This is a genomic window from Acinetobacter zhairuonensis, assembly GCF_022601715.1.
In the GTDB taxonomy this organism is placed as follows: domain Bacteria; phylum Pseudomonadota; class Gammaproteobacteria; order Pseudomonadales; family Moraxellaceae; genus Acinetobacter.
On record NZ_JAKVIM010000005.1, the window covers coordinates 57,672 to 115,342 of the forward strand.

Annotated in this window: 57 protein-coding genes (2 of these 57 cut by a window edge); 28 read left to right on the forward strand and 29 right to left on the reverse strand. The window is 42.2% G+C overall.

The features are described 5' to 3' along the window. Window positions 1-379, forward strand: the 3' portion of a protein-coding gene (locus tag MKI85_RS05475; RefSeq protein ID WP_241625763.1) for an acyltransferase family protein. 593 nt of this gene lie to the left of the window's left edge; only the last 379 of its 972 coding nucleotides appear in the window; its start codon lies off the left edge, out of view; the stop codon is at window positions 377-379. Window positions 380-483: 104 nt separating this feature from the next. Here MKI85_RS05475 and MKI85_RS05480 read toward each other — a convergent pair whose 3' ends face one another. Further along, complete coding sequence (locus tag MKI85_RS05480; protein WP_241625765.1) at window positions 484-2,379, reverse strand: ATP-binding cassette domain-containing protein; 1,896 nt, start codon at window positions 2,377-2,379, stop codon at window positions 484-486. A 33-nt stretch (window positions 2,380-2,412) separates the two neighbouring features. On the opposite strand from MKI85_RS05480, the gene MKI85_RS05485 reads away from it, so the two are divergent. The 12 genes from MKI85_RS05485 to MKI85_RS05540 all read left to right on the forward strand — a co-directional run bounded on the left by MKI85_RS05485 (window position 2,413) and on the right by MKI85_RS05540 (window position 14,074). Next, window positions 2,413-2,658 (forward strand): SlyX family protein, encoded by a 246-nt coding sequence (locus MKI85_RS05485; protein ID WP_241625767.1) that lies wholly within the window; start codon window positions 2,413-2,415, stop codon window positions 2,656-2,658. 134 nt (window positions 2,659-2,792) lie between these two features. Then, window positions 2,793-3,785: a hypothetical protein gene (locus MKI85_RS05490; protein WP_241625769.1), complete on the forward strand. Its 993-nt coding sequence runs from the start codon at window positions 2,793-2,795 to the stop codon at window positions 3,783-3,785. 70 nt (window positions 3,786-3,855) lie between these two features. Beyond that, window positions 3,856-4,305 (forward strand): ammonium transporter, encoded by a 450-nt coding sequence (locus tag MKI85_RS05495; protein WP_241625771.1) that lies wholly within the window; start codon window positions 3,856-3,858, stop codon window positions 4,303-4,305. Window positions 4,306-4,341: 36 nt separating this feature from the next. Then, on the forward strand, window positions 4,342-6,987 hold the full coding sequence (gene topA / locus MKI85_RS05500; protein WP_241625773.1) for a type I DNA topoisomerase: 2,646 nt from the start codon (window positions 4,342-4,344) through the stop codon (window positions 6,985-6,987). A gap of 96 nt (window positions 6,988-7,083) precedes the next feature. Continuing rightward, on the forward strand, window positions 7,084-7,887 hold the full coding sequence (locus tag MKI85_RS05505; protein WP_241625775.1) for an NYN domain-containing protein: 804 nt from the start codon (window positions 7,084-7,086) through the stop codon (window positions 7,885-7,887). 5 nt (window positions 7,888-7,892) lie between these two features. Further along, complete coding sequence (locus MKI85_RS05510) at window positions 7,893-8,651, forward strand: hypothetical protein (protein ID WP_241625776.1); 759 nt, start codon at window positions 7,893-7,895, stop codon at window positions 8,649-8,651. A 132-nt stretch (window positions 8,652-8,783) separates the two neighbouring features. Further along, on the forward strand, window positions 8,784-9,356 hold the full coding sequence (locus MKI85_RS05515) for an HdeD family acid-resistance protein (protein WP_241625779.1): 573 nt from the start codon (window positions 8,784-8,786) through the stop codon (window positions 9,354-9,356). 93 nt (window positions 9,357-9,449) lie between these two features. Next, a complete protein-coding gene (locus MKI85_RS05520) occupies window positions 9,450-10,589 on the forward strand; it encodes a glycerate kinase family protein (RefSeq protein WP_241625780.1) in 1,140 nt (379 codons plus the stop codon). A gap of 108 nt (window positions 10,590-10,697) precedes the next feature. Continuing rightward, the gene (locus tag MKI85_RS05525; RefSeq protein WP_241625782.1) at window positions 10,698-12,686 is read left to right on the forward strand and encodes an ATP-dependent helicase; all 1,989 of its coding nucleotides are present in this window, start codon (window positions 10,698-10,700) and stop codon (window positions 12,684-12,686) included. Between the two features lie 74 nt (window positions 12,687-12,760). Then, window positions 12,761-13,012 (forward strand): RNA recognition motif domain-containing protein, encoded by a 252-nt coding sequence (locus MKI85_RS05530; RefSeq protein ID WP_241625784.1) that lies wholly within the window; start codon window positions 12,761-12,763, stop codon window positions 13,010-13,012. Between the two features lie 172 nt (window positions 13,013-13,184). Next, window positions 13,185-13,688 (forward strand): DUF6586 family protein, encoded by a 504-nt coding sequence (locus MKI85_RS05535; RefSeq protein WP_241625786.1) that lies wholly within the window; start codon window positions 13,185-13,187, stop codon window positions 13,686-13,688. Between the two features lie 107 nt (window positions 13,689-13,795). Beyond that, complete coding sequence (locus MKI85_RS05540; RefSeq protein ID WP_100240659.1) at window positions 13,796-14,074, forward strand: hypothetical protein; 279 nt, start codon at window positions 13,796-13,798, stop codon at window positions 14,072-14,074. 65 nt (window positions 14,075-14,139) lie between these two features. Here the strand turns inward: MKI85_RS05540 and MKI85_RS05545 are convergent, their stop codons facing one another. The 4 genes from MKI85_RS05545 to MKI85_RS05560 form a co-directional block, all read right to left on the reverse strand. Next, window positions 14,140-15,858 carry a cation:proton antiporter gene (locus MKI85_RS05545; RefSeq protein WP_241625788.1) on the reverse strand — a complete coding sequence of 573 codons (1,719 nt, stop codon included), beginning with the start codon at window positions 15,856-15,858 and terminating at the stop codon, window positions 14,140-14,142. Window positions 15,859-16,003: 145 nt separating this feature from the next. Next, complete coding sequence (rpmG, locus tag MKI85_RS05550; RefSeq protein ID WP_003654787.1) at window positions 16,004-16,159, reverse strand: 50S ribosomal protein L33; 156 nt, start codon at window positions 16,157-16,159, stop codon at window positions 16,004-16,006. A gap of 12 nt (window positions 16,160-16,171) precedes the next feature. After that, on the reverse strand, window positions 16,172-16,408 hold the full coding sequence (gene rpmB, locus MKI85_RS05555; RefSeq protein ID WP_000048256.1) for a 50S ribosomal protein L28: 237 nt from the start codon (window positions 16,406-16,408) through the stop codon (window positions 16,172-16,174). A 161-nt stretch (window positions 16,409-16,569) separates the two neighbouring features. Then, window positions 16,570-18,018: a coniferyl aldehyde dehydrogenase gene (locus tag MKI85_RS05560; protein WP_241625790.1), complete on the reverse strand. Its 1,449-nt coding sequence runs from the start codon at window positions 18,016-18,018 to the stop codon at window positions 16,570-16,572. 115 nt (window positions 18,019-18,133) lie between these two features. Between MKI85_RS05560 and MKI85_RS05565 the strand changes: the two genes are divergently transcribed. From MKI85_RS05565 to MKI85_RS05585, 5 genes are all read left to right on the forward strand, one after another. Next, entirely contained in the window at window positions 18,134-18,826 is a 693-nt protein-coding gene (locus tag MKI85_RS05565) for a TetR/AcrR family transcriptional regulator (protein WP_100240559.1), read from the forward strand. A gap of 81 nt (window positions 18,827-18,907) precedes the next feature. Continuing rightward, window positions 18,908-19,774: a formyltetrahydrofolate deformylase gene (gene purU / locus MKI85_RS05570; RefSeq protein WP_241625792.1), complete on the forward strand. Its 867-nt coding sequence runs from the start codon at window positions 18,908-18,910 to the stop codon at window positions 19,772-19,774. Window positions 19,775-19,990: 216 nt separating this feature from the next. Next, window positions 19,991-20,764 carry an energy transducer TonB family protein gene (locus tag MKI85_RS05575; protein ID WP_241625794.1) on the forward strand — a complete coding sequence of 258 codons (774 nt, stop codon included), beginning with the start codon at window positions 19,991-19,993 and terminating at the stop codon, window positions 20,762-20,764. Window positions 20,765-20,783: 19 nt separating this feature from the next. Next, the gene (locus MKI85_RS05580; protein ID WP_241625796.1) at window positions 20,784-21,407 is read left to right on the forward strand and encodes a MotA/TolQ/ExbB proton channel family protein; all 624 of its coding nucleotides are present in this window, start codon (window positions 20,784-20,786) and stop codon (window positions 21,405-21,407) included. Further along, window positions 21,407-21,811 (forward strand): ExbD/TolR family protein, encoded by a 405-nt coding sequence (locus MKI85_RS05585; protein WP_241625798.1) that lies wholly within the window; start codon window positions 21,407-21,409, stop codon window positions 21,809-21,811. The genes MKI85_RS05580 and MKI85_RS05585 overlap by 1 nt, the downstream gene beginning before the upstream one ends. Window positions 21,812-21,863: 52 nt before the next feature. Here MKI85_RS05585 and msrA read toward each other — a convergent pair whose 3' ends face one another. From msrA to thyA, 5 genes are all read right to left on the reverse strand, one after another. Further along, window positions 21,864-22,388 (reverse strand): peptide-methionine (S)-S-oxide reductase MsrA, encoded by a 525-nt coding sequence (msrA, locus tag MKI85_RS05590; RefSeq protein ID WP_241625800.1) that lies wholly within the window; start codon window positions 22,386-22,388, stop codon window positions 21,864-21,866. 119 nt (window positions 22,389-22,507) lie between these two features. Then, window positions 22,508-22,963: an META domain-containing protein gene (locus tag MKI85_RS05595; RefSeq protein ID WP_241625802.1), complete on the reverse strand. Its 456-nt coding sequence runs from the start codon at window positions 22,961-22,963 to the stop codon at window positions 22,508-22,510. A gap of 113 nt (window positions 22,964-23,076) precedes the next feature. Continuing rightward, window positions 23,077-24,114 (reverse strand): lipoprotein N-acyltransferase Lnb domain-containing protein, encoded by a 1,038-nt coding sequence (locus MKI85_RS05600; RefSeq protein WP_241625804.1) that lies wholly within the window; start codon window positions 24,112-24,114, stop codon window positions 23,077-23,079. Window positions 24,115-24,137: 23 nt separating this feature from the next. After that, window positions 24,138-24,650: a dihydrofolate reductase gene (locus MKI85_RS05605; RefSeq protein ID WP_241625807.1), complete on the reverse strand. Its 513-nt coding sequence runs from the start codon at window positions 24,648-24,650 to the stop codon at window positions 24,138-24,140. Between the two features lie 71 nt (window positions 24,651-24,721). Further along, complete coding sequence (thyA, locus tag MKI85_RS05610; RefSeq protein ID WP_241625809.1) at window positions 24,722-25,564, reverse strand: thymidylate synthase; 843 nt, start codon at window positions 25,562-25,564, stop codon at window positions 24,722-24,724. Between the two features lie 411 nt (window positions 25,565-25,975). Between thyA and MKI85_RS05615 the strand changes: the two genes are divergently transcribed. Continuing rightward, window positions 25,976-26,485 (forward strand): CHAP domain-containing protein, encoded by a 510-nt coding sequence (locus MKI85_RS05615; protein ID WP_241625811.1) that lies wholly within the window; start codon window positions 25,976-25,978, stop codon window positions 26,483-26,485. A 101-nt stretch (window positions 26,486-26,586) separates the two neighbouring features. On the opposite strand, the gene MKI85_RS05620 is transcribed toward MKI85_RS05615, so the two are convergent. The 3 genes from MKI85_RS05620 to lgt all read right to left on the reverse strand — a co-directional run bounded on the left by MKI85_RS05620 (window position 26,587) and on the right by lgt (window position 28,248). Continuing rightward, window positions 26,587-26,958: a hypothetical protein gene (locus MKI85_RS05620; protein ID WP_241625813.1), complete on the reverse strand. Its 372-nt coding sequence runs from the start codon at window positions 26,956-26,958 to the stop codon at window positions 26,587-26,589. Then, entirely contained in the window at window positions 26,958-27,341 is a 384-nt protein-coding gene (locus tag MKI85_RS05625; RefSeq protein WP_241625815.1) for a hypothetical protein, read from the reverse strand. Before MKI85_RS05625 ends, MKI85_RS05620 begins: the two co-directional genes overlap by 1 nt. Window positions 27,342-27,435: 94 nt before the next feature. Then, complete coding sequence (gene lgt / locus MKI85_RS05630) at window positions 27,436-28,248, reverse strand: prolipoprotein diacylglyceryl transferase (RefSeq protein ID WP_241625816.1); 813 nt, start codon at window positions 28,246-28,248, stop codon at window positions 27,436-27,438. Window positions 28,249-28,341: 93 nt separating this feature from the next. Between lgt and MKI85_RS05635 the strand changes: the two genes are divergently transcribed. Beyond that, on the forward strand, window positions 28,342-29,136 hold the full coding sequence (locus tag MKI85_RS05635; protein WP_241625818.1) for an NRDE family protein: 795 nt from the start codon (window positions 28,342-28,344) through the stop codon (window positions 29,134-29,136). A 41-nt stretch (window positions 29,137-29,177) separates the two neighbouring features. Here the strand turns inward: MKI85_RS05635 and MKI85_RS05640 are convergent, their stop codons facing one another. From MKI85_RS05640 to tatA, 4 genes are all read right to left on the reverse strand, one after another. After that, window positions 29,178-31,355, reverse strand: a complete 2,178-nt coding sequence (locus MKI85_RS05640) for a PhoX family protein (protein ID WP_241625820.1) — start codon at window positions 31,353-31,355, stop codon at window positions 29,178-29,180. 157 nt (window positions 31,356-31,512) lie between these two features. Continuing rightward, window positions 31,513-32,295 (reverse strand): twin-arginine translocase subunit TatC, encoded by a 783-nt coding sequence (gene tatC, locus MKI85_RS05645; protein ID WP_413351337.1) that lies wholly within the window; start codon window positions 32,293-32,295, stop codon window positions 31,513-31,515. Next, the gene (gene tatB / locus MKI85_RS05650) at window positions 32,292-32,756 is read right to left on the reverse strand and encodes a Sec-independent protein translocase protein TatB (protein WP_241625822.1); all 465 of its coding nucleotides are present in this window, start codon (window positions 32,754-32,756) and stop codon (window positions 32,292-32,294) included. The genes tatC and tatB overlap by 4 nt, the downstream gene beginning before the upstream one ends. Window positions 32,757-32,774: 18 nt before the next feature. Next, window positions 32,775-32,993 carry a Sec-independent protein translocase subunit TatA gene (tatA, locus tag MKI85_RS05655; protein WP_241625824.1) on the reverse strand — a complete coding sequence of 73 codons (219 nt, stop codon included), beginning with the start codon at window positions 32,991-32,993 and terminating at the stop codon, window positions 32,775-32,777. A gap of 152 nt (window positions 32,994-33,145) precedes the next feature. On the opposite strand from tatA, the gene MKI85_RS05660 reads away from it, so the two are divergent. Beyond that, window positions 33,146-34,024, forward strand: coding sequence for an AEC family transporter (locus MKI85_RS05660; RefSeq protein ID WP_241625826.1), 879 nt, complete (start codon window positions 33,146-33,148; stop codon window positions 34,022-34,024). Between the two features lie 57 nt (window positions 34,025-34,081). Here MKI85_RS05660 and rdgB read toward each other — a convergent pair whose 3' ends face one another. Further along, complete coding sequence (gene rdgB, locus MKI85_RS05665; RefSeq protein ID WP_241625828.1) at window positions 34,082-34,708, reverse strand: RdgB/HAM1 family non-canonical purine NTP pyrophosphatase; 627 nt, start codon at window positions 34,706-34,708, stop codon at window positions 34,082-34,084. Window positions 34,709-34,857: 149 nt separating this feature from the next. Between rdgB and MKI85_RS05670 the strand changes: the two genes are divergently transcribed. Then, on the forward strand, window positions 34,858-35,115 hold the full coding sequence (locus MKI85_RS05670; RefSeq protein ID WP_241625830.1) for a cytoplasmic protein: 258 nt from the start codon (window positions 34,858-34,860) through the stop codon (window positions 35,113-35,115). A gap of 50 nt (window positions 35,116-35,165) precedes the next feature. Here MKI85_RS05670 and MKI85_RS05675 read toward each other — a convergent pair whose 3' ends face one another. From MKI85_RS05675 to MKI85_RS05705, 7 genes are all read right to left on the reverse strand, one after another. Then, a complete protein-coding gene (locus MKI85_RS05675; protein WP_241625832.1) occupies window positions 35,166-35,753 on the reverse strand; it encodes a tetratricopeptide repeat protein in 588 nt (195 codons plus the stop codon). Next, window positions 35,750-36,343: a methionine biosynthesis protein MetW gene (metW, locus tag MKI85_RS05680; protein WP_016168236.1), complete on the reverse strand. Its 594-nt coding sequence runs from the start codon at window positions 36,341-36,343 to the stop codon at window positions 35,750-35,752. The genes MKI85_RS05675 and metW overlap by 4 nt, the downstream gene beginning before the upstream one ends. Continuing rightward, complete coding sequence (gene metX / locus MKI85_RS05685) at window positions 36,343-37,503, reverse strand: homoserine O-succinyltransferase MetX (protein WP_241625834.1); 1,161 nt, start codon at window positions 37,501-37,503, stop codon at window positions 36,343-36,345. Before metX ends, metW begins: the two co-directional genes overlap by 1 nt. 101 nt (window positions 37,504-37,604) lie before the next feature. Continuing rightward, complete coding sequence (gene leuA, locus MKI85_RS05690; protein WP_241625837.1) at window positions 37,605-39,302, reverse strand: 2-isopropylmalate synthase; 1,698 nt, start codon at window positions 39,300-39,302, stop codon at window positions 37,605-37,607. 439 nt (window positions 39,303-39,741) lie between these two features. After that, window positions 39,742-40,425, reverse strand: a complete 684-nt coding sequence (locus MKI85_RS05695; RefSeq protein ID WP_241625839.1) for a Fe2+-dependent dioxygenase — start codon at window positions 40,423-40,425, stop codon at window positions 39,742-39,744. 103 nt (window positions 40,426-40,528) lie between these two features. Further along, window positions 40,529-42,781: a TonB-dependent receptor gene (locus MKI85_RS05700; protein WP_241625841.1), complete on the reverse strand. Its 2,253-nt coding sequence runs from the start codon at window positions 42,779-42,781 to the stop codon at window positions 40,529-40,531. A gap of 215 nt (window positions 42,782-42,996) precedes the next feature. Continuing rightward, the gene (locus MKI85_RS05705; RefSeq protein WP_241625843.1) at window positions 42,997-45,144 is read right to left on the reverse strand and encodes a TonB-dependent receptor domain-containing protein; all 2,148 of its coding nucleotides are present in this window, start codon (window positions 45,142-45,144) and stop codon (window positions 42,997-42,999) included. A 266-nt stretch (window positions 45,145-45,410) separates the two neighbouring features. Here MKI85_RS05705 and tig point away from each other — a divergent pair, with 266 nt between their 5' ends. The 4 genes from tig to MKI85_RS05725 all read left to right on the forward strand — a co-directional run bounded on the left by tig (window position 45,411) and on the right by MKI85_RS05725 (window position 49,759). Continuing rightward, on the forward strand, window positions 45,411-46,742 hold the full coding sequence (gene tig / locus MKI85_RS05710; RefSeq protein ID WP_241625845.1) for a trigger factor: 1,332 nt from the start codon (window positions 45,411-45,413) through the stop codon (window positions 46,740-46,742). Between the two features lie 190 nt (window positions 46,743-46,932). Next, window positions 46,933-47,538 (forward strand): ATP-dependent Clp endopeptidase proteolytic subunit ClpP, encoded by a 606-nt coding sequence (gene clpP, locus MKI85_RS05715; protein ID WP_016168229.1) that lies wholly within the window; start codon window positions 46,933-46,935, stop codon window positions 47,536-47,538. A 28-nt stretch (window positions 47,539-47,566) separates the two neighbouring features. Then, entirely contained in the window at window positions 47,567-48,877 is a 1,311-nt protein-coding gene (clpX, locus tag MKI85_RS05720) for an ATP-dependent protease ATP-binding subunit ClpX (protein WP_241625847.1), read from the forward strand. Window positions 48,878-49,045: 168 nt separating this feature from the next. Further along, window positions 49,046-49,759, forward strand: a complete 714-nt coding sequence (locus MKI85_RS05725; RefSeq protein ID WP_241625848.1) for a DUF2846 domain-containing protein — start codon at window positions 49,046-49,048, stop codon at window positions 49,757-49,759. 5 nt (window positions 49,760-49,764) lie between these two features. On the opposite strand, the gene MKI85_RS05730 is transcribed toward MKI85_RS05725, so the two are convergent. The 3 genes from MKI85_RS05730 to MKI85_RS05740 form a co-directional block, all read right to left on the reverse strand. Next, window positions 49,765-50,313 carry a DUF2059 domain-containing protein gene (locus MKI85_RS05730; RefSeq protein ID WP_241625850.1) on the reverse strand — a complete coding sequence of 183 codons (549 nt, stop codon included), beginning with the start codon at window positions 50,311-50,313 and terminating at the stop codon, window positions 49,765-49,767. Window positions 50,314-50,419: 106 nt separating this feature from the next. Continuing rightward, window positions 50,420-51,946 (reverse strand): fumarate hydratase, encoded by a 1,527-nt coding sequence (locus MKI85_RS05735; RefSeq protein ID WP_241625852.1) that lies wholly within the window; start codon window positions 51,944-51,946, stop codon window positions 50,420-50,422. A gap of 489 nt (window positions 51,947-52,435) precedes the next feature. Next, window positions 52,436-53,302, reverse strand: coding sequence for a helix-turn-helix transcriptional regulator (locus MKI85_RS05740; RefSeq protein WP_241625854.1), 867 nt, complete (start codon window positions 53,300-53,302; stop codon window positions 52,436-52,438). Window positions 53,303-53,481: 179 nt separating this feature from the next. Here MKI85_RS05740 and MKI85_RS05745 point away from each other — a divergent pair, with 179 nt between their 5' ends. Both MKI85_RS05745 and MKI85_RS05750 read left to right on the forward strand, forming a co-directional pair. Further along, window positions 53,482-54,378, forward strand: coding sequence for a DMT family transporter (locus MKI85_RS05745; protein WP_241625856.1), 897 nt, complete (start codon window positions 53,482-53,484; stop codon window positions 54,376-54,378). A 73-nt stretch (window positions 54,379-54,451) separates the two neighbouring features. Continuing rightward, window positions 54,452-55,069: a class I SAM-dependent methyltransferase gene (locus tag MKI85_RS05750; RefSeq protein WP_241625979.1), complete on the forward strand. Its 618-nt coding sequence runs from the start codon at window positions 54,452-54,454 to the stop codon at window positions 55,067-55,069. Between the two features lie 815 nt (window positions 55,070-55,884). Here MKI85_RS05750 and pta read toward each other — a convergent pair. After that, window positions 55,885-57,671, reverse strand: partial view of a phosphate acetyltransferase gene (pta, locus tag MKI85_RS05755; RefSeq protein WP_241625857.1) — the 3' portion only. 373 nt of this gene lie beyond the right edge of the window; the window shows 1,787 of its 2,160 coding nt (coding positions 374-2,160); its start codon lies off the right edge, out of view; the stop codon is at window positions 55,885-55,887.

The following is a 57,671-nucleotide window of genomic DNA, read 5'->3' on the forward strand; positions in this document are numbered from 1 at the left end:
GAGTCAATACTGGTGGTACGGCAGTTTGAGTTATGCCCAACTTAAAGTAAATATTTGGCAGGGGAGTTTGACTCGTTTGGCTTGTTTATTCCTCTCAAGTTGGGGAATCTTAACCCTTTTGGCGTTATTTAAAGGTTTGGGATCGCGTTTTACACTGTTGGGGAAAAATACCTTACCTGTTTATTTGTTACATGGATTTGTGGTGATTTGGCTGGCACGTTTGATTCAACTAGAAATTTCGCCTGAATGGAAAATTGGGCTGTGTGTTCTGCTTTCGATTTTGACCTGTTGGATATTACGACAAAGTGTATTTGATCAAATGTTGCGACAACTGTCGTTATGGTTAGTGAAGCCAGCCAGTAAGCTCTGGCAAAAATAAAATATAGAAATGTTTCAAAAGAGATGACGACGTTTTTGATTGATGGATGATTAAAATGTCCTCAAATGCCTGTTTAGGCATTTGAGGAATAAAGCTCGGCTGAATTAATTGCCTTTGCTAAGATTTTCCAGTTCATCCCAACGTTCTAATTTCTCTAACAGTAATTCTTCAATTTCTGCGAGACGCTGAGAAGCCTTGGTTGCCGCATCGGCATCCGAAACAAACCACGAACCATCTGCCAGTTTGTCAGAAAGTTCCGCTTGTTCAGTTTCCAGTTTTTCAATTTCAGCAGGCAGTTGCTCTAACTCACGTTGATCTTTATAGCTGAGTTTAACTTTTTTCGGAGCAGCACTTGCTTCGGCTTTGGCCTGTGCCTTTTTTACATCGCTTTTTTGATCAACGACTTTTTGATCTGGGCGTTGTTCGAGGTAATCTTGATAACCACCAATGTATTCATCAATATTGCCTTTACCATCAAACACCCAAGTTGAAGTCACTACGTTGTCCATAAAAGCACGGTCATGTGAGATCAAGAGCAAGGTACCTTTATATTCAGACAGCATTTCCTCAAGCAGTTCCAGCGTCACCATATCCAAATCATTGGTTGGCTCATCCATGACGATGAGGTTGGACGGCTTAAGCAACAGTTTTGCCAATAAGATACGGTTTCGTTCACCACCTGATAAGGCCTTGACAGGCGTACGAGCACGTTCTGGTGAGAATAAAAAGTCTTGTAAATAGCTGTAGATATGACGACGATTTCCATTGACATCAACGAAGTCAGAGCCTTCTGACACGTTAGCCATCACGGTTTTTTCGAGGTCTAGTGCATTACGTAATTGGTCAAAATAAGCGATTTCCAATTGCGTCCCTGTTTTCACCGAACCGCCATGTTCGATTTCACCCAGAATCGCTTTGATCAGCGTGGTTTTACCAACCCCGTTGTCACCGACTAAACCAATACGGTCACCACGCATCACCAAGGCAGAAAAATCTTTAATCAGCGGCTTGTCATCATACGAGACACTCAGATGCTCAATATCAAATACCAATTTACCAGAACGATTGGCATCTTGGGTCGCCATGCTGACTTTGCCTTGTTGGAAGCGACGTGCTTTGGATTCATCACGTAAAGCTTTTAGTGCACGGACACGACCTTCGTTACGGGTACGACGTGCCTTGATACCTTGGCGAATCCAGGCTTCTTCTTCTGCTAATTTTTTATCAAATAACGCATTTTGCTTTTCTTCTGCTTCCATTTGCTGTGCTTTTAAATCGAGGTAGCGTGAATAGTTGCCTTCATAGCTGCGTAAAACGCCACGATCTAGCTCCACAATACGCGTGGCAATGCTGTCTACAAACGAACGGTCATGCGAAATAAAGAGCAGCGTCAGGTTATTTTGATCCATCAAGAACTTTTCTAACCATTCAATGCTTTCGACATCCAAATGGTTGGTTGGCTCATCGAGCAGTAACACATCAGGTTGCGTCAGTAAGGCGCGTGCCAATAACACACGACGTTTACGTCCACCTGAGAGATCTGCCAAATCTGCATTCGGATCAAGTCCCATCTTGCTTAAAATGGCATTGACTTTATTTTCCAAAGCCCAGCCATCTAGCTGATCTAATTTGTGTTGTAAATTACCCATGTGGTCGCAGGCTTCCATATCACCCAAGGTGCAGGCATCACTCGCTTCGTGGTATGCTTTCAGTACGGTTGCAGCTTCGCCTGCGCCATCGGCAACGATATCTGCAACTTTGCCTGAGGACATAGGGACATCCTGTGCCAGCATGGATACGGTTAATCCATTTTGAATGGAAACTTCGCCAGCGTCTGGTAGTAGGCTACCTTCAATGAGTTTAAGTAGCGTAGACTTACCTTCACCGTTTCGGCCAATCAAACATACTCGTTCGCCACGTTCTAGGTTGAAATTCGCGCCGTCGAGCAGGGCAGGTCCACCAAATGCAAGTTGGACATCCCTTAACGTAATATAAGCCATAGTGTTTCCTGAAATCTCAAATGAGGACTTTAAATGACTAAACAACAAAATCTTGATAATCAGGCGTCATTTTCCGCACCCATTGAAGATTTGCAAGTCCGAATTGCATTTTTGGATGATTTAGTTGATCAATTAAATGATCAGGTGGCGCGTCAAAGTATCGAAATTGCTGATTTAAAAAAACAAATGCAGCTGTTGTATCAACGTATGGAATCTTCCGATTTATCGGAAGGTATCGAAGTTTTTGATCCTTTAACCAATGTGCCCCCACATTATTGATCTTGTTTGAATGCTGGATTGAAGTGCTTTAATTCGCTTCATTTCAAACGTGGGAGCACAGGGCAAGGCTTGACCTTTTGCCAGCTTCCCGTTCTAATGCACCCTCTTTGCTCATCTCTCATGACTGTGTGTTTATGTCTGCTAAAGCGGTTTTGTTCGATCTAGAAAATAATATGCCAACGGCAAAGATGTTACGCGATCTCGTGCAGCATTATCCCACCTTATACCTGTTTAACTGTAAAGGTCTGTTTGCATATACGCTGGAAGATCTGACTGAATTTGCAACTTGGGTCAGCAGTGGTCAGGTGGTGATTTTAGAAACAGTCGAAGCCCAAGAGAAAGAATTTGAATATGCGGTGTTAGTGGGGCAGTTAATTGCCTTACTCGAACCTGAAACCCATGTAGAAGTGATTTCCGCAGTGAAAAGCAGTTCGCTGTTAATTGATTTGATGCGAGGCTCTTCTTTGAGTTGTAGCTTGATTCAAATTCAGGAAGCGACCGCAGCCAGCAAGCCGAAATACAAAATTCCAAGTTTGGCAGTGATTCAAAGCAAACCGTATTTACAAATGGTGAAGCAGTACTGTGAAGCCTTGGCGAAAATGTCGGGCAAACCGAATACGGTGGATTCCTTAAAAAATTCAGTCATGAATATTTTGCAAGTGGTGCCTGAAAAAGCACAGCACTTGGTGGGAATGTTGATTAATCTAAAAATTGTGAAACGTTATGATGAGCAGATTAATTTTCGTAAGAAACTATTAAAACAATGGGCACAGCTGCATCTTGAGCAAGATCAGGCAGAATTAGCTAGCTTAACCAATTTAGACCAAGCCATAGAGCAACTTCAGGTTTCAGCAGAACAGCCTGCTCCTGAGCCTAAGGTTGAACAAGCACAAGATGCTTTATTTAAAGACTTTGGAAAAATAGATCCTATACAGCTAGAAGTGGCGAAAAAACTGCGTGAACTCAAGAATGATAAGCCGAAGGATATCTATGCCTTACGTGATTTATTGGAACAAATGTTTCCCAAAGCAGATATCCGTTTGCTACTCAAAGAGTTGATTGAAAAAGGATATATTTACTGGAACGGACATGAAGTCTTATATAGTCATGAAATGTTCCTGAATTAATTTTGTCGTTGTAACTTGCGTTTTATATTGTGCTTATGCAACTCTAATAATAGATAAAAAAGGTTTTGTTATGGAACATACTGGAATTTGGGTTGCTGTCGTCATTGTGGTTTTTGTGCTGGGGTCAATTTTTGGTCTCCGCGTTAGTCCGCGTGAAAAAGCGTTGGGCTTAATGCGAGAAAAAGCACGAAAAATGGGATTACACCCCCGCTTGGTTGCTGCACCTGAATGGACCAAAATTCCCAAAGCATCTTCAGATCGTGCCAGTATGGTGGCGTATTACAGCGTCCTGATTCCCGATGCACGTTTACCGCTGATGCGCGCCCGTGTTGAAGAACAGCAGCTTAAGCTCGTGCATGGTGATGAAAAATTTAATAATTTCCCCATTGCATTAAAGGGCATTTATGCTATTGATATGCAGGCAAACTGTGTAGGAATCTATTGGGACGAAGAAGCTGATTTAAGAGCAACCCAATTAGAAGACATCAAAGCATATTTACATTCTTTGGCTGAACTTTAATTTTTAGATTCACTGAAATAGGAAAAACGGTTAATTATGGCGAATGCTCCTCGATCCACATCCAAAAGCACAACAGCAGATTCTCCTGATGCTGGGAAAAAACGTGCCTTAGTGATTGTGGAGTCGCCTGCAAAAGCGAAAACAATCAACAAATATCTTGGTTCCAATTACATTGTGAAATCCTCTGTAGGTCATGTGCGTGACTTACCGACGGGCGGTTCAGGTAAAACTGCGGACAAGAAAACAGCAGCAACCCGAACCAAATTGACCGATGCACAAAAAGCTGAAAAAGCACAACACGCTTTGGTCAATCGTATGGGGGTGGACCCTGAACATGACTGGAAGGCACATTATGAAGTGCTGCCAGGCAAAGAGAATGTAGTTGCGGAATTAAAGAAACTGGCATCGCAAGTCGATGAAGTCTACCTCGCAACGGACTTGGACCGTGAAGGGGAAGCGATTGCTTGGCACTTAAAAGAAGTGATTGGTGGTGATGATTCACGTTACCAACGCGTAGTGTTTAACGAAATTACCAAAAATGCCATTCAAGAAGCCTTTAAGCATCCATCACGTTTAGATACCAATAAAGTCAATGCACAACAGGCGCGTCGTTTCCTCGACCGCGTGGTTGGCTTTATGATTTCACCATTGCTTTGGGAAAAAATTGCGCGTGGTCTTTCCGCAGGGCGAGTACAGTCCGTTGCGGTGAAACTGGTGGTTGAGCGAGAGCGTGAAATTCGTGCCTTCATTCCTGAAGAATATTGGCAAGTGTTTGCCGATACCAAATCATCGAGTGATGACATTCGTTTAGAGGCGGTGAAGCAAGCAGGTAAAAGTCTCAAATTACGTAATAAAGCCGAAACCGACGCTTTATTGAAAATTTTGAAAGATGCAGATTACAAAGTTTCAGCTCGTGAGGATAAACCAACCAAGGTCAATCCGAGTGCGCCGTATATCACTTCGACTTTGCAACAGGCGGCCAGCACGCGTTTAGGTTTTTCGGTCAAGAAAACCATGATGTTGGCGCAGCGTTTGTACGAAGCAGGTTTTATTACCTACATGCGTACCGACTCAACTTTCTTAAGTGATGATGCAGTGAATATGGTGCGTCACCATATTGAAACTGAGTTTGGTGCTAAATACATACCCGCGAAACCGAATCGTTACGGCAATAAAGCGGGCGCGCAAGAAGCGCATGAAGCCATTCGTCCATCTAATGTCGGCTTAAAAGGCGATAGTCTGGTGGGGGTAGAACGTGATGCACAGCGTTTATATGATTTAATTTGGCGCCAATTCGTGGCGTGTCAGATGACACCAGCCGAATATTTATCTTCTACGATTTTGGTCGATGCCAACGGTGTTGAATTGAAAGCCAAAGGTCGTACCTTGGTATTTGATGGCTTTACCAAAGTTCGTGGTCAAAACAAGTCTGATGATGATGTGCTATTACCTGCAGTAAAAGTGGGTGAAGTACTCAATCTAGAAAAACTTGATCCATCACAGCACTTTACCAAGCCACCTGCGCGTTTTACCGAAGCATCTTTGGTGAAAGAGTTGGAAAAGCGTGGTATTGGTCGCCCATCGACCTATGCTGCGATTATTTCGACCATTCAAGATCGCGGTTATGTGAAACTGGAAAATCGCCGCCTATTTGCTGAAAAAATGGGTGAGATCGTCACGGATCGTTTGGATGAAAGTTTTAATAATCTGATGAACTACGACTTTACTGCGGACCTTGAAGGTCAGCTGGATAAAGTTGCAGATGGTGAGCGTAACTGGAAAGAATTACTCGACAGTTTTTATGGCGATTTCAAGAAGCGTTTGACCACCGCACAAGGTGATAGTGGCATGCGTCGCAATCAACCTGTAGAAGTGGATGCTGTTCAGTGTCCAGAATGTACGCGTCCAATGCAGATTCGTACCGGAACTACAGGTGTATTCTTAGGTTGTTCTGGTTATAACCTGCCGCCGAAAGAACGTTGTAAAGGTACGTTGAACCTCACTCCCGTGGAATCACTGGCGGCACTGTCTGATGATGATGCTGCTGAAACCGCAGATTTGATGTCGAAGAAGCGCTGCCCAATTTGTGGTACTGCGATGGACAGTTATGTCATCGATGGTGGGCGTAAGTTGCATGTCTGTGGTAACAATCCTGATTGCGCAGGTTTTGAACTCGAAGAAGGTGAGTTTAAGATTAAGGGCTATGATGGTCCGACCATTCCTTGTGATAAATGTGATGGTGAAATGCAACTCAAAACAGGGCGTTTTGGACCGTATTTTGCGTGCATGAGCTGTGACAATACCCGTAAAGTGTTGAAGAGTGGTCAGCCAGCACCTCCGCGTGTCGACCCGATTAAAATGGAACACTTGCGTTCAACCAAGCATGATGATTTCTTTGTGTTACGTGATGGGGCTGCAGGTCTGTTCTTGGCAGCAAGTAAGTTTCCGAAAATTCGTGAAACGCGTGCGCCAAAAGTGTCTGAATTACGTTCTGTCGCTGAACAGCTTGATCCGAAATACCAATTTATTTTGCAAGCACCAGATGTTGACCCTGAAGGCAACCCGACTTTGGTGAAATTCAGCCGTAAAAATCAAGCGCAATATATTGGTTCAGAAACACCCGAAGGAAAACAGACCAAGTGGTCGTTGGTTTTCCAAGATGGAAAATGGATTGAAGCATAACGGCATCAATTCTTAGATAGAAATGCTCACTTCGGTGGGCATTTTTTATGACACAATCATTTGTATAAGAAAGTTAAAATTATTTTTGGGGGAGCTGTGGACATTCAAACAAAAAAGTTTGCTGTATTAATTGATGCAGATAATTCATCGATTGGTGCTATTTCATCCGTTTTAGAAGAAGTAGCCAAATATGGAATTGCAAGTGTAAAGCGAGTTTATGGTGATTGGAGTAGTGACACTCTGAAAAGTTGGAGAGATGTATTATTACCTCATGCAATTACACCAGTTCAGCAATTTGCCTACACCAAAGGTAAAGATGCGACGGATATGATTTTAATTATTGATGCAATGGATCTACTCTATGCAGGAGCATTAGATGGGTTTTGCATTGTATCTAGTGACAGTGACTTTACGCCTTTAGCCTCGCGTATTCGTGAAAATGGATTAAGTGTTTATGGTTTTGGCAAAAAATCTACGCCTGAAGCATTTAAAAAGGCTTGTGATAAATTTATTTTCATTGAAAATTTGATTTCAGAGAACGAACTTAAAAATTCAGAAGATGAAGAAATAACGAGTACTCAGGTTAGGAAAATACTAGATTCTAGTAAAATATTGGATTCAAAGATTACTAATCAATTGAAAGATAATATTGTGACTGAGGTTATGGATCGTGCCACATTGAATCTCATTTATAAAGCAGTAAAAGATAATGCAGATGAGAATGGATGGGCAAATTTAGGTATGGTTGGACTATATATTAGTGCAGTGAAACCAGATTTTGATTCTCGCAATTATGGTAGAGCAAAATTATCGGGCTTAATTAAAACGTTAAATCTTTTTGAAACAAAAGTTGAAATGAGTCAAATGTATTTAAGAAAAATGAAGAAGCAGAGTGCTTAATAGAAATGTGGAAAAAAATTAGAATCTTGTGCTTATTGCTGATTTTGCTCATTGTCGCAGTCAACGCATGGCGAGACCAAAATCAGAACTGGGATAAGCCTATCATCGTCCTATTGCATCCAATTAATGCAGATGGTCAAGCCAGCACACAACAATATATTCAACAATTATCTTTGAGCGATCTAGGAGCTGTACAGCCATATTTACAGCAAATGTCAGCACATTATCGTGGTCAACCCATACAGATTTATTTAAATTTGGGGCGTGAATTAACTCAAAAACCACCGAAAGTTCTTGAGCAGGCGAACTTGCTCGATATCATCTGGTGGAGTCTTAAATTTCGCTTTTATGATTGGAAACAGCACCAACGGAGTGATGGAGCTTCTGCTGTGACGTTGTATTTAAATTATTATGATCCACAGTTGAAAAATGAGTTAAAACATTCGACCGCGTTGGAAAAAGGTCGTATTGGGGCAGTGAATTTGTACGCCAGTAAAAAACAAAATGAGCAAAATCAGATTGTCTTGGTGCATGAGCTGTTACATGCCTTTGGTGCAAGCGATAAATATGATGCCGCTACAGGACAACCCTTGTATCCGCAGGGCTATGCAGAACCTAACCAGAAGCCTTTATTTCCTCAAGCCAAAGCAGAATTGATGGCGGGTCATCTGCCTATATCTGCTCAACAAAGCAAAATGCCTGAACGTTTAGGCGATACCGTATTAAATCAAATCACAGCCTTGGAGATTGGTTGGATTAAATGAGTTGTGTATAACTTAAACTTTATCCACAGTATGGGTGCGTGCTGTGGATAAAAAAGATGCAGTTTGATAACAGACATTTGAAGAAAAAAAAGTAACAATCATTTTATTCCATTAAAAATACTAGAGAAAAATATGAAAACAGTTGGAAATGATTTGGTTCGTCATCAGTTACATGAAAATAGAAAATGGTATTTGGCACTCGGCATTTTGTTGACTGTGTTTGGCTTTATTTTGTTGGCTGCTTTACCGTTTGCGACACTCTCAGCCGTTTATTTATTTGGTATTTTGATGATGATCGGTGGTGTACTGCACTTGATCGCAGCATTTAAAATTTTTGAGGGTGGTTATCGCTGGCTATGGGCGGCATTTGCTATTTTTTATCTGATTGCGGGTTATTATGCCTTTAGCACACCAGTGAAAACCGCGATTGTATTGACCAGTTTCTTGGCGATTTTCTTGGTCATTGCAGGGATTGTACGGAGCGTGAATGCCTTTATGCTCAAGCCTTTGGCAGGTTGGGGCTGGACCTTATTTTCAGGGATCCTCACATTTATTACAGGGGTGGTGATCTTGATGTCGCCAACAGCACCGTTTTGGGTGCTGGGGATGTTCCTTGCGGTCGATATTCTCTTTCAAGGCATTAACTACTTAACCTTGGCATCTTATATCAAGCATGAAGTGCCAAAGAGCTCGGCTGATGTGTAATGTGATTGCTCATGCAGCTGATGAAGAGTGCTATATGCACTCTTTTTTATTGCGTATGATGGAGTTGGATTTTTAGCGAACAATAATCTTGCCATGACCAAAACTTTTGTCCTTGCCCCTGACTCATTTAAAGAAAGTATGACGGCTCAACAGGCTTGTCAGGCGATGCAACGTGGTTTGCAGCGAATTTTTCCCGAGGCTGCATATATTCATGTGCCTATGGCAGATGGTGGCGAGGGAACGGTAGATTCATTGGTTGCTGCTGCACGGGGTGAGATGGTGCATTGTACGGTGTCTGGTCCTCTGATTGAACAGAACGTAGAGACCTATTTCGGTTTGATTGATCAAGGGCAAACGGCTGTGATTGAAATGGCGAAAGCCAATGGAATCCATTTACTTGAGCCGTCATCGCGTAATCCATTATTCACCACCACGTTCGGAACTGCTGAAATGATTCAGCTGGCACTCAATCATGGGGTGTCCAAAATTATTATTGGGCTAGGTGGTAGTGTCACCAATGATGCAGGTATGGGCATGGCACAAGCTTTGGGTGTTAGATTTTTAGATGCACAAGGTCAGCCTGTTACTCAGGGTGGTGGGCAACTGCATCAAATTGTACAGATTGATTTATCGGGATTAGATTCACGGTTACAGCAGGTTGAGATAGTGATCGCTAGTGATGTGAACAATCCACTCTGCGGTGAAAATGGTGCATCGCAGGTCTTTGGACCACAGAAAGGCGCCAGTCCAGAAATGGTGCAGCAATTGGATCAGAACCTTGCCTATTTCGCGAACTTGGTTCAATCACAACTCCAGCTTGATTATGCCAATGTTGCAGGGGCTGGTGCGGCAGGTGGTTTGGGTTTTGGACTGATGACTTTTGCAGGGGCACAAATCCGTTCTGGGGTAGAAATCGTGATTGAAGAAACACGATTGGCTGAAAAAATTGAACAGGCGGATTATGTGTTGACTGGAGAGGGCGGTATCGATTTTCAGACCAAGTTTGGCAAAACCCCTTATGGTGTAGCACAAGTGGCACAGATGTTGAATAAGCCTGTAATCGCCTGTGCAGGTGCGATTGGTGAAGGAATAGAGGAACTGTACAAAGAGGGCTTTACGGCAATTTTTGGTATCGTAGATGAGGCATGTGATTTGCAAACCGCATTAAAACATGGCGAACAAAATCTAGAGCGTACTTGTGAGAATATCGCGCGCTTGCTAGCAATCAGTTGATACACATCTTGTTGAAATGGAAACGTTGTAATCGCTGTTCTCATACATGATTCGGTTTTATGGTGGGGATTTGCTAAACTATGCCTCTATCTAGCACGATGAGACATTATGAGTTTAGCCAGCCTAATTGATGAATTAAACCCGCAACAAAAACAAGCTGCCACGACTGCATCACAACACAGTCTGGTGCTCGCAGGGGCTGGCTGTGGTAAGACCAAAACCATTGTAGCGCGTGCTGCCTATCTGATTGAGCAGGGGATTCCTGCCAATCAAATTCAAATTTTGACCTTTACGCGACGTGCAGCCAGTGAAATTGTGGCACGAGTAGAGTTGGCTTTAGGTGAGCAAGCCCAAGGACTTCGAGCATCGACCTTTCATACCTTTTGCATGTACTTGTTACGTCGTATACCGAAAGCATTTGGTTTGGAGCAATTCTCGATTATTGATCGTGATGATCAGTTAATGATGTTCCGCCTGATTCGTGGCAAAGACGATAAGAAAAATCCCAATCAGCTGCCTAAACCACAAGAGCTATGTGATTTATACTCTTTTGCACGGAATACTCGTCAGAAGCTGAGTGAGGCTTTAGAAAAACAGCATCCCGAACACATTGTATTTAAAGATCAAATTGCCCAGATCATGCAAGAGTACGAAGCACGTAAGCGTGCGCGTGGTTTTTTGGATTATGATGATATTTTGGCGATTGTGGCTTCAGCACTCGCGCAATCTGAAGGCTTGGTCGATTATGTCGCCTCCATCTGCAAGTACATGCTGGTCGATGAAATGCAAGATACCAATCCTTTGCAGTGGGCATTGCTTGAGCCTTTAAAGGATAAAGTCAGTCTATTTTGCGTGGGGGATGATGCACAGTCGATTTATGGTTTCCGCGGTGCCGATTTTGAAAATATCCACCATTTTAAGGAACGTGTTCCAGATGCGGTGGTGTATAAACTAGAAAAGAACTATCGCTCTACCCAAGAAATTTTAGACCTATCCAATTGGTTACTGGATCAGTCTGAAATTCGTTATGAGAAACGTTTGGATGCGCATCGTGGTGAGGGCATTAAACCGCGTATGCATATTTTCCCGAATGAGTTTGATGAAGCCAAGTGGATTGCGATTGATATTAAAGAGCGCCATTACCTACAAGGGCATCAATGGTCGGATCATATGGTTCTGGTACGCTCCAGCTTTGCTGCACGACATATTGAGGCTGCCTGTATTGCAGCCAATGTGCCGTACCGTTTTATTGGGGGCATGAAACTGCTGGAAACCGCGCATGTGAAAGATCTACTCAGCTTGTTACGGGTGATTGCCAATCCGCTGGATGATATTGCGTGGATGCGCTTTTTAACCCTGTGGAATGGTGTGGGCGATGTGGGTGCCAGCCGTTTGGCTCAGCAATTGTTACTTGAGCCTGAGTTCGAGGCAATTTTTAAAAAGCTGGAACAGTTTGGGCGTATTCCTGATGAAACTCTGCTGATCATGAAGCAGATGACCGTGCTGAAACAAGAGGTACAAGCCTGCGTGAGTTTGGGAATTCAAGCTTTGGAAGTGCAATTGGCGGAAAACTATAAAAAGGATTGGAATCGTCGCCTAGGTGATTTTGACTTGGTGAAGCAATTGGCAGCCAAGCATTCACAGCTGAGCGAATTTCTTGAAGAGTATGTACTCGATCCTGTCTCCATTTCTGAAATTGAACGTCAGTCGGATACCGATGTGGTCACGCTGATTACCATTCACTCGGCCAAAGGTACAGAACAGAAAGTCTGTTATGTGGCGAATGTCACCCCGGGGCAATATCCGAACGCAAGGGCACAGGGAGATTTTGATGAGGTTGAAGAAGAGCGCCGTGTGCTCTATGTAGCGCTCACACGAGCGAAAAATGAATTGATTCTGACCAAGCAGAATTTAAGTTTATGGGCACGCGATCAAGTGGATGAGCAAGGGCGTAAGGTGGAAAGTTATTTTCTGAATGATTTACAGCGTCAATTGTGTACCATGGAAACACATCATAAAACCCGCCAACAGACGGTGAAAAGTGCTTTAATTGAACGTCAGTCAATTGATTTAGATTTTGGGATAAATCTCGATTAAACTATCGCTATTGCGAAGCTCTCAAAAGCCAATACATGCTGCTTTTGAGTATTTGCCTATTTTAAGGTTTAAAGATGAAAATTTTAGTTCGTAATTTAGAACGTACTGTCAAAGAAGATGAATTGCTGAAGCTGTTTCAACAATACGGCACGGTAGAAACTTGCCAGTTGGTCTTAGATGCTGAAACTGGTAAATCCAAGGGTTTTGCTTTTGTGGAAATGCCACATGGTCGTGAAGCGGTGAAAGCGATTAAAGGTTTGAATACCTTGCGTTTACATGGCACAGGTATACGCGTCAAGCAAGCCGAAGACAAGCCACAGGCTTAAAAAATCAAAGGAGCAGAACATGCTCCTTTTTTATTGCCCTCTAATTTGGGTGCTAAATAATGGCTGAAATTGGTTGAGCTGAATTAGATCATGCATAATTTTGATTGTGCATTGAATTCAATTACGTTTAATCTTAGAGCTGTAATAAATGCCCAAAAAATAGGAAATCCGTATGTCCCGTGTTGCTCGCTTCCATGCTGACCGTACCAATCAGAAATTATATTTTGCACGTTTGTCGTGCCAGCAAGCAGAGCAAGTCGATCATATTCAACAAGCACAGGCACATCGTGAAGCTGCGGTATTTCATTTACATGGTGCGGTTCTTGCTTTCTTACAAGAATTGGTGCGCTATTATCGTTTAAATGATGTTCAGCCGACCTTGAAGTCGATTGAAGAACAGATGGCGGCAAAAGGTCAGGTATCACCTGAAGTCGTGGTGATGCAGCAGCTTTCGAAAGATGGCTTTATTGCGGAGCTAAAGCGAGCCTATCGCATGTGTCAGTACGCGCCTGAGCCAAGTGCTCCAGAGCCAGAGGATGAAACCTCTTCTAATCTAATTATCAAAGTGACGCAAACCCCTCAGGCTTGGTTGCCAGATACCAAGATTTTACGTGAGTGGCATCGTGATTTGACCCAGTTAATCGATGGTTTCCGTAATGAAATGGTGGAATTCTAGGGAAAGCCAAGCAAAGGCTTGAAGTTTAGAGTTTTGACCCGATATTAATAATCTAAGCGATGCAAAGTGCAACAGCCTTTGCCACCATGTTGAACATGGAGGAACACATGTCTATTGAGCAATTGAAAGAATTATTTGGGAATCAGGAAGCGGTTCTAGAGTTGGTTCAACTTGAAGATGGTGAGTTGGCGTTGCGAAATGCGGGCTCGGAAAAAGATCCTTTGGTCAAAATTCAATTTAGTGATGAAGTTAAAGCATTGCTAGGTGATCAAACTGCCGTGATTGCACAACACATGATACAGGCAGCTTTGTTTGGCTTGCTTGAAAAACAAGTGAATGAATGGCAAGCCGAGGTTGTGGACGAAAAACCACAGTTTATGAGCTAAGTTACATTAGCGAAAAAAGCGCACATGAAGTGCGCTTTTTTTATGTGCATCGGGCAAGAGGAAGCTTAGTGACTCGGTGCTTGGTGATGGGCAATTTCAATTTGATTGAGAATGTGATTGCTCATATTTTTCGCCATTTCTTCTTTGGCTAAATACACTTCACCAATGTTTTCCTTGCGAATCACTTCGGCTTCTTGTTTGCTTTCTGCACAGATCAGCACCTGAATTTGCGGATTTAGGGTTTTGGCAATGTCGACAATTTTGTGAATATCAATAATATCCATTGGCGAAAGTACCAATAGACGCGCATGTTGAATGTGCGCTTGAATCAGGACCCCAGCTTCAGTTGCCATACCTGAAACGGCTGCAATGCCTTTTTCGCGCAGGTCTTCAACGATCTCACGGTTTTCTTCGGCAATCACGACTTTAATGTCTTCTGCCATCAGGTTTTTGGTGATTCGACGTCCCACTTCACCATGACCGACAATCACCACCTGATCACGCAGATAATCCTGCGACACTTCATCAGGCAGCATCGCCAGAGGATCGCCACTACGTTCCAATAAGCGGGCGAGGGAAGAGCGTTCTCGAATCCAGTTCTGAATTGGTTCAATCCCTGAGAAGATAAACGAGTTCAGGGTAATTGAAATTAACGCACCTGCCAGAATCAAGTTTTGTCCTTCTAACGAGAGCAGCTTTAACGAGACGCCAAGTGTGGCAAGAATGAAAGAAAACTCACCAATTTGTGCAAGAGATGCACCCACAGTCAAAGCAGTATTGATCGGGTAGCGGAAGAACAGTACCAGTGCCATCGCGGCAATGGTTTTACCCACCATGATAATTCCGACTACAGCCAAGACATGTTCAGGCTGTTCCCATAAAATACTAGGGTCAAACAGCATGCCGACTGAAACGAAGAATAGGATTGAAAAAATTTCACGTAAGGGTAAAGTTTCTTCTTCAGCACGGTGGCTAAAGTCAGATTCCTTGACCACCATACCTGCGAAGAAGGCACCGAGTGCCATAGAAACGCCAAAGACCTTATACGCGCCAAAGGCAATAGAAACGGCAGCAGCAACCACCGTGAGGGTAAACAGCTCACGTGAGCCGAGACGTGCGACAAACTGCATAATCAGTGGCACTAGACGCTTGCCGACAATTAGCATAAAGGCAATGAATCCAGCGACTTTTAATAGGGTCAGTCCTAAAGTGAGCCAGATATTGCTACTTTCACCATGCGCCGTCATAGCTTCACCACCGAGCAACACTGCGGTCGCAGGAAGTAAGACCAACACCAAGACCATGACTAGATCTTCAACCAAGAGCCAGCCGACTGCAATTTTACCATTGACCGAATTGAGTAGACCTCGATCGCCTAAGGCTTTGAGTAATACCACCGTACTGGCACAAGAAAGGCTGAGACCAAACACCAGTGCTGAGCCAAAGCTCCATCCCCAGAGCATGGAGATACCGATCCCCAATAACGTTGCTACTGCAATCTGCAGAATTGCACCGGGTAAGGCAATGCGTCGGACTTGTAATAGGTCATTCAGAGAAAAGTGCATGCCTACGCCAAACATCAGGAACATGACGCCCAGTTCGGCAAGTTGGTTGGCAAGTTGAATATCCGCCACAATCCCTGGGGTGTTGGGGCTAATAATGATGCCCGCAATTAAATACCCGATCAGCGGGGGGAGGCGTAAACGTGCAGCAAGATAGCCAAAGATGAGCGCTAAGCCAAAACCAAAAGCCAGTAATATGATGAGGTCTACATTATGTGGCACTAAAAACTCCTTAAACACAAGTTAAGGGTGAAAAGAAAATAAGCACAAAGAATGCCAAAAAGTTATTCAAGTTTATCAAGGTGCATAAAAAAAATGCAAAAAAAAACGACCTAAGATTAGGTCGTTTCTTTTTAAGAATCTAAAATTATTTGATTTTAGCTTCTTTGAAGATTACGTGTTGACGGATTTTTGGATCAAATTTTTTGATTTCCATTTTTTCCGGCATAGTACGTTTGTTCTTAGTTGTGGTATAGAAATAACCTGTACCAGCAGTAGAAACTAAGCGAATTTTATCACGCATGGTTCAGACTCCTTAGATCTTTTGACCTTGAGCACGAAGGTCAGCAACAACCTTTTCAATGCCCAATTTGTCGATAATACGCATACCCTTAGTGGTTAAACGAAGACGTACGAAACGTTTTTCGCTTTCTAACCAGAAACGGTGGTGATGCAGGTTCGGCTCGAACCGGCGTTTGGTTTTGTTATTGGCGTGCGAGACGTTGTTGCCAACGACTGGACGCTTGCCGGTAACTTGGCAAACCTTAGACATGGTGAACTCCATTGCTAGACAGCACCGATTGTGCGCTAGTCATTAAAAGTAAACGGATGAAATCATTCAAGGGGCGTTTTATAACAAAAATGCGCTTAAAAGACAAGCGATTTTTGATAAAACGGGACATGGTCTAGTGCGATAGATCATGCCTTGATCACTTAGCGTAGAAGAGTTTTCAAAATCAATTTGTGAATCGGCTTATTAAACGGTGGGAGGATGTATTTAAAGCTATACAGCTTCGGATTCGACATCATAGACCGTTCATGCGACAAACTGAAGAAACCTTCTGGACCATGATATTTCCCCATACCTGATGCACCCACGCCACCAAATGGTAAATCGTCTTGTGCAACATGGGTTAATACCGTGTTTTGTCCAAAATGCCCTGAATGGGTACGCTGTGCGACATATTCCGCACGCGCCTGATCAAAGTCGAAGTAGTATAATGCAAGTGGACGAGGACGGCTATTAATAAAGTCGATTACATCGTCAATTTGTTCATATTCCATGATCGGTAACAGCGGACCAAAGATCTCATTTTGCATAATCTGCATATCTGGAGTAACGCCAGCAATAAGCGTTGGTGCGATTTTACGCACTTCACTCAGTTGTTCATACAGAGGGTTAATTTCGATAAGCTGTGCGCCATGTGCCTCTGCATCATCTAAATAGCTTTGCAGACGCTGATATTGCTTGTCATTAATAATCGCGGTGTAATCTTGATTGTCTTTAAAGTATGGATACATCTCTAAAACATAGGCTTTAAACTTTTCAATAAACTCTTGGGTTTTGCCTTTCGGTAAGAAGATAAAATCAGGGGCAACACAGGTTTGACCTGCATTCCATAGTTTACCGACAGCCACTCGCTGTGCCACATCGTCTAGATCAATAGAAGGATGAACCAAAACTGGGGATTTGCCACCTAACTCCAGAATTACAGGCACTAAGTTTTCTGAAGCAGCAGCCATGACTGTTTTGCCGACATTGGTCGAGCCTGTGAAAATAATCTTGTCAAAAGCCAAATGACTAAAAGCATCGGAAATGACACCGCCGCCATTTATCACGGCAACCAGTTCCTGTGGGAAAATTTCAGACAATGCCAGTTCAAGCACTCGACCAAAATTACAGGAAGCACTGGACATTTTAATCATGGCATGGTTGCCTGCCGCCAATGCGCAAATCAGCGGACCGACTGACAGTAATAAAGGATAGTTCCATGGCGCAATAATGCCCACCACACCCAAGGGTTGGTATTCCACCCATGCTTTGGCGGGTTGATGGATGATTCCGACGTGTCGCTTGGAGGGTTTCATCCATTTGGATAAATGCTTGCTATAATATTTAATCTGCTCAAGGCAAGTGAGGAGTTCACCGATTTTGGTTTCGGCAAGAGAACGGTTACCATAATCGAGGTTGATTGCTTCTGCGAATTGATCTTGGTACTTAACCAAGATACGCTTAAGCCGTGCTAAACGATCAATACGTTCCTTTGCTGTGGGTAAAGGATAACGTTGGTAAGCATGTTTTTGTTGCTCAAGTACGTCGTGTAAGTATTGAAGATCAAAAGCATGTGGTGTCATTGCTGTTGTTTTTGTTTGACTGTTCATGACGCACTACCAGTTACATTAAAGCGGATAATTAATTTTTAGAGCAAATGCTCTAAATAGTCAAGTCACTTACTGTGTTAGTTTTCTAACCCATTGAATATATGGTTACTTTAGGATGTCTCACTCCAAAACGGTGAAAACCAAAGAACGCATTTTGCAATTAAGTTTGCAGCTGTTTAATGAACGTGGTGAACGCTCAGTCACGACCAATCATATTGCGGCGGAATTGGGTATGAGCCCGGGCAATTTGTATTACCACTTTCGCAATAAAAACGAAATTATTAAGGAGTTGATGGAGCAGTACCAGAGAGAAACGCTGGAAATGCTTGCACTTCCTGATGATCGGGCTTTGGACGTGAATGATAAAATCAGTTATTTCCAAGTCTTAAGCAACCAGCTATGGGCCTATCGTTTTTTACATCGTGATGTGTATCACTTGGTAGAAAATAATGAAGATTTCCGCAAAATGTACCCACGTTTTGCTGGGCAAGTGATGCAACAAGGTCAAAAGATTTATCAAGCTTTTGTAGATGCAGGTTTGATGCAAATGACTGCCTCTGAAATTGAAGCCTTGGTGATTAACTTGTGGATTGTGCTCACCAACTGGACCAACTTCTTATATATGTCGGGTCATATCAGTGACTCGAATCATTTGGAAGAAAAATGGGTTTGGCAGGCGCTGCGTCAAATGGTGTTCCTTGAAGGGGCATATTTACGTGGTGAAAGCCGTGAAACCTATGAGCGTTTACTGGAAAGTTTTGGTCCTTCGGAGTTATTTGCCAGCCTGTCACATGCGAAAAACAATTGAAGCTGAAACCAGCTATTTAGAAAGCGTGCAAAACGCGCTAGAATACTCGGCTTATTGAAATTAGGTGTAACAAGAACCAACATGAACATGACAACTGCTAACACGGCACGCTTACTGATTACTTGTGAAGATAAGCCAGGTATCGTGCAGGCTGTATCGAGCTTTTTGTATCATCAGGGAGCAAATATTACCGCACTTGATCAATACGCGACGGAAGCTACGGGCGGGCGTTATTTCATGCGTGTTGAGTTTGAATTGGAGCACCTGCAATCACGTAAAGAAAGTTTGATTCAGACTTTTGCGGTGAATGTGGCAGAGCGTTATGCCATGCAATGGCGTTTTGCATTTGTCAGTGACGTGAAAAAAGTCGGTATTTTAGTGTCTAAAGTCGACCATGCTTTACTTGAGCTGTTATGGCGTCATGCGCGTGGTGGTTTGCCTTGTGAAATTACCAAAGTGGTGTCTAACCATCCTGATTTACGTGAAGCGGTAGAAAACTTCGGTATTCCATTCGAAGTTGTACCTGTGACCAAAGAAAACAAGCGCGAAGCCTATGCAAAAATTGATGAATTAATGCAAGGCAATGATTTGTTGGTGCTAGCACGTTATATGCAAATTCTGGATGAAGAGTTTGTGAAGCACTGGGAAATGAAGATTATCAATATTCACCACTCGTTCTTGCCAGCGTTTGTGGGTGCAAACCCATACAAACAAGCCTATGAGAAAGGGGTGAAGTTGATTGGTGCGACTGCGCATTACGTAACGGCTGATTTGGACCAAGGTCCGATCATTGAGCAAGATGTAGAACGCGTGAATCATGACTTTACTGTAGAACAATTGCGTGAATTGGGTCAGGACGTTGAACGTAATGTCTTGGCACGTGCAGTGAAATGGCATTTAGAAGACCGCATTATTGTCGATGGCAATAAAACAGTTGTTTTCCAATAACTATTTTTAGCATCTGCGAAAAAGGACCAGTTTTTTAACGGTCCTTTTTTTATTTTGATTCAAAAAACTCATCAAAACAGTGAAATTAATAGTTGCAAATGAAAACACTTCTCATTTATTATTGCGATACTTTAATTGTACTAACCGATGAGCTTGATTGTTAAATCCACGATTAAACTGTCGTGAGCAGTCGCTTCTTTTAGGTCACAGATTCTAATGAGTCAAATTTCTACCCCGTCTATGCAAGCTCCAAATCCGATGAAAAAGAAAGTCATCTCAGCCTTAATTGCAGTTGCCATTGGGCATGTTGGGGTATTGTGGGCGGTCAGCCACATGAAAGCGCCTGAACTTCCGATCATAGACAAAGAGCCATTAAAAGTACGATTTGTCAAAATTCAAGAACAACCAAAGCCTTTACCGCCAAAGCCGAAAGCTGAACCGAAAAAAGAACAGCCTAAGCCGAAGGAAGTGAAAGAGGTCAAAGTGGTGGAAAAACCGCAGCCACAACCTCCGAAGAAGATAGAAAAAGTTCAACAAGTTAAAAAAGCAGAAATTGTCAAACCAGTCACTCAACCTACAATCCAGCCACAGAAACCAGCTGTGGTTAGTAAGCCTGCGGTCGAAACCAAAGTGGTCAGTAAGCCTGCACCTGTGGCAGAACCCGTACCAGAAAAAGTGGCACCAACACCGACAACCAAGAGTGTGTCAATTGGTGGTTCAGGCGTGCAATGGAGTCGTTCACCAAAACCAAGTTATGGCAATAGTGACTTGAAAGGTGAGACCCGTACCATTGTGGTGCTGATTGAGGCGGATGAAAAAGGTAAAATTACCAATGCTCGTGTGACTAAATCGACGGGTATTGCTGCTTTAGATGAAAAGATTTTACGCGCAGTGCGTAATGCAAAATTCAAACCGTACAAGGAAAATGGTGTTGCTTATCCAATTCGTGCAGAGCAACCATTTGAATTGACATTGAATCCTAACGGCTAACTATTTCAGGAGTTCGAGTATGAACTTTTCAGTTTATTGGCAACATGCGGATGCGGTGAGCAAAACCCTGTATTTCGTATTATTGGCAATGTCTATCGCAACATGGACGATTTTTATTTTACGTCTGATGGGCACACGTCAACTTAAACAACAAGCACATGCTCAACTTGCTGCAGCATTGACGAAATTAAAGGCGAAATTGCAGCCGCTCAGTTTTGAACAGCGTAAAGCCGTTGCAGAACAAGCATTATTGCGCCAAATTTCTGTTGAAAAAGCCAATGCTGAAAAAGGCGTATCGGTACTCGGTACCATTGCATCGATTGCGCCTTTTGTGGGTTTATTCGGTACCGTTTGGGGTATTTTCCATGCCTTGGTTGCGGTAGGCAAAAGTGGTCAAGCAGGTTTGGCACAAGTGGCAACCCCTGTGGGTGAAGCCTTGATTATGACGGGTCTAGGTTTGGCGGTCGCGATTCCAGCGGTATTGGCATACAACATTTGCGTGCGTGCCAACCGTACACTCTCTAACGAACTACAAGATCAAGCACACAGCTTATTAATCGACACCATGTTGCAACAAGAAAGCGCAACTCACAAAGTTGAAGCGAAAGCAACACAACAAGGTTTAGTTGGAGGTCAAGTTTAATGGCTTTTCAATTGGGTGAAGACAACGATTCGGGCATGAATGAGATGAACCTCATTCCGCTCATCGATATTATGTTGGTATTGATGATCATCTTTCTGGTGACTGCGACCGTTGCCAACCCATCAATTCCATTAACCTTACCAAAAACCACTGCGGATATTGTGAATCCACCACCTGAAGCGATTACTGTCAGTATTAATGCCAATGGTGAAGTGGCTTGGAATGACCAAATCATTAGCTTAGACGAGTTACAGACCCGTTTTAATGATGCAGGTCAGGCAGAGCAAAAACCGACGGTACAATTACGTGCAGATAAAGAATCACGTTATGACACCGTTGCACAAGTAATGTCACGTGCGAGTGAAGCCGGACTCAGTGATATTGCTTTTGTGAGTGAAAACTAAACCTCTCAGAGGTAAAAAAGCGACCGCATAGGTCGCTTTTTTTTATGCTTGTTTATTCGCTTTTGAGTAGGGACTGGAACTTACTGTGAAGTTTCAGCAGCTTTGGTGGGATGGCAAAGTTGCAGTAGCCTTGAGATGGATTCCGCGCAAAGAAATTCTGATGGTATTCTTCGGCTGGATAGAAGGTTGGTGCAGGGCTGAGTTCTGTGACAATATTGATGCCTTGTGCTTTTAACTCATCAATGATTTGTTCTGCTTGCTGCTGTTGCTCGGCATTCAAATAATAAATGACTGAGCGATATTGGGTACCAATATCATTGCCCTGACGGTTTAAAGTGGTTGGATCATGTGTAGCAAAGAACACTTCAAGCAATTGCGTGTATTGAATTTGAGTATCATCAAAATCAATCAGAACCACTTCGGCATGCTGGGTATCGCCACGACAGATGTCTTCATAACTTGGGTGTTCAGTCAGCCCACCAGCATAACCACTCACGACCTTAGTCACGCCTTTCAATTGTAGAAACACGGCTTCGACACACCAAAAGCAGCCTCCGCCCAATAATGCCTGTTGCATGACAATTTCCTTAATTCAATCTTGCTCGCCACTATAAGAGAACTTTGTGGCACAACAATGTAAATTTGGTTATCAATATGAAAAAGGTCTGTAATACAGACCTTTATATAAATATGAGATTAACGCGGTTGTTTTGCACTGGCAAATTCAATCAGTAAATTACCATGACGATCCATTAGTTTCAGGGTGTTGTTATACACCTGATAGTTGGTTACGTTCGCCAGAGCAGCGTTAAATTGATTGGGGATAGTGCTATCAATACACGCCATTTTAGTCGATGCCATCTGAGACAGAACCAGTGTATCGCCCGTTGCTTGATAGGTGCCCATCAAACGGTTACACCCATCGGCACCAGAAACCCGTTTGGTTGCTTCATTAAATTGCAGTGCTGGAATATTACGGGCACTTGGATTGGTCTTAATCATTTGTGAACCAATCTGAATCGCGATCCAAGTATGGTTTTGCAGCATTTGTAGATTATTCATCTCAGTAGCAGAAGACGTTGGCGTAGATTGGCAACCTGTGAAAAGCAAGGCGGAACCGAGTAGGGCAACACTTAAGGTTTTTTTTAACATGTTGTAATTCCAATTTTTTTGACTTTATTTGATATTGTTATAAACAAAGCAGATGTAAATTTCCAGTTGATTATCGTATTTCTTGTTGTCCTTTGCCGCTGTGACGACGGAACTTAATGTGTCGGTAGTCCTTGGCGAATAGTGCTGGAATAATCTTGGACTGAAGTTAAAGATTGCACCTTTGGATTGACATGTGCCCGACGATACCATTCATGTAGGCTGTAACGATGTGAGATTGCATCCAAGTCATAGAGATAATTCGGTAAATAGCCTGAAGCCAAAAGACGGTAATCGACAGGGAGTGGTTTTTGGGAAACCTCTTGAATCATGTCAAACACCAGCGTGGTGCAGTTACTGCTGAGGGTGTTGTACCATTTCGGCTGTTGCGCTAATTCATTGGCTTTGTTCAAATATTCAAGAAACAACGCTCGACTCTGTGATTTCGACATTTTGATCGGGAAAAAATAAACTTGCTCATGACGGATATTGCTGCGGGTGTAAATGATATCTGTTTCATTGGCCGCGACCAGATTGAGTTCATATTTACGAAAAAAACCACCGATGGCAGAAAAATCCTCACCTTGCTCTTTCCTAATTTCAATGGAAAAGGTGAGCGGGGCTTGATTGGCAAAATCAAAACTCACCAGCGTGTGGGCAATTTGAGGACCTGTCCAGTAGGAGGTGATAATATTGACCCCTGTAATTTGATTTAAATCCAGTACACGGGTTTGCCATGCTGCTTCATAACTTCCATCTGAATACCAGTGGAAATCACGCACATTGTCTAAGGTCACCTGATTGCCCTGAATCTGATAACTCAACAGTCGAGAGACTTCAGGATTCCAGTCACGGTCTTGTCGGGCATCTAAGCCAAAGTACCATCCCAGTGCCAAGAAAAAGCCAAAAACATAGAGCAGAATATCTTTATTTCGACTGATCAGATGCTGACTAAAATAGATGCCCAAGATGCTGAGGGAAAAGCATGCCCACGCGATAATTAAGCCGTAGGTCACAATAGGATGAATGGGCTGCTGAATCCACAGGGCGAGGCACAGCCAGAGTGAAGATAGCAGTACAAACAGGCTGAAAATACAGTGGAGCAACCATTGGAGTGTTTTGAACAACAATGAATCTGATCCTTTTTGCTGCATATTCAGCCACTCATGTAGAAGGGTTATTTGGTGTAGGTTGCAAACTCAAACATAATGCCAGTATTTTCATCTTGTTGTTTTGCTGAGCTGATTTTTTTAAATTCAGCTGGGATTTCAGGATAATACGCATCACCCTGTACATCAAGCTCGACATGGGTCAATTCCAGACGATCGGCAATATCCATGGTTTGCTTAAAGATTTCACCGCCACCAATGATAAAAATGCTCTCAGGTTTTTCTGAGGCAAGTACATCAGCCACGGCTTGCGTCAATGCTTCATCGATACTATACGCGACTTTGGTGCCTTCAAAAGACCAGTTTGGATCGCGGGTAATCACCCAATTCACGCGCTTTGGTAAGGTACGTCCCATCGATTCCAGCGTTTTTCGTCCCATCACCACGACACCACCTTGGGTGATGGCTTTAAAGTGTTTAAGGTCGGCAGGAATATGCCACGGTAAATCGTTGCCTTTGCCGATACAGCGTTGCTGATCCATTGCTACGACATGCACAACTTCTAAATTCTGGAATGCCATTAATCACTGACCTATTTAATTATTTTGAAGAAAAGATGCTTTCTCAATGCAGAACGCATCTTGCCTGAAGCTTAAACGGCAACAGGTGCTTTAATTGCTGGATGTGATTCGTAGCCGACAATTTCAATATCTTCAAATTTAAAATCGAAGATATCTTGAATCTCTGGATTGAGCTTTAACTGGCACAAACTTAAAGGTTCACGGCTGAGTTGGAGTTTGGCTTGTTCAAAGTGGTTGGCATACAAATGTGTATCACCACCAGTCCAGACAAAATCACCGACACCTAAGCCACACACTTGCGCAATCATATGCGTGAGTAAGGCATAACTGGCAATATTAAAGGGTACGCCCAAGAACACATCTGCACTACGCTGATACAGCTGGCAAGACAGTTTGCCATCCTGCACAAAGAACTGGAACAGGGTATGGCAAGGCGGCAGTGCCACTTGACCTGCTTCTTGTGGATTCCAGCCAGAAACAATCAGACGTCGTGAATTTGGATTGGTTTTAATTTCATTCACCAACCAAGAAATTTGGTCAAAACCATCTTGGGCATAGAGTCCATTCTCAATTTGGGTTGCACCAAAGTTACGCCATTGATGACCATAGACAGGGCCGAGTTCGCCTTCAGGTCGACCAAAACGAGCTGTCTGTTCAGCCGTTGCCCATTCGTCCCAAATGCTGACTTTATTATCTTGTAAGTATTGAACATTGGTATCGCCTTTGAGGAACCACAACAGTTCAATCACAATAGAACGGAAGTGAACTTTCTTGGTGGTCAGCAAAGGGAAACCTTGATTCAGGTCAAAACGCATTTGATGACCAAATACCGAACGCGTACCTGTACCTGTACGGTCGCCTTTATCACCGCCGTGATCGAGGATGTGTTGTAGAAGGTCTAAATACGTTTTCATAAAACTCTCAAATAAACAATTTGGGGGGAGGAGACCTGTTGTGAAATGACCTGTCTTTCCCAATCTAAATTCTAAAATATGGGGACGATTATACTGAATTGTGTAGTGTAAAGCACCCACGATTGGAAAGCTCTGTTAGGGTCGTTGGTACTATAAAAAGTTATGTGAAATGTATTGGATCAAGCCAGATTAAGCGCGGTTTCATGTGAGAAGTAAATTAGAGTGTTGATTATTTTTTATACAAAAAGATCAGTTGAAGCAAAATGCAATTTCCCTAAAAAGAGTGAGTTAACTGTTACTTTGTTACATATTTATATTTTTTTACATTTTACGCCTGAAAAATTAAGTTTCAGGGGCTACTATCGGCACTCAGTTTTTTTGTGTTTGATGTAAGAAGTTTGAGGTTTTAGGATGATTTATGATGTAAATACGGGTATGAGTGATATTCATGCTCCTGCCGAAACACAAATCATGATTCGTTCTAATGTGCAACAAAGACCAGATAGCAAACGCTCTAACACTGAACGCAATCGTAACTACACTTCAAGTAATGCGCAGCGTATCGATATTGATAAATTCACGCAAAAATTAAGCAGTATTACCCGCCGTACCAGTACTCAAAAGTGTGCCAAGAGTATTCGCCTTGCACTACAGTCGGCTGGTGCAAATGTACAGAATCATCCTGTTGCTGCTGCCGATTGGGGCAATACCTTAGAAAGACTGGGTTATCGCCGTATTTCCCCTTCATTTGACCAACCGAAGAAAGGCGATATCTATATTATTGATCGTACTCAAGGTCATACTTATGGACATATTGCGGGCTATTCTGGCTCAAGCTGGGTCTCAGATTTCAAACAAGCGGGCTATGCTGTTTATAAAAATGCCAACGTTCGTTATAGCTATTACCGCTTAGATCACTAAAACATGCACGTGATTCGGGCATAAAAAAGACCGTTTATCGATGATGGATAAACGGTCTTTTTTATAGCTATCCATCTGAAGAATCTGGATGGGTAGCGCGATTAATCATGTCTTTTGGCACGATGACTATAAATTGAAGTCAAGAATAATCCAACTGTATCAAAGCCGAGACATTGCAACCACAATACCCATTTGTGTTGCTCGGGTAAGACATAAGCCAGACTTAGAAGTGCAAACAGTTGAAAAATATAAATCCCATTGTGAAGGGTATTTCGGTAAGTATGCGAAGGCGTTAACTTTAGATACAGTGTATAGAGTACATGGGTGAGAAACCCCAAGAACAGACTTATAACGACCCAGAGGGGTGCTAATTCTGCAACAGTTGAACAGAGATAAATCCCAATACAAACTACAATACTGCTGACCAGTTTGATTTCGCGGTTACAGCGCTTTGAATACCAAAAGCCAAGCATCAGTGGGATTGATCCAGCTTGTGCTGATTCAGCAGAGATAAGGGTGAAAACAGGCAAATCGCTAAAGCCATAAAGCCAATGCCTTGTGCACCTGGAATCAGGATGTCACCTGACTGGAGATGCATAAAAATTAAGGCGAGTAGCAGTGCCAGCGGAATCCAAGTCAGCACGCGATAGAGTAGTCCTGTAGGATTTTGCGCTGCAAAATGAATTTTGCAATAACGACAAATCAGAAACACAATCCCTGTTCCCATGAACATTAGAATCGCATCAGGTTTTAACGGTTGCATCCAATACAGAGCTGCTGTCACTAAGCCAATGAGGACAAACAGTGCCAGTTTTTTAAGCACCGCAATTTTAGGATCAAACCAGAATTCGAGCATAATTTTATGGAGAGGGTGGCTAACAGAGCTTAAACTTTAGCATATGCCAGAGCACGACGCACGGGTCGTGCTCTGGAGAGCAGCATGAAGTGAATTAATTGTTTTTGAGTGGACCCCAATCATAAACTTTCTTCTGATAGGCATACCACATCATCCAGAAGCCAATCAGAATCATAGGAATGGTTAGGAATTGTCCTTTACTCATCCAGCCAATAAACAGTTGCCCATTGTCTGGTTCGCGGAAAAACTCGACCACGAAACGCGCAATTCCATAACCAATCAGGAACAGGGCTGATACCGCCATACGAGGACGCGGTTTAGAACTGAACCACCAAAGCACGATAAACAGAATCAGACCTTCACACAGCGCTTGGTAAAGCTGTGAAGGATGGCGTACCAGTTGTAATGGATCGGTCGGAAAAATCATACCGAGCGCAAAGTTAGGGTCAGACACAGGGCGACCATACAGTTCGCCACCAATAAAGTTACCAATACGACCAAACATCAAGCCTGTCGGGACACACGGTGCAATAAAGTCTAAGGTCTGGAACCAGGTCATCTGATATTTTTTACACCAGAGCAGCATGGCAATCATGACCCCAAGGAAGCCGCCATGGAAGCTCATGCCGCCTGTCCAAACTTGGAATAACCACAGTGGGTTAGCAAGGAATTGTTCAAAGCCATAAAAGAATACATAACCGACACGACCGCCAATGACGACACCCAGTGCGCCATAGAAAATCAGATCGGAAACCATATCAGAGGTCCAGCCTGTTCTGAGTTTGGCGCGATACGTTGCAAGACCCCATGCAAAGAGAAAGGCCAGTAAATACATCAGTCCATACCAATGAACTTGTAAAGGACCCAACGAAATTGCAATCGGGTCGATATTTGGATAGGTGAGCATGCCTGTTCCTAGTCATTCTGTTTTGAACAGATTTTAGCGGAATACTATGAAAAATGTTGTACATTCAATGTGTAAAGATATAGAGCAAATTTTATGTGTATTGTGGCAATCGCATGGCATATTTTAGAACACACGCCATTATGTCTAATTTCTAATCGGGATGAGTTTTATCATCGCCCAACGCAAGCCTTATCGGTATGGTCAGATAGTCTAGTGATTGCAGGCAAGGACTTACAGTCGGGCGGCACATGGATGGGAGTGACAGCGACTGGACGTTGGGCAATTGTGACCAACTTTCGTGATGGACGAGATCAACAAAATTATCCAACGTCACGCGGGCATTTGGTACAAGCCTTTTTAGAGTCAGATCTGGCACCAATTCGATTTGCAAAACAGCTGGAACAGCAGCAACGAGACTATGCAGGGTTTAATTTGTTCTTGGGCGATCGGGAACAGGCAATTTATATGAGTAATCGTGGAGAAGCACCGCAAGTACTCGCCAAAGGGGTATATGTGGTGTCCAATGGTTTAATGACCGAGCATTGGGAGAAAACCCGACATTTGCGTAAACGGTTTACTCAAGAATTATTGCCGATGCTACAACGTGAACAAAGTTCAGAAGCCGAGCTGCAATATGCAGTCTGGGATATCTTAGAAGATGAACGCAAAATTATTCCAGAACTGTTACCTGACACAGGGATTAGTGCGGAAATGGAAGCGTTATTGTCTTCAACCTTTATTCAAAGTCCTGTTTATGGCACCCGTTGTTCCAATTTTTTAAGAATGAGTCATGAGCGCTGGGACTGGCAGGAGAAATCGCAACAAGGTGAAGTTCAAGGGCAGATCGTAGTATTAGAAACTCCCTTAATTAATCAGTCTGAAGCATAAAAAATGCCGACACGAGGTCGGCATTTTTTTAAAACTTATGATTATGCACCCGCAATCACACCACCATCTTTACGGGTAATCACCACAGTTGCAGAACGTGGGCGTGCAGTGGTGTTGCTTGGATCAGTCTGTGTTGCAGGCCAATGGCTGGTCGCTGCATCATAACTGTCCGAATCTTCACCTGGGTGTTGTACATTAATGAAGATAGCCTTGTAATCTGGGGTCATGGCAATGCCTGTAATTTCACATTCCTTAGGACCAACCAAGAAGCGACGTAAGGTTTTGTCCGTCACTTGGGCGCCTGCGATGGTCATTTGACCATTAATCGCTGTTGTTGCTCCACCATCGCCAATTTGACCTGGCAGGGCTGCTAACATCATACAGTTGGTGACATCGGTATAGGCACCATCATCAGTTTGAATCCACAGCACACCGCGTGGGTCGAACCACATACCGTCAGGTGAAGACAAATCATTATTATCAGTCAAACCTGACAAGTTAATGTTTGAATCCATTGAGGCTTCAGAGCCGAATAGATAGATATCCCAAGCGAAAGTAGTCGCGGTAGTTTTATTGGCTGCTTCTTTAAAGCGAATGATATGACCGTTGACGTTGCCCTTGCCACCTTCAGGATCTGTATAGTTACGTGGGTTGGCAGCATCGGTTGGATAGTCTGAGCCACGTTTCGAGTTGTTGGTGAGCGTCACATAAATTTCACCATTCACTGGGTTAACCGTTGCCCATTCTGGACGGTCCATTTTGGTTGCACCAACAGCATCGGCTGCAAGGCGGGCAAAGGTCACCACATCGGCTTGTGAGCTAAACGGATAGATGCTGTTTGAGGTATCTAAACCATTTTTACCATAACTAAGTTCTAACCACTGACCTGAACCATCACTGTTGAATTTGGCGACGTATAAGGTTCCATTATTCATGTATTTGTCGCCAGCGGTATATCCACCATTCACATCTTTGCTGTCCCAGTTGGCAGAAGATACAAATTTATAGATGTATTCACCGCGTGAGTCATCGCCCATATAGAAGGCTAAAGGTTCACCTTCTACTGCACGACAAGCACTATCTTCATGGGCAAAACGACCTAAAGAAGTACGTTTCACAGGATTTTCACCACGATTAAATGGGTCAATCTCAACCATCCAACCAAATGTATTTGGACCATTACGGTAGTCTGAAGTCGCTTGGTCAGCGATGACATCGGCATTCCAACGATCATACAGGTCTTGAGATTCAACTAGACCTTGTGCTGTTTCCCAGCCGTAGCGTGAGCTAGAACCTGCTTTGAGCCCGTAGCGCTTGAGTGCAATGATTTCTGCTGCACTACGGTTGGCATCATCGGTTGTACTACGGGCAAAATAACCAATAAAGTTTTCTTCTGTGGTGAGGTAAGTGCCCCAAGGGGTATAGCCATTACCGCAGTTGTTATGTGTGCCACGCGTTTGAGTTCCGGTTGGGGAAAACTTGGTTTTCACTAAGTCCGAATTCGCTGCAGCACCAGCAAGGTCCATCTCTGTAGATGCGGTAATACGACGGTTAAACAGTGAATTTTTCACAATTTCAACTTTTTGGGTCGAGTTGTCTTTTTTAATATGTACGACAGACACTCCATGTGCATTGGTTTCACGAATCACTTCTTCTTCAGGACGGCGACCATCGACTTTGCTGGCACCAGTAGGGTGTAAGAAGGTTTGATTGATATATTCATGGTTCATGACCAGTAAACCTTCAGTCGAGACCGTGTCATCGAATTTACTGGTCGTGCTGTTTAAGCCAAAGTAGTGCATACCGTCGTGGCAGTCACCAGAACGGAATTGGAAGCTTGGACCTGAAGGCACATTGTTGTCATCCCAATCTGCATAGCTTGGATTGATTGAGTCACCCAGCGCATACAATACTGTTGCTTGATAGCCTTCTGGTACGGTCACAATGTCATTCAGGTTCTTATCAACCACAGAGAATGTTAACTCTGTTGGTTTTTGATCTGGATCTACAGGAGTCGTGCTTGGCGGTGTTGAATTATCATCATCGTCACTACACGCGGTTAATGAGGATGCCAAAGCTAGCGCGACAGCACCGCTTGCGGTTTTCCCAATCAAGCTACGACGAGTCATCCGTTGTTCTAAAATGTCACGGAAATGTACATTCGTAGAGGTGTTGTTATCTAGTTCCTGATCTTCATGATATGGCGTCAGCTCGGTCATGATTTTTCCCAATTCATCAATGAGTTATAAAGTCCTCATTAACTTATGGAATAAATATGACAAAGCTTTTACCAAATAGTGAAAATCTAGTGAAGAAATTAAGTCACTTTGATGAAAAAAAAGCAGACCGAAGTCTGCTGAGTTAAAACAGTGATGTTTAGGCCAGACGTCGTTTCTTTTCAATCAGCTTGCCAAACAATAGCCCCAACTCAAACAGCATCCACATCGGGACTGCCAACATAATCATCGATAATGCATCGGGTGGAGTGACAAACATGGAGACAAAGAAGCACCCGACCACAATAAAGCGCCGTTTCTCAACCAACTGCTGTGTCGAAACTAGACCAATTAAAATCAGCAACAGTGTGATCACAGGAATTTCAAAGGTCAGACCAAACACCAAAAACAGTTTTAAACAGAAGCTTAAATAACTATTAATATCGGTCATCGGTGCCACAGTTTCGGGCGTGACACTCATAAAGAAATGCAAGATTGAAGGCAAAGCCACATAGTAGGCAAAGGCAATCCCTGCATAAAACAAACTGATACTGCCCACCAATAAAGGTAGCGCCAGCGATTTTTCTTTTTCATACAGTGCTGGTTTAATAAATACCCAGATTTGATAAAGAATAAACGGCATTGCCAACATCAGTGCCACAAAAAAATTCAGCTTAAACGGTGCCATAAAGGTTGCGGTGACATCGGTCGCAATCATGGAAGATGATATGGGTAGCTGTGCGCGTAAAGGCTCAGACATCAACTGATAGGTCTGATTGGCAAAAGGCAATAAGCAAAAGAACAGTACAATCAATAAGCCGACAATTTTGAATAAATGCTGTCTTAATGCAACCAAATGTTTGGTGATTGGCATTTCTTCTAAAGGGGCTTGCGTTGGTTGCATGGTGCTTGGCAGATTTTGAGATTCTACAGGCATGTTCATACCGCCACCTTTAACTCAGGTAATTGATCAAAAGCATTCACTGAAGCCGTAGTCTTCTCATTTTTAGGCAGTTTGAATGAAGGTGCAGGATGTCGATGAAGCATGGCGTATTTTTGTTGTTCGAGTGGAATATAAGTCAAAACTAAATTCTTATTTTGAGTAACGCTGTTTTGCTGTTGTTGTTCGATCGCGCTATGGTTTTGTTGTTGTAGTTCCTGCATCTGAGCCTGCATTTTTTGCTCAAGTTCTTGAATGCGCTTCATCTCATTTTGCATTTGTTCACGTAATTCAGACATGCGTAATTCACGGTCAATGTCATTTTGCACATTGCTGATCATACGTTTCAGTTTGCCATACCATTTGCCCGCAAAACGCGCTGTTTCGGGCAGTTTGTCTGGACCGAGCACCAATAATGCAATGATGCCGAAGGTCAGCAGTTCAGTCATTCCAATATTGAGCATTTAATGATTACCTGTCACTTATGAACGTGTTGAAGTTTTCACTTCAGCAGTATTTTGATGTTCTAAAGTACGTGGCTCATTGAGTGCTGCAGTGGTTTCATCGTCTTTAACAGATTTTTTAAAATCTTTAATTGCACCGCCGACATCTTTACCCAAGTTTTTCAGTTTTGATGTACCAAACAGTAAGATCACGACAATAGCAAAAATCAGCACATGCCAAATTGATAAACCAGCCATCATAATTTCCTCATTTTTAGTTATGCCTTATCTCAACAGCTCAAGATGACAGGGGTGTGACGATAGGATTGCAATTTCAAGACAGTGGAGGCTGCGCATCATCGGCGGAATGGGTGTTATGATAATTCGGTGAAATTTCAAGGAATATGAATGTGGCTTTGCTGTTGCCGCTATTGGCATTTTTAACGGGTTTAATGCTTGCCACAACACCAGTAGCCACGCAATTAAAAACCGTTTTATCGAGCTTATTGGCGCGTTGTTTTATTCCGATTGTGATTATTTACAATATGGTGTTTTACCAAGCAGGCAGCTTGAGCTTGATGCTATTTAGCTTTGTGGTCGCCATTCTGCTGTTCTACGGTTTCCTTTATTTTTCTAACAACAAACTGAGTGCCTTGTGCTTTAGTTATGTCAATATGGCATGGTTAGGCTTCCCATTTGCCATCGCTTTGTTTGGTGCAAAAATTAGTCCTGCCATGGTGGCGTTGTATATTGGAGGTTCTATTTTTGGCAATCTCTGGGCAGTGACCGCGGTCAGTGATGTGCCACAACCATTCAGCTCTATGGTTAAAAAGGTGGCATATTCTCCTCCGATTATAGCTTTAAGTTTGGCAGCACTGTTCTGGTTGTTTGGTATACAGCACTGGCTAGAACAGCATGGGATAGATTGGATTTATGCCGCTGCAAAGTTGGGCATGAGCTTTTCAGGCATGTGTGTTTTGGGAATGTGGCTTCGGTACACCAAAGTCCAAGCTTCTGACTTGTGGCAAAGTAGCCAAATGGCTGTACTGAAATTGTTGTGTGGCTTAGTTCTTTGTGGTCTGACTTATCGTTTTATCCCCATTCCACAGATTGAACAATCTATTGGGGTCATGTTTTTGTTGTTCTGTTTGCCGCCCGCAGCCAATATTGTGGCATTGGAAACTCATTATCAGGGCACGGGAACCTCAGCCAAATCGATTGCTTCGGGGACAATGGTCAGTTGCGTGGTGGTGAGTCTATATGGATTTATGCTGCATCTGATGTCTTGAGGAGAAGTCTTCTCTCCTGAATGGAGAGAGGACTTGATACATTAGTGAGTCAGGAAGTTATTTTTCCAGACTATGTTTGAATAACTGCATGGCTTGACCACGATGGCTGATTTTATTTTTTTCTTCTTTACTCATTTCAGCACTAGAAATGCCCAGTTCAGGTAACCAGAATAGCGGGTCATAACCAAAACCATTTTCACCACGTGCTGCTTCCAACACTTCACCTTTCCAGATGCCTTGGAAAATTTGTGGGAGTGGATCATCGGCATGTTGTACTAGTGCCAAAACACACACGAACATACCTTCAATTGCTTCACTATCTTTGCGCAGCGGTTTTAATTGCGCTAATAGCTTTTCATTGTTGGCTGCATCATCGCCATGTTCACCTGCAAAACGTGCAGAATAAATGCCTGGTGCTCCACCTAAAACAGGGACACAAATACCTGAGTCATCTGCAATCGCTGGTTTGCCTGAAATACGGGAAGCGTGACGGGCTTTAATGATGGCATTTTCAATAAAACTGAGACCATCTTCAACAGCATCTTCAATATTGAGTTGACCTTGAGGCACAACGTTGACTGGCAGTTGCAGTTCGGCAAAAAGTTTTTCAAATTCAGCAATTTTGCCTTTGTTATTGCTGGCAAGTACCAAAGTACCCTTAGATAACCAATCTTGTGCAGACATGAACATCACCCTAATTCTTGAATTGGCATATTTTAGTCGATTTTAGTTTGGGAGTCGGATTATATTTATAACAGGCGGCTTTATTGCTTGTTTTTTATCAATGAAGTCCAGTGTGATAAAACTCAGTCAGCGAGCAAAATAGGTGAGTCATGCATAATTGGCAACATGATGATTTATACACAGCATATGCGGTTTCAAGTCGTCATCGGCATATCCTGCAAGATAGTCATCTCTGTGGTTGTTTTTACTGTTTAGAAACTTTTCAATATGCGCAAATCCAAGCGTGGACAGATCAAGCAAACACCGCAATTTGCCCCTATTGTGGGATTGATGCGGTGATCGGTTCAGCTTCAGGTTATCCAGTTAACGCTGAGTTTTTAAAAGCCATGCATATACACTGGTTTTAGCGAGTAAATAAAAAAGCACCCGAAGGTGCTTTTAAAAAATAGAATGCAAATTATTGCGTCTGAATCCATTTGTCTGCACGGTCACGTGCCAAACGAATCTGGTCTTGAGTCAAGTTGGCAGCCAAAGCGGTTTTTTTGCCTTCTGACATGCTAATCACTTTATTGTCGAGCATGCCATCACGAGTTGAAAGCTCATACCACTGGTAAGCACCAATGTAGTTTTTCTTTTGCTCTTCCATCATGGCAAGGTTAAAGCTGGCACGGTTATCACCGTGGCTCGCTGCCTTTTCAAAGTATTGGCGAGCCAAAGTTTCGCTCTTGGCAACACCTACACCATCGGCATACATACGACCCACATTTAACTGCGCAGGGGATAAGCCCTGATCTGCAGCCGCTTTAAACCAAGCAAAAGCCTGACGGTCATCTTGCTTGATGTCTTTACCTGTTTGGTATTTGGTGCCTAAGTAAAACTGTGCAGCAGGTTGACCTGCTTTTGCAGCTTTGACTAAGTTATCAATATCCATGGTTGAATATTGGGCAGCTTGACTAGAAATTGAAGCAGATGGCGAAACATACTCAGCATGAGACTGAATGCTAAAAAGTCCAAAAACTAGTGTGCTTAATAATAATTTTTTCATAGCGCGCTCACTCGATAAATTGCGACTTCACCAAACAGATTCGGGATATGTTTACTGAGTAAACTACCTTGCTGATCCCCATTAACGGCGAGTCGATTAATTATTCGGATGTTGTTTTCTGCACAAAGTGCTTCAAAATCTCGAAAAGTACATAAGTGGATGTTTGGAGTATTATACCACATATACGGTAATGCTTCTGAAACAGGCATCATTCCTTTCAAAGCCAAGAAAGAACGAGTCTTCCAATGCGCAAAGTTCGGAAAGGTAATAATTGCTTGTTTCCCCACACGCACCATATCTCGTAATAATACGTCAGGTGCATCTACAGCTTGCAAAGCTTGTGCCATCACCACATAGTCAAAAGATTGGTCGGCAAAGCGACTTAAACCAAGATTTAAGTCCTGCTGGATAATATTTAACCCCCGGCTGATCGCAATTGCAATCTTTTCCTGATCAATTTCTAAGCCGTATGCACGAATATTGTGCTGTTTACTCATATGAGCCAGCAATTCGCCATCACCACAGCCCAAATCGAGCACTTTGGAGTCTGGTTTAATCCATGCTTCTGCGAGTTGATGATCGATACGCATTACACAGCCTCCTTAGGGGTAGATTTAAGGTGTTCTTCACCACCTAAAAATGCACGCAATGATTTTACATACAGCGGAATTGGGAACAAGAACGAGTCATGACCTTGTTCTGCTTCAATGTCTAGATAACAGACGGGTTTATGGTTGGTAATCAGTGCATCCACAATTTCCTGCGAACGTTCAGGAGTAAAGCGCCAGTCTGTGGTAAATGACACCACTAAAAATTGACATTGGGTGTTTGACATCGCTTGTGTTAATGAATGTTCATATTCACGTGACGGATCGAAATAATCCAGTGCCTTGGTCATAATCAGATAGGTATTGGCATCAAAGTTACGACTAAATTGTTCACCTTGATAACGCAAATAACTTTCCACTTGGAACTCGACATCAAAGCCATACATAAATTTGCCGGACTTTAAGTCACGACCAAATTTTTGTTTCATGGCTTCTTCAGACAGATAGGTAATATGACCGACCATACGCGCCAAAATCAAACCACGTTTTGGATAGCTGTCATGTTCTAAATAGCGGCCTTGATGAAAGTCTGGGTCAGATAAAATGGACTGACGTGCCACTTCGTTAAAGGCAATATTTTGAGCAGATAGTTTTGGTGCGCTGGCGATGATCACGCATTTCTGTAAGCGCTCAGGATAATCAACCGACCATTGTAAAGCCTGCATGCCCCCCAAAGAACCACCAATAATCGCATACCAAGTTTGAATGCCTAAGCGGTCAGACAACATGGCTTGAGTTTTCACCCAGTCACGTACCGTCACTAACGGAAAGTCGGGACCATATGGACGATTATCATTTTCTGGATTTGGCGAAATTGGACCCGTCGAACCGCTACAACCCCCAATATTATTTAAAGCGACAACAAAGAATTTGGAAGTATCAATCGCTTTTCCAGGACCAATACAAGCATCCCACCAGCCTGCTTTTTTATCATCTTCATGATGATAACCTGCTGCATGGTGATGTCCCGACAAGGCGTGACAAATAAGAATGGCATTCGAGTGATCTGCGTTGAGTGTGCCGTAGGTTTCAACCATCATTTCAAAACGTGGTAAAACGCGACCACATTCAAGTTCTAACGGCTCTTCGAATTGGAACTTTTGTGGGGTTACGAGACCCACTGAGTCAGATGGAAAAGACACAGAAATACTTCGCCTTAAATTTTTTAGATCAATAAACAAAAGGATACCACTTGAGGGTATCCTTCTAAAGTCATTTTAGTGCTAATTATTATTGCTAATACTTATACCGCAGCAGCAATAACTTGTTCGGTGCTAAGCACGCCTTGTTCAATTAAACGGTTAGTACATGCAAGGATTGCTTCAATCGAGGCAGTGACAATATTGTCATGTACGCCAGCACCAAAGGCAGATTTACCTGTACCTTTCACCTGAATTTCAATCAACGCTAAGGCTTTCGCATGTGCACCAGAACTAATGCTACGTTCTTCATAGTTCAAGACATCAATTGGCAATTGAAGTGCATTTAACATCGCTGAAATCGGACCGTTACCTTCACCACGTAAATGTTGCGTTTCACCATCAAGTTCGATATCTAACTCAATTACTTGGTTGCCATTTTCATCAGACAAGCGGTAATTTTTCGCTGAATAATGTGCATCTTTGGTTTCGACATACTTATCTTTGAACAAGCTCCAGATTTGCTGTGCTGAAACTTCAACACCTTCTTCATCTGCGACTTGCTGTACCACTTGTGAGAATTCGATTTGTAAACGACGTGGCAACACCACGTTGTAGTTCGATTCTAATAAGTACGAAATACCACCTTTACCTGATTGAGAGTTGACACGAATTACCGCATCGTAGTCACGGCCCAAGTCTTTCGGATCAATTGGTAAGTACGGCATATCCCAGATTTCTTCATTTTTCTGGTATTCAAAGCCTTTCTTAATCGCATCTTGGTGTGAACCAGAGAATGCGGTGAAGACCAAGTCACCTGCATATGGATGACGTGGATGTACAGGTAAGCCCGTACATTCTTCAATCGTGGCAATCACTTCATTAATGTTAGAGAAGTCTAAGTTTGGTGCGACACCTTGGGTATACATGTTCAAGGCAATTGCAGCAACGTCAACGTTACCTGTACGCTCACCGTTACCGAAGACACAGCCTTCTACACGGTCGGCACCTGCCATAATCGCCAATTCAGAAGCCGCGATACCACAGCCACGGTCATTGTGGCAGTGCACAGAGATGATCACGCCGTCACGACGGGCAATGTTGCGGTGCATCCATTCAATTTGGTCAGCGTAAACGTTTGGTGTCGACACTTCGACCGTTGCAGGCAAGTTTAAAATGACTTTCTGTTCTGGACGTGCATCCCAGATTTCAGTCACAGCATCACAGACATCTTTAGCAACTTCTAATTCAGTTGCAGAGAAGCATTCTGGGCTGTATTGGAAGACCCATTCAGTTTCTGGTTGCTGTGCTGCATATTCTTTAACTTTTTCTGCTGCATTGATGGCTAATTGTTTTGCACCAGCTACATCCACATTCAATACTTTTTGACGGAATGTTGGAGAGTTTGAGTTATAGATGTGCACAATTGCGCGTTTAGCACCTTGTAAAGACTCGAAGGTACGTTGAATCAAGTGATCACGCGCTTGAACTAAAACTTCAATGTAGACGTCATCAGGAATATGACCTTCTTCAATCAATTTTCGCGTGAAGTCAAAGTCAATTTGAGACGCAGAAGGGAAGCCAATTTCAATATGTTTAAAACCAATTTTCACCAACATTTGGAACATTTTGAACTTTTGTTCCATGTCCATTGGTTCAAAAATTGCTTGGTTACCGTCACGAAGGTCGGTACTCATCCAAATCGGCGCTTGAGTAATTTCTTTGTTTGGCCATTGACGGTCAGGCAAGTCTACACGCTGGTACATGCGACGGTATTTTTTACTTGGATCAGCCAACATCATGAGGAACTCCTTGTGTAGTGTCCGTTGCTCGGTATTATTAAAATGCAACTAACTACTAATATATGGTGTCTATTTCAACAAAATTAAAGGGATATTCAGGGGGTGATTGCTCAAAAAAAGCAAAAATTTTTATACGCGCGCGTGGCGCAGCATCAGGAGATTCAATTGAGGTTGAGCGTGAGTCGAAAAAGCAAAAATATCATTCGTTTTCATCATGTAACCATCAAGATCAATATACGGGTTTCACTTAGGCAGGTATTCGCATAGCTTCAAAGCAGTCTAGGCGAAAATTGCACTCGGTGCAAAAAGTTCATAATTTATTCTAATCGGATTGCAAGGGAAATGTTTTTCTAATTTTGCAGTATTATTTTAATATTAGAAAAAATTTCCCAAGATATGATTTTTATTTGAAAATAAAATGGATAAGTGGGAGAGAAGTTTATAATTCTGACCACATTCGAATCAGGTTGTGATAAATGTTGGTTAGTTTCATGACTTCAGGATAAGCATCATCATGATCTTGACGTAATTGACGAATGCTTTCATCAAGATTGAAAAGTAAATGACGTTTCTGGTCATCACGAATCAAACTTTGTACCCAGAAAAATGAAGCAAAACGAGTGCCACGACTAATGCTACTGACTTCATGCAAGCTGGTTGCTGGATAGAGCACGACATCGCCGGCAGGTAACTTCACTTCATGATAGCCATAGGTATCTTCAATCACCAAATCACCGCCATCATATTCTTCGGGTTCACTTAAAAATAATGTACAGGATAAATCTGTGCGCATTTGTTGTGAGGTGCCACGAATCAGGCGAATTGAGTTATCTACATGAAAACCAAAACTTTCATGTTCATCATAACGGTTAAACAGTGGTGGAATAATTTGATGCGGCAAAGCAGCGGCTTGAAAAACTGGATTCTTCCAGATGGCTTGAATTACCAACTCACTCAAGTGATGGGTGAGGGGATCATTTTCAGAAAGTTGTTGATTTTGTTTAACTGATGCAGAAAGGGTACCTGCTGTTACTTTCCCACCTACCCAATTTGCTGTTGCCATCAATTGGCGGAATTCAGCGACTTGTTCTTTGGATAAAACATTTGGAATGTGATGAATCACAGCCTATATCCTTTTAATGAAATGGTTATAAAAATAGCCTCTGGGCAGAGGCTATTTTATCTTAACTTAAGCCAATTCCATAATTAACTTATGGGATTGGATCTTAGTATTTAAAGTTGATCGCTAATACAGCATTGCGACCTTCACCTTCGTTTGCATAATGTGCAGCATGCGCGCTAGTAAAATAGCGTTTGTCTGAAATGTTATTTACATTTAACTGCAAATTCACATTTTCATTCACATCATATTTTGCCATGGCATTGTAGATAGTGAAGGTTGGTAAAATTTTAGTTGAGGTTGTTGCGGTATTTGGGTTGGTATTAGCAAATACCTTGTCACGATACTGTACGCCAGCACCTAAAGTAAATTTAGGCAAGACTTGATAAGTCGTCCATAAGTTAGCACTTTGTTTTGCAACAAAAGGTAGAGGCTGACCTTCTTGAGCTACCGCATTATATGCAGCCTTAGTCACTTCGCTGTCTAGGTAGCTATAGCCAATAGCCATTTCCCATTTATTGGTAATGTGACCTGTTAAACCGACTTCAAATCCATCAACTTTACTTTCGCCTGCATTTGCTGTGGTATTGGCATCAATAGAAATACGAGTATTTTGTTTTTCAGTACGGAAAATTGCCGCCGTTGCATTTGCTCGGTTATTCCAAAGACTCCATTTAGTCCCAACTTCATAGGTGCGGGCTTTTTCTGGCTCCAAATCTTCAGTTGATGCAGTTAGACTATCAATATCTGGATCAATTCCAACTGGATTTGCAGCTGTTGCATAGCTTGCATAAATACTGCCATTTTCGGTTGGACGGAATACAATGCCGCCTTGATAAGAGAAAAAGTCAGTATCGTTTGCATAGATCGTTCCAGCTGGGGTAGTTACACCTCGACTAGTGACATCTTTGTTATATTTTAACTCGGTATCAAATTTGTCCCAACGCGCTCCAAGATTAACTAACCAGTATTTATTTAATTCGATGCTATCTAATGCATATAGTGAGACTGTTTCATTGGTTAAAGTGGTTTGCTTTTTATTGGCTGTAGTTGTGCCTAACCATGCATCATTTGCAGTTGGATTATTTAAATCTGTACACCAACCATTTTCTAGAGAACAATCTGAATTAAATCCAGCGGTTGTTGAACCTGGATATCCTGGATAGGTCATATCGTAATTACCGCGATTTGTTTTCTCACGATTGTATTCCGCACCGATGTTGAAACTATGTTCCAAGCTTGCAGTATTAAATTTACCCGCTAATGATAATTGGTCTGTAAATGCTTCAGTATCGCGGATTGATTGAGTCGCACGACGATATACTTTTCCATCATAGATGTTGCCTTTGGAATCATCTGGATTGGTATAAATATAATCTGCTTTAGATAAGCTATATGTCGAAATGTTAGTTACAGTTAAATCATCGCTTAAATCATGCTCTAGTTTTAATGAGCCAATATGATTTTCACGTTTATCAAAATCACGATCTTTCCAGCCAAAATATGAACCCTGTTTTACAGTAACGGGTTTACCATCTGCTTTTTCTGTACCTGTTGGTGGATTGTTCGGGTTGTTGAATGGAATGCCTGAATCTGGTTCATCATTACTTTTTAAGAAGTAATAACTTAATGTAGCGCGATTTGGGCTTCCTAAGCCAAAGGCAATGCTTGGCGCGATACCTACACGAGCATATTCGGCCCCATCACTTTGTCCAGCTTTTTCATTTTCATGCCCCATCACAATGACACGGCCTGCCATACCATTACCAAAGTCTTTGTTGGCATCTAATACAATATGTTTATAGTTATTTGTACCGCCTGCGACTGTTCCTTGATATTCATCACCTGCATGAGCTACTTTAGGAATTAGATTAATACTTCCGCCAACACCACTTCCTCCTGAAAGAGCAGAACTAGAACCCTTTGTAATTTCGACTTGTTCAATGGCAAACATATCGCGATTTTGGGATGATGAATTGCGGACACCATCTACATAAATTGCACTTTGACCATTGTAACCGCGGATGTACGGAATATCGGTATAAGGTGCACCACCTTCACCAGCTCCTAAGGTAATACCAGGTTCATTTCGCAAGGCTTCTAATAAGGTATTTGAATTGGTTTCTTTGAGTAATTTTTGTGAAAGGACAGAAACAGATTTAGGCGTATCTTTTAGTGGAGCGACAAATTTTGCATTTGCAGATTGATCAACTTTTAAAGATTCTTCTTGAGTTGCTTCAGTATGAATTGTTGGAAGTTGTGCCGCGTCATCCTGTGCAATTGCAGTGGTCGCTATAACCGATAAAGAAGAGGCAATTGCCGTCGACACTAATTTTTTACGCGTTTTAATAAAAGACATTTCTGAACTCACAAAGAGTAGTAAAAACTTGTATGCGAATAATAATAATTCTTATTTATTTTACCAATTGTAAATGATTGGAATTACCGATAAGCTATTGTAAAGGAAATGTAAAAATTAATGAGATTATGTAACTATTTGTGTGTAAGTGCATGATTTTATATAAATATAGAAAAACCCTGCCAAAGCAGGGTTTTTTATTGGGATTTTAAATATTAAAAATCGTAAGAGATAGACAGCCAGTAATTACGCCCAGAGATATACGTTCCAGACATTGCTGAACCGATGGAAAGGTACTTATATGCTTGTTCTACATCACCATTTAAGTCGTAATAGTCCATGTATTCTGTGAAGTCTTTGTCTAATAAGTTGTTTACAGCGGCATTAATACGCACCTGATCAGTGAGCTGATAACTGCTCCCCAAGTTAAATAAGTTATAGCCGGAGAACTCATTATCAGTTTGCTGCTGAATATTTAGTGCATCACCAGTTTGGTTTTCTAAGTAGCGTGGACGACCAGACTGATATTCATGTTGTAACCACAAATCAAAGGCATCATTGATATGCCATGTCGATGTCAGATTGAATAAATGTTTAGCGGTTGATTCAAGTGCGTACCCTTTGTTTTCACCTTTGGTAATTTCAGATTCGGTAAAGGTATAGGCTGCTTTAATATCCCATTCAGGGATGATTTGATATTTTAATGAGGTTTCGAGACCATAAATTTCCGCCTCATCTGCATTAAAGCTCTTGGAATAAGAGGTCACACCACTGCTAAGTCCTGAACAATCACTGATACTGCAATTAAACTCTTTCGACACTATTTTATCTTCAACGACATTAAAGAAAGCCGTCGTATTAAAGTCGAGGTGATCTGTCGGTTGGTAATTTAAACCCAGCTCATAATTGACTGAAGTTTCAGGTTTCAAATCTGGATTACCTAGAACAGGCGTAGTGCCTTGTCCACTAAAATTGATGATGCCGTCGTGTAAGGCTTTGGCGGAAGGTGCTTTATAACCTGTGCTTACACCACCTTTAAGGGTTAAGGTATCTGTCGTATTCCAGACCAGATAGGCACGTGGGCTAAAATGTCCACCAAAACCTGAGTGGTCTTCATACCGTCCACCAAAGGTGAAATGCAGATTATCCATCAGGTTCCACTCATCTTCGGCATAGAATGAGTAAGAATCCTTCTCAAATTCAGCACCTAAGCCTGCAATATCATCCACACTTTCAGTTTTCTTATATTCGGCACCCAGAGTCAGTTTATGATTTTGCAGTGTGGCAATAATATGGCTGTCTGCAACCAAATCTGTATTCTCTAATGTACGATCACGACCTGCATAAGCATTATTCGGGAAGGTATTGGTCGGAATTGTACGCCCAACCGTTTCAGTCTTGGTTTGGCTGATATAGGTATTCCATGTACCAAAGTCATAATAACCATCATGACCAAGAGAATACTGCTCGCGATTAAACTCTAACTCATCTTTATAGCCACGTGCTCGCGTAGGGGTATCTTGTGTGCCTAAGCGGTTACCTGTATTGCTATAGGTCTGATTAGAATGGAAGGCATCAGCCCAAAGTGAATTCTGGTCATCGAGGCTTAGATTTAATTTACCACCAACGTCATAATTATCCGCCTCACTCGGACGAGGATCACGTGAAGTTGAGCCAGCAACGATACGTTCAGAACTTTGACGATCTAAATAGCTCCCTCGTAGTTGTAGTCCAAGGCGGTTTTGAATGAGAGGACCGTTAAGCAGGAAACTGGTTTTCCATGAATCAGCTTCAGCTTTATGTTCCATCAAATTGCCACTTACAGTGACGTTACCATTCCATTCATTACTGATTTTTTTGGTAATAATGTTGATAACACCGCCCATCGCTTCGGAACCGTAGCGAGTTGCCATAGGACCACGAATCACTTCAATACGTTCAATCGCGGAGAGAGGAGGGAGGAAGCTATTTGATGTTTCACCAAAGCCATTTGGCGTAACATCTGAAGAGGTTGTTTGGCGACGTCCATCAATCAAAATGAGGCTGTAATCATTACCCAAACCGCGCATTTTAATATTTAAGCCTGCGGTTTTCCCAACACCCGAGCGAATGTCAATTCCAGGTACATCAGCCAAAAGATCTGCAACATTTGTTGCATTTTTTCTTTCTATATCTTCTTTAGTGACGACACTGATACTGGCTGGCGCATTTTTAATATCTTGTTCAAACCCCGCAGCGGAAACCACAATGGTGGATAATTGATGCGTAGAGGAGGCGTTTTCGGAACGACTTTCCGCAAAAGCAGAACTGGTGGATAAACCGAGTATTGCAAGACTTAGTGGGCGAAGGTTGAACTTACTCATAAATAGAATTCCAAAGTTGGACGAGATAAAAAACTGAAATAAATATAAATATTATGTTTGTGCATATAATAATGATAAAGCTTATCATTAGCAATAAAAGTCATTTAAGAATGGATAAACGATCGGAAATTTAGAAAAGCAAACAATAGAGCAAAAGAAATCAGATAAAATCTTGTGGTTTAAACATACAGTTTTGTATATCTTTAAATGTTGTCATATAATGTGGCACTTTTTATAAACTGTAATTACTAAATTTCGAGGAAGCCATGCAAGTAACTTCTGAAGCGGTTTCGGGCGTTGCCCGTCGTTTAAATGTATCTGTACCGACGAGCCGTGTTAACGAGCAATTTGAAGCACGTTTAAAACGCACTGCTAAAACTGTAAAGATTAACGGCTTCCGTCCAGGTAAAGTGCCATTAAACGTAGTTCGCCGTGAATATGGCGCGGGTATTTACCAAGAAGTGGTAAATGATGTAATCCGTGACACAGTATTCGAAGCAATTCAACAAGAAAAAATCAATGCTGTTGGCATGCCAAACATTGATAAAGTGGAAAACAAAGACGACGCGCTTGTATACGAAGCGACAGTTGAAGTTTATCCAGAAGTTGACGTTAAATTTGATGGTTTAGAAGTTGAACGTAAAGCGTCTACTGTTGAAGACAAAGACGTTGATCAAATGATCGAAAACCTTCAAAAGCAACGTGCAACTTGGGCTGAAACCAAAGGCATGGCTAAAAAAGACATGCAAGTAACTTTCGACTTCGAAGGTACTGTTGATGGTGAGAAGTTTGAAGGCGGTGCTGCTGAAGACTTTAAACTTGTTTTAGGTTCAGGTCGTATGATTCCTGGCTTCGAAGACGGTATCGTTGGTATGAAGAAAGGAGAAGAGAAAGTTATCGACGTAACTTTCCCTGAAGACTACCAAGCTGAAAACCTTGCTGGTAAAGCTGCGCAATTCAAAATCACTGTGAAGCTTGTTGAAAAACAAAAACTTCCAGAAGTTGATGCTGAATTCCTTCAAATCTTTGGTTTAACTGAAGAAGAAGGCGTTGAAAAATTAAAAGCTGACGTACGTAAAAACATGGAACGCGAAGTGAAAAATGGTCTTCGTAACCAAGTTAAAGGCGCGACTTTTGATGCTTTAGTTGCTGCAAACGAAGTTGAACTTCCTGCTGCAATGGTTGCTCAAGAGATCGACCGTCAACGTCAACAAATGATCCAACAATTCACACAACAGTTTGGTGCTCAAGGTGCTAAAGCATTTGATAGCAGCATGCTTCCAGATGAATTGTTCAAAGAACAAGCTGAAAAATCTGTAAAACTTGGCGTATTGGTAAGCAAAGTATTGGCTGAAGCTAAACTTGAAGTTGACCAAGCTCGCGTTGAAGCTTACATCGAAGACATGGCTTCTTCTTACGAAGATCCAACTGAAGTGGTTGAATACTTCAAAAATGACAAACAACAACGTTCTCAAATCGAAGCTGTTGTTCTAGAAGATCAAGTCGTTGATCACATTTTAGCAGCTGCGAAAGTAACTGATAAAACTGTTAGCTATGAAGAATTGTTGAAAGAGCAACAAGCTCGTCAACAAGGCTAATTAGCTTAAGTTAAAAAAGGCGCTTTAAGCGCCTTTTTTTATCTATGCAGGGTATCGGCTTGTCCCAAATTCACAAAGTTTATGCAAAAAATATCTGTTATTTAATGGGGAATATTTTGCAATTTCAGTCATTATCCCTCATATTGTGAATATGGGTTAAGTCACAAAAAATTTAGGAATAAATAAACGTATGTATGTTCCAACTATTGAAAACGCGTTAGTCCCTGTTGTAGTTGAGCAATCTTCTCGTGGTGAACGTTCATTTGATATTTTTTCGCGCCTTTTGCGTGAACGCGTTATTTTTTTAACGGGTGAAGTGGAAGACAACATGGCCAATTTAATTGTGGCACAAATGTTGTTTTTAGAAGCAGAGAACCCAGATAAAGATATTCACCTCTACATTAATTCACCAGGTGGTTCGGTAACAGCAGGTATGGCAATTTACGATACCATGCAGTTCATCAAGCCAGATGTTGTGACTTACTGTATGGGTCAGGCGGCATCTATGGGTGCATTCTTACTGAATGCAGGTGCTAAAGGTAAACGTTACTGTTTAGAAAATGCTCGTGTTATGATTCACCAACCGCTTGGTGGTTTCCGTGGTCAAGCATCGGATATTGAAATTCATGCACGTGAAATTTTGTTCATTAAAGAGCGTCTAAACCGCTTAATGGCAGAGCATAGTGGTCAAGACTATGAAACTGTTGCAAGAGATACGGACCGTGACAACTTTATGACTGCACAGGCAGCCAAAGAATACGGTCTTGTGGATGAAGTGCTTAGCAAACGTCCATAAGTTTTAAGATTTTAGTATTGGAGTAAATATGTCCGAACATCCTCAAGGACAAAAGCATTGTTCATTTTGCGGTAAAACGCAGTCTGAAGTCGGGAAACTGATTGCAGGTGAGGACGCGTACATCTGTAATGAATGTGTGGACGTATGCCTAGACTTAGTACAAACCAGTCAGCAGGTAGAATCTGGTGACTGGGCGGCTAAGCCTTTGCCTAAACCTCAAGAAATTCGTGCGGCATTAGATCAATATGTGATTGGTCAAGATGTGGCGAAGAAAACCCTTTCAGTTGCCGTTTATAACCACTATAAACGTCTTAAAGTGACTCATGGTGGTCATAAGCACGACGACGCGGTCGAGATTGCGAAAAGTAATATATTATTGGTTGGACCAACTGGTTCAGGTAAGACTTTACTTGCTCAGACACTTGCACGTTTGCTGGATGTACCTTTTGCCATGGCGGATGCGACGACACTGACCGAAGCTGGTTATGTAGGTGAAGATGTTGAAAACATCGTGCAAAAGTTATTGCAAAAAGCGGATTATGATGTAGAGAAAGCACAAAAAGGCATTATCTATATCGATGAGATCGACAAGATTACCCGTAAATCTGAGAATCCATCCATTACCCGTGACGTTTCGGGTGAAGGTGTACAGCAAGCCTTGCTGAAAATGATTGAAGGGACTGTGGCATCGATTCCGCCTCAAGGTGGTCGTAAGCATCCGCAACAAGAATTCATTCAAATTGATACTTCGAATATCCTGTTTATTTGTGGTGGTGCATTCTCTGGTTTAGAGAAAATTGTGCAGCAACGTCAAGAAAAAGGTGGCATCGGTTTTAATGCTGAAGTGAAGAAGAAAGATGAAGGTAAACAACTTTCAGATTTGTTCCGCCAAGTTGAAGCGACTGATTTGGTGAAATTTGGTTTGATTCCAGAATTTATTGGTCGTTTGCCTGTTATCGCGACTCTGGATGAGTTGGATGAAGACGCGTTGATGCAGATTCTGACTGAACCGAAGAATGCGCTGACGCGTCAATATCAACATTTGTTTGATATGGAACATGTGGACTTGGTGTTTGAGCCTTCAGCTTTACGTGCAATCGCGAAAAAAGCACTTGAGCGTAATACTGGTGCACGTGGTCTTCGTACCATTATGGAAAATGCATTGCTCGAAACTATGTATGATTTACCAAGCAGAACAGATGTAGGTACTGTTGTGGTGAGTGAAGACGTGATTAATGGTACAGCAAAACCAGAATTTCAACCTGAGCGTCAACCTAAACTCACGACTGAAGACACCAACAAAGTAGATTTGAAAGTGATTAACTCAAAATCTGCTTAATTGGTTATTCGTCTGAAACGTGCGGAAATTTATGATTTCCGCACGTTTTTTTATTTTCAAGAAAAAAGTGCAGTGGTAATCTTGGGCAAAGGCGAGGATGCCTAAAATTGTAAAAGATCCAAAAGTTAGCCCCAATAAATACAAAAAAATACGCGGTGAGGGACAATCATGCGTGCGCTTTATTTGATGTTATGTAGCAGTTTATTTTTATTAGGATGCCATAAACAGGCCGTTTTAGAACAACCAGAATTAAGTTCTACTCTCCATCCAGTGGATACCAGTCAAGCACCAGGTTTGGTCGAGCAATATCGTTTCGGCATGAGCTCAGTCGGTGGTTGGGTTAATCAAAAAATGGGTCAACGCTACCATCCTGTGCAGGCACAGCATGATCAGGCAGCTGTAGTTTATCTGTATCGCCCTGAGAGCAAATGGAACCGTCAAGAAATTGTGGCTTCAAGCCTATTTATTAATAAATATCGAATCCCCAGCTTGTTAAATAATCATTATTATTGGCTGGAATTGCCTGCGGGGACTTATCGTTTATCCAGTAGTCGTCCTTTAGGCATTCAGCACTTTCAAAAGCCTAAATATCTGGACTTTAGTGTCGAGGCGGGGAAAAGTTATTATGTGAAATATGATGAGGAAAACGTGAACACGCGTAAGGAGGTCTCGGGTCCTTTAATTCTGGTGCCTAACTCAATTGGGCAAAATGAAATTGCATTTACCCAGTTGAAGTCTTCAAGTTATAACTTTGTCGCACAAGATCAGCAAACAGGCGAGCTACGGCATAAAGCACAAAAAATTAAGGCAACAAAATATGATGCTGCCTCTGATGTACAGTTAACTCAAACCTTTAAGTTTTGGGATATCCGTACTTGGTAAGGTACTTAAGGGTTTTTATAGGCTTGCTCAAATAAAGGTGCTAGGGTTTTTTCGATTTGTCGGTTGATTTCGCGTTGGGTGGCAGGGTCTTGCATCATTTGTGTGGACATATCGATGCTGTTGCGCATGACCTCACTCATCATTTTGCTACTTTTCTGATTAATCGACTGTCCAATCGGGGTTTCTAGGAACTGAATATTGGCAAGCACTTCTTCTTCGGTAAAGGTTTTCTGATAAACGTCTTTGAGCATTTGCATAAATTTTGGATCAGAAATCAGCTTGTTACTAAAAGAGGCAGTAATGTCAGCAATTTGATTTGCCGCCTTTTGTTGTTCGGCATTAAGACTAGAGGTTTTAAAGATTTGTTTAATGGTGTCTTCAGCTTGTTGTTGATAGACAGGGTGCATTTCTTGTTGAGATTGAGCCAATGTCCCTGAAATGTCACTCAGTTTCAGGGCTTTTTCAACGGATGCTTCGGTTGCAGGTTTTGCAAAAGTAGTGACGCTGAGTGTGCAGAGACTGAGAACCGCGAGTGTGTGTTGTATTTTTTTCATGATATTTAGAATGAACTATAGTAGTAAAAAGATAAATTTGGGTAAAAAAATACCCTTAACAAGAACTTAGCATGTTAAGGGTATCGAAAAAAGCAAAACTTAGGGTTTAGCCTGCTGCAGCATCAACTACAGGAATTTTACCAATTTTCGCTTGCCAGATTTTAGGTGCTGTTGCGTGTATAGAGGTACCATTTACGTCAACCGCAACTGATACAGGCATGTCTTTTACGACAAACTTGTAGATCGCTTCCATACCTAAGTCAGCAAAGGCTACTACTTCTGCTTCACGAATGGCTTTAGAAACGAGGTAAGCCGCGCCGCCTACAGCCATGAGGTAAGTTGCTTTGTTGTCTTTAATCGCCTCAACTGCAGCAGGACCACGGTCTGCTTTACCGATCATACCGAACATGCCAGTCGCTTCTAAAACTTGGCGAGTGAACTTGTCCATACGTGTTGCTGTTGTCGGACCAGCAGGACCAACCACTTCATCACCCACTGGATCGACAGGGCCAACGTAGTAAATAAATTTACCTTTAAGGTCGACTGGAAGCTCTTCACCGTTGTTTAACATGTCAACCATACGTTTGTGCGCAGCGTCACGACCTGTATAGATGGTACCGTTAAGTAACAATGTATCACCTGGTTGCCAAGCGTTCATTTCTTCTTGTGTGATAGTGTCTAGGTCAACACGTTTAGAAGAAGAAGAATCCCAAGTTACAGAAGGGTAGTCTTCAAGACGTGGCGCTTGAATGTGAGCCACACCTGAACCATCTAATTGGAAGTGTGCGTGACGAGTTGCGGCACAGTTAGGAATCATACCCACTGGCTTGCCCGCAGCATGGCAAGGATAGTCTTTGATTTTAATATCAAGGACTGTGGTTAAGCCACCAAGACCTTGTGCACCAATACCGAGTGCATTTACTTTTTCGAAGATTTCGATACGAAGTTCTTCAAGTTTATTTTGTGGACCACGACGAAGCAGTTCGTCCATGTTGATCTCTTCCATCAATGCTTCTTTCGCAAGCATCATGGCTTTTTCAGCAGTACCGCCAATACCGATACCGAGCATACCTGGAGGACACCAGCCTGCACCCATGGTTGGAACAGTTTTCAGTACCCAATCCACGATTGAATCAGATGGGTTTAACATTGCTAATTTAGATTTGTTTTCTGAACCACCACCTTTTGCAGCAACAGTAATGTCAACTTTATTGCCAGGTACAAGTTTGTGGTAAATCACGGCTGGAGTATTGTCTTTGGTATTTTTACGACCAAAAGCAGGATCGGCTAAAACTGATGCACGAAGTACGTTAGAATTTTCTAAGTAACCTTGGCGTACGCCTTCGTTAATTGCATCATCAAGGCTCATGGTTAAATCAAATTTAACATCCATGCCCACTTCAACAAATACGTTAACAATACCAGTATCTTGGCAGATCGGACGATGACCTTCTGCACACATACGAGAGTTAATCAAGATTTGTGCAATGGCGTCTTTCGCAGCTTTGTTTTCTTCACGATCGTACGCACGGCTCATCGCTTGGATAAAGTCTTGTGGGTGATAGTACGAAATGAATTGAAGCGCGTCCTTGACCGAAGTGATCAAGTCATCTTGCTTGATAATAGTTGTCATATCAAATATCTCTTGAGCGGGCTGTTAGCTAGCGGGCTAAATTATAAGGTATAACGCTAGCGTTGTGGGTGTTTTGCTGCATTTTTGGGCTAAAGTTTAATGGATAAAATCGGTCATCAAGACAGGAATATTACAGCCCTAATATTGGTGAAAACTCAGAAAAACCTGTTTTTTATAAGGTGATAAGGAGTTTATTTACTCCTAAATTATTGAATTTTATGTTTATAGTAGATTTTGTGATTATTCTTGCTGAAAAATGACAGCACTGTCATAAAGTTGTAATAAAACTTTCACATAATAGGCGCATTCCACTTAGAGAGCATCGTTATGGCATCTGCAGTTCTTATGGTTGTTGGTTTTAGTGTATTTATCGCAGCAACTTGGATGTACGGTCAAAAAGAAGATCAGGCTTAAGCTTTATCTTCTTTTTTTATTTTAAGCTTTCTTCAAATCTTCAAATCTTCAAATCTTCAAATCTTCAAATCAATTCTATCTAGACTTTTTCTGTATCAGAGAAGGTGAATAGCCAAAGTGCTTTTTAAAGCGATGACTAAAATGACTGCTGGAACTAAACCCATATTGAAGTGACACCTCGGTAATATTGGCTGTGCTGGTCTGCAAGGCTTGATGTGCCAACTCTAGACGACGTTGCATCACATATTGATGTGGTGGCATGTGCATGGATTGTTTAAACATATGCGCAAAGTGATACTCACTCAGCTGGGTTTGTTCTGCCAAATCGGACAGGGTTAAACTTAAATGTAGGTGCTGATCAATCCATAGTAAAAGTTGTTTTAGGATATAAGGTGATAGCCCTCCTTTGACTTCAGGAGCTTGCCATTCAGTATAACTATAATTTTTAATTAAATGGTTAAGCAGCAGCGTGGTGGCAGTACTCATCTGCAAATGGTTTTCACGGTTTTGCCAAGCACTATTGAGTAAAAAGTGTCGATAAATCATCGCAATTTGTGGATCGGCGACAAAACTTTGTGGATTTAACTGTATTTGGCTTGGTTCACGGTCCCAGACTTGTTCTGCAACGCGTTTTAAGTGTTGTTCAGTGTAGTACAAATGTACGAAAGTCAGCGGATCGCGTAGATCCCAAGTGGATTCAAAATCTTGCGGCATCAGACACATATGGTCAGGTCCGCCACCATTTTGCCAACCTTGAGCGGTCTTTTGGTAGCTGTGAAAGCCACCCTGAATGTACATACTTAAAGTGTGGTGATTGCTACAGACGCTGACCCGATCTTGATTGTTTTGCCACATGGCAAGCTGCATGCCTGAACCCAATTCAACTGAATCCAGTAATTGGGCTTTATATTGTTGTAATTGATCTAGAATCTGATAGGTCATCTTCTACACGCAGTGCCGAATTGAGTATCTAGTGTAGGACTTCTCTTTTATCTTGTCATCTGTAGACGTCATTCAGTAAAAAACCACAAGTTGGTGATAACTCTCCGCAAGATGCTGCAAGTTTCATCGCATCGAACTTTGCATAATATAGCGAGTTGATTCAATTGGACTGTATTGAAATGAATGCACTGTTATATGTTCTGGTGGTGGTGATTTGGGGCACAACTTGGATTGCGATTAGTGTGCAACAACACAGTGGTATCGCTGCTAATGTTGCGGTGTTTTGGCGATTTTTTATTTCAGCAATAGTCCTATTTGTTTTTATCTTGCTGTTCCGAAAGTTACATAAATTGGTAGTGAAAGACCATTTATTCTGTATATTACAGGCCTGCTGTATTTTTGGTTTTAACTTTGTCTGTTTTTACACTGCGGTGCAATACATCAGCAGTGGTTTGGAGGCGGTTATTTTTTCCATGGCAGTTATTTTTAATACGATAAATGCCAAATTGTTCTTTGCGCAGCCCATTTCGGTACGTTTTTATCCTGCGGCTGTATTGGGAGGGTTGGGGATGATCGCCTTGTTCTGGAATGATGTAGTGGGTACACAGTTCAATCATCAAACCTTGTGGGGAATTGGTCTGTGTGTTATCGGAACCTATGGTTTTTCCTTGGGTAATATGATCAGTACCCGTCATCAGCGGCAGGGGCTGGATGTGTTTAGCACCAATGCTTATGGCATGTTGTATGGTGCTATGTTGATGGCGATCATTGCGTATTTTCAACAACATGAATTTTTTCCGAATATTCCTGTAAGTGCAATTTCCGCTTTACTGTATTTGGCAATCTTTGGATCAGTGATTGGTTTTACCGCTTACTTTTATTTGGTTGGGAGGATTGGCTCTGGCAAGGCGGCATATAGTACTTTGTTGTTTCCATTGGTGGCTTTAGTGATTTCAACTGTGTGGGAAGGTTATCAATGGCATTGGAATGCAGTCATTGGTGTGGTGCTAATTTTATGTGGTAATGCAGTTTTCTTTATTCAGGCACCGCGAAAATGGAGCAGATCTCGTATCTAAAAACCAATAGCGTAGCGTAAGATTAAGTCAGGAAAATATAAAAAAGATGCGCGAGCACATACATCAGGTCTCTATGCAAAATCATCATCTGGCTAAAAATATTATTGAACTTTATCGGAAATATGCGCGTGAGTGGGTAGCGTTACGTGGCGAGGATTTATATGAAAAAGTCTGGTTGGATCGATTGTTGGCTTTAGTGCCAGCTCAGGCTCAAATTCTAGATATAGGTTGTGGTTCGGGAAAGCCAATAGCAGCTTATTTACTGGCACAAGGTTGTACAGTCACTGGGGTAGATAGTTCAGAGGCGATGCTCTCGATGGCACGACAAAACTTCCCTAATCAAACTTGGATTCAGGCAGACATGCGGCAATTCAATCTACAGCAAAAATTCGATGTAATTTTGGCATGGGACAGTTTTTTTCATTTGACTCAAGACGATCAACGACTGATGTTTGCGCAATTTGTACGGCATGCTAAACAGGGAACAGTACTTATGTTTAGTAGTGGTCCTGCACATGGCGAAGCGATTGGAGAATTATTTGGTGAGCCTTTATATCATGCCAGTCTAGCGCCAGAAGAGTATCGTGATTTATTCAGCCAATCCGGTTTTCAAGTACTGGATATGGTTGCAGAAGATCCTGACTGTACGGGGCATACGGTGTGGTTAGCACAAATGGTGAACCCACTCTAGATCTACTAATATGAAGTATCAATTTGGATGTATTGGGTATCCAAGCAGAGCGTTACTGGTCTTTTCACTGTCTAATTTATACGACGAAATTTGATCATGGTATTCAAGTTGTATGCTCTAGCTTCAAGTATTTTGAATTATAAATAGAAACAGATGAAACAGTCTTTTGCTGAGCTGATCCAAGGTTTACCTCATCGACCCATTCTAGACAAAGCTTTGAGCTCTTTTGAGGATTGACCCAAAGTCGCGATTGATTGTGGATGCGGTGCAGGCCATGAATCCGTATTTTTGCTTCAGCAGAATTTTATGGTACATGCCTTTGATCCATCTCCTCAGGCAAGGGAGTGTGCCTTCAGAAATTAGTAGAGCATAATCATTTTATTTTTTATCCTCGATCGCTTTGAAAGTTATCAATTTCCTAAAGCGAGCTTAGTTATTGCTTTATTCAGTTTATTCTTTTGCGCTCCAAATAGACTTGATGGTGTTTGAGAAAAATCACCAATGCCTTAGTTCTAAAGGGAATATTTCTATTTCACGTGTTAGGAACAAGGGATGCTTGGGTAGTCTAAGATTCTACGCAATTTATAGGTTTTGAACGCATACAGCTTGAAGAAAAGTTTTCCAAAGAATTTGAAGTTTTATTTATCGATGAGCTTAAAGGGGGATAAACCTTTGGCAAATGGCACTTTAAAATTTTGGCATCTCTATAGCTTAATTCTGAAAATGAAAGCTTGATGTGCTTTTATGGATTACCAACTTTGCATCAAAACAAAAAAAACCACTCTCGAAAGAGTGGTCTGGAAAAGCGCAGTTAATTAAGAAGCTTTGCTGGCTTTGGCTTCAACTTGCTGTTCAGCTTGAATCGCAGTTAAGGCAATGGTGAACACAATATCATCTACCAATGCACCACGAGACAAGTCATTTACAGGTTTGTTTAAACCTTGCAACATCGGTCCCACACTCACCACATTGGCAGAACGCTGTACTGCCTTATAGGTGGTGTTACCTGTATTCAAATCTGGGAAAATAAACACATTGGCACGACCTGCAACTTGTGAGTCAGGCGCTTTAGAGCGACCAACACTTTCGACTGATGCGGCATCGTACTGTAATGGACCATCAATCAACAGGTCTGGGCGACGTTGTTTGGCAATGGCAGTCGCTTGCGCAACTTTTTCCACATCCGCACCAGCACCAGATGTCCCTGTAGAGTAAGAAATCATGGCAATACGTGGGTCAATACCAAATGCCTTAGCCGAGTCAGCTGATTGAATCGCAATTTCAGCCAGTTGTTCTGCATCTGGATCTGGGTTGATCGCACAGTCACCGTATACATAAACTTCATCAGGCAACAGCATGAAGAACACAGAAGATACCAGTGAATATTCTGGTGCTGTTTTAATCAGCTGGAATGCAGGACGAACGGTATTTGCGGTGGTGTGGACTGCACCTGAAACCAAACCATCAACCTGCTCAAGCGCCAGCATCATGGTACCTAATACCACGGTGTCTTGCAGTTGTTCACGAGCTTGTAATTCGTTGATTTTACCTTTACGCAGCTCAACCATTTGCGCAACATAGTTTTCGCGAATTGAATCAGGGTCGATAATTTCAAGATCAAATGGCAATTCGATATTACGTGCTTTGGCTACCTCAATCACATCATCTGGCTTCGCCAAAAGAATACAGTGTGCGATACCACGAGATTGACAGATTGCCGCAGCTTGAATCGTACGCGGTTCATCACCTTCTGGTAGAACAATGCGTTTCTTGGCATGAATGGATTTTTGTACCAACTCATGGCGGAATGCAGAAGGCGATAAACGTGGTTTATGCGTGCCTTGAATCAGTTGAGCCAGCCATTCTTCATTGATGTGACTTGAGACGAAACGCGTCACTTGTTCAGCACGCTCAGTATCATCTACAGGAATTTCATTGCTCAAATTCATTAAGCTTTGTGCTGTTTCAAAGGTACTGAGTGGCGTATGTAAAATTGGCAAGCCTTGTTTGATCGCAGCTTGACAGAAATCTAGAATCTGGCTGTTGGGAGCATGGTGTTCAGTCAATAACAAGCCTGCTAAAGGTGTGCCATTGCTGCTGGCTACACTGCTTGCCAATAACACATCAATACGGTCTGATGCACTGATAATCAGTTCACCTGCCACAAACTTATCCAGTTCATGTTCAATATTGGCTGCAATTAAGCTGCTATGCAGTACGCGACGTTGGAGTGCTTCACCTTGGTTGATCCATTCTGCTTGTAAATTTGCAGCCAGATCAGACATGCGTGGCACACTCAGTGTATTGCTGAATGGCACCAAACCAATCGCAGGAAGCTGGGCACTCCCGATATGCGCATGAGTTTTTTGAATATCTGCTACAAATTTATTGGTATCACTAATTAGACGTAAGCTAGGGTCGAAGGTGAGTGGAATTTGTGCAGAACCTTCTGGTAAGCCTTTGGTGCGCATAAACAATACGCCAGCAGTACGATCACAGCTTGCACCACCAAAATGGCGCAATTGTGCTTCGACTTTTTCAGCCGTTGCAGTAGGTTTATTGGTGTCTGCATTGCTGACAATTACCACTTTGGCATCTAGTG

Coding starts and splice junctions, on each gene's coding strand:
- MKI85_RS05490 (WP_241625769.1), top strand. CDS start 2,793: ATGTCTGCTAAAGCGGTTTTGTTCGATCTAGAAAATAATATGCCAACG.
- tatB (WP_241625822.1), bottom strand. CDS start 32,756: ATGCTCAATATTGGAATGACTGAACTGCTGACCTTCGGCATCATTGCA.
- MKI85_RS05605 (WP_241625807.1), bottom strand. CDS start 24,650: ATGGCATTCCAGAATTTAGAAGTTGTGCATGTCGTAGCAATGGATCAG.
- lgt (WP_241625816.1), bottom strand. CDS start 28,248: ATGCTCACCTATCCAAATATCGACCCGATTGCAATTTCGTTGGGTCCT.
- msrA (WP_241625800.1), bottom strand. CDS start 22,388: ATGCAACAGGCATTATTGGGCGGAGGCTGCTTTTGGTGTGTCGAAGCC.
- tatA (WP_241625824.1), bottom strand. CDS start 32,993: ATGGCTGGTTTATCAATTTGGCATGTGCTGATTTTTGCTATTGTCGTG.
- MKI85_RS05730 (WP_241625850.1), bottom strand. CDS start 50,313: ATGAAAAAAATACAACACACACTCGCGGTTCTCAGTCTCTGCACACTC.
- thyA (WP_241625809.1), bottom strand. CDS start 25,564: ATGAAAACGTATTTAGACCTTCTACAACACATCCTCGATCACGGCGGT.
- MKI85_RS05620 (WP_241625813.1), bottom strand. CDS start 26,958: ATGCTTGGCTTTTGGTATTCAAAGCGCTGTAACCGCGAAATCAAACTG.
- MKI85_RS05530 (WP_241625784.1), top strand. CDS start 12,761: ATGAAAATTTTAGTTCGTAATTTAGAACGTACTGTCAAAGAAGATGAA.
- MKI85_RS05575 (WP_241625794.1), top strand. CDS start 19,991: ATGAGTCAAATTTCTACCCCGTCTATGCAAGCTCCAAATCCGATGAAA.
- MKI85_RS05535 (WP_241625786.1), top strand. CDS start 13,185: ATGTCCCGTGTTGCTCGCTTCCATGCTGACCGTACCAATCAGAAATTA.
- metW (WP_016168236.1), bottom strand. CDS start 36,343: ATGCGTATCGATCATCAACTCGCAGAAGCATGGATTAAACCAGACTCC.
- MKI85_RS05495 (WP_241625771.1), top strand. CDS start 3,856: ATGGAACATACTGGAATTTGGGTTGCTGTCGTCATTGTGGTTTTTGTG.
- clpP (WP_016168229.1), top strand. CDS start 46,933: ATGTATGTTCCAACTATTGAAAACGCGTTAGTCCCTGTTGTAGTTGAG.
- MKI85_RS05745 (WP_241625856.1), top strand. CDS start 53,482: ATGAATGCACTGTTATATGTTCTGGTGGTGGTGATTTGGGGCACAACT.
- MKI85_RS05585 (WP_241625798.1), top strand. CDS start 21,407: ATGGCTTTTCAATTGGGTGAAGACAACGATTCGGGCATGAATGAGATG.
- MKI85_RS05525 (WP_241625782.1), top strand. CDS start 10,698: ATGAGTTTAGCCAGCCTAATTGATGAATTAAACCCGCAACAAAAACAA.
- MKI85_RS05640 (WP_241625820.1), bottom strand. CDS start 31,355: ATGACCGAGCTGACGCCATATCATGAAGATCAGGAACTAGATAACAAC.
- tig (WP_241625845.1), top strand. CDS start 45,411: ATGCAAGTAACTTCTGAAGCGGTTTCGGGCGTTGCCCGTCGTTTAAAT.
- MKI85_RS05635 (WP_241625818.1), top strand. CDS start 28,342: ATGTGTATTGTGGCAATCGCATGGCATATTTTAGAACACACGCCATTA.
- MKI85_RS05520 (WP_241625780.1), top strand. CDS start 9,450: ATGACCAAAACTTTTGTCCTTGCCCCTGACTCATTTAAAGAAAGTATG.
- MKI85_RS05750 (WP_241625979.1), top strand. CDS start 54,452: ATGCAAAATCATCATCTGGCTAAAAATATTATTGAACTTTATCGGAAA.
- purU (WP_241625792.1), top strand. CDS start 18,908: ATGAACATGACAACTGCTAACACGGCACGCTTACTGATTACTTGTGAA.
- topA (WP_241625773.1), top strand. CDS start 4,342: ATGGCGAATGCTCCTCGATCCACATCCAAAAGCACAACAGCAGATTCT.
- MKI85_RS05625 (WP_241625815.1), bottom strand. CDS start 27,341: ATGCTCGAATTCTGGTTTGATCCTAAAATTGCGGTGCTTAAAAAACTG.
- MKI85_RS05565 (WP_100240559.1), top strand. CDS start 18,134: ATGTCTCACTCCAAAACGGTGAAAACCAAAGAACGCATTTTGCAATTA.
- MKI85_RS05600 (WP_241625804.1), bottom strand. CDS start 24,114: ATGCAGCAAAAAGGATCAGATTCATTGTTGTTCAAAACACTCCAATGG.
- rpmB (WP_000048256.1), bottom strand. CDS start 16,408: ATGTCTAAGGTTTGCCAAGTTACCGGCAAGCGTCCAGTCGTTGGCAAC.
- MKI85_RS05510 (WP_241625776.1), top strand. CDS start 7,893: ATGTGGAAAAAAATTAGAATCTTGTGCTTATTGCTGATTTTGCTCATT.
- MKI85_RS05740 (WP_241625854.1), bottom strand. CDS start 53,302: ATGACCTATCAGATTCTAGATCAATTACAACAATATAAAGCCCAATTA.
- MKI85_RS05560 (WP_241625790.1), bottom strand. CDS start 18,018: ATGAACAGTCAAACAAAAACAACAGCAATGACACCACATGCTTTTGAT.
- MKI85_RS05595 (WP_241625802.1), bottom strand. CDS start 22,963: ATGTTAAAAAAAACCTTAAGTGTTGCCCTACTCGGTTCCGCCTTGCTT.
- clpX (WP_241625847.1), top strand. CDS start 47,567: ATGTCCGAACATCCTCAAGGACAAAAGCATTGTTCATTTTGCGGTAAA.
- rdgB (WP_241625828.1), bottom strand. CDS start 34,708: ATGTCTGCACAAGATTGGTTATCTAAGGGTACTTTGGTACTTGCCAGC.
- rpmG (WP_003654787.1), bottom strand. CDS start 16,159: ATGCGTGATAAAATTCGCTTAGTTTCTACTGCTGGTACAGGTTATTTC.
- MKI85_RS05580 (WP_241625796.1), top strand. CDS start 20,784: ATGAACTTTTCAGTTTATTGGCAACATGCGGATGCGGTGAGCAAAACC.
- MKI85_RS05670 (WP_241625830.1), top strand. CDS start 34,858: ATGCATAATTGGCAACATGATGATTTATACACAGCATATGCGGTTTCA.
- MKI85_RS05725 (WP_241625848.1), top strand. CDS start 49,046: ATGCGTGCGCTTTATTTGATGTTATGTAGCAGTTTATTTTTATTAGGA.
- tatC (WP_413351337.1), bottom strand. CDS start 32,295: ATGAACATGCCTGTAGAATCTCAAAATCTGCCAAGCACCATGCAACCA.
- leuA (WP_241625837.1), bottom strand. CDS start 39,302: ATGATGTTGGCTGATCCAAGTAAAAAATACCGTCGCATGTACCAGCGT.
- MKI85_RS05485 (WP_241625767.1), top strand. CDS start 2,413: ATGACTAAACAACAAAATCTTGATAATCAGGCGTCATTTTCCGCACCC.
- MKI85_RS05705 (WP_241625843.1), bottom strand. CDS start 45,144: ATGAGTAAGTTCAACCTTCGCCCACTAAGTCTTGCAATACTCGGTTTA.
- MKI85_RS05515 (WP_241625779.1), top strand. CDS start 8,784: ATGAAAACAGTTGGAAATGATTTGGTTCGTCATCAGTTACATGAAAAT.
- MKI85_RS05540 (WP_100240659.1), top strand. CDS start 13,796: ATGTCTATTGAGCAATTGAAAGAATTATTTGGGAATCAGGAAGCGGTT.
- MKI85_RS05700 (WP_241625841.1), bottom strand. CDS start 42,781: ATGTCTTTTATTAAAACGCGTAAAAAATTAGTGTCGACGGCAATTGCC.
- MKI85_RS05675 (WP_241625832.1), bottom strand. CDS start 35,753: ATGAAAAAATTATTATTAAGCACACTAGTTTTTGGACTTTTTAGCATT.
- MKI85_RS05735 (WP_241625852.1), bottom strand. CDS start 51,946: ATGACAACTATTATCAAGCAAGATGACTTGATCACTTCGGTCAAGGAC.
- MKI85_RS05480 (WP_241625765.1), bottom strand. CDS start 2,379: ATGGCTTATATTACGTTAAGGGATGTCCAACTTGCATTTGGTGGACCT.
- MKI85_RS05615 (WP_241625811.1), top strand. CDS start 25,976: ATGATTTATGATGTAAATACGGGTATGAGTGATATTCATGCTCCTGCC.